This window comes from Chryseobacterium jejuense, from assembly GCF_900100075.1.
Lineage (GTDB): Bacteria > Bacteroidota > Bacteroidia > Flavobacteriales > Weeksellaceae > Chryseobacterium > Chryseobacterium jejuense.
The window spans coordinates 115,343-173,013 of record NZ_FNEG01000007.1; the positions used below are offsets into that span (position 1 = coordinate 115,343).

Below are 57,671 nucleotides of genomic sequence, written 5' to 3' on the forward strand. Positions count from 1 at the left end.
AATAACGGTCCATACGTATATCCGGCAATTTCCATAATCAGATATACAATAGATTTGTCATTCAGCGCTTTGAATACCATGATTAGAATGAAGAACATAACCGTGAAAGTCAAATGCACTTTCATACGAAGGCTTTTCTTCTCTTTTTCAGTTTTGGTTTTATCTTCATTAAGGTTTAATAAATCTACACAGTACGAACTTGTTACCGCTGTTAAAGCCCCATCTGCAGAAGGGAATAATGCTGAAATTAATCCGATGATAAAGATCACGGAAATCGTCATTGGGAAGTATCCATTAAGCGATAATGAAGGGAAAAGATCATCTCCCATCACATTCTTGATATTTCCTGCAGCATCTTTGAAACCGAAGATATTGCTTATAGGATCAGTTCCAGTGGTTCCGTATTCTGCACCATGTTGTAAAGCGAAAAGATAGAGTAGTCCTCCTAAAAATAAGAAAGCAAGATTAACTAGCAGAAGGGTTCCTGCAAAAGTTAACATGTTTTTCTTTGAATTTTTAAGGTTGTCTACAGAGATGTTTTTCTGCATCATTTCCTGATCCAGCCCGGTCATAGCAATTGTAATGAAGATTCCGCCCAGAATGGTTTTGAGGAAAAATGTCTTGGAATTAGGGTCAAAATTGATAAAGTGAGTATAGTTTTTCTGTTCCAAAATAGTATACGCTTCACCAAAAGATAGGTTAAGGTTGGACAAAATGTAGACAATACAAGCGACCAAGCTGATAATCATGAAAGACGTTTGTAAAGTATCTGTAATCACGATTGTTTTTACGCCCCCCTCAAAAGTATAAAGAAGAACCATTAGCAAAAGAACCATGGAAGTTACCCAAAACGGAACACCCAGGCCTTCAAGAAGGAATATCTGTAATACATTCACCACCAGATATAATCTTGCTGTTGCCCCAATTGCTCTTGAAATAATAAAGAATATAGATCCGATTTTATGCGCTTCTACATTGAATCTTTTTCCCAAATACGTATAAATGGAAGTAAGGTTCATCTTATAATACAACGGCAGAAGGATAGCAGCCACAATAAAATATCCGATGAAGAAACCAATCACCATCATATAATATTCAAAACCTCCATAAATATATTCGGAGCCGGTCATTTTTCCGACGGTTCCCGGAACTGAAATAAAGGTAACCCCACTTAAGCTGGTACCTATCATTCCAAATGCAACGAGCCACCATTTACTTTTTTTATTACCGATAAAGAAGGACTGGTTGTCAGAATTTCGGCTGGTGAAATAAGAGATCACCAAAAGGCCAATGAAGTAAATAAAGACAAACAGCAAAAGAACAGTTCCTGGATTCATGCTTAGATTTTAAATTTTAGCAAATATATAAAAAAGAACCATCGTGAATCGCGAATTTATAGTACAGTCAATTTCTCAAGAGGGGTAGTGAAGAATTAACAGCTTAAATAAGTAAAATAAATATGAAAACATTCCAGTCATTGTTGAGTGAAACGCCCTCGCGAACCTTCTGCAGCATATTATTAAAGAAATCTTAGCGACCCCAGCGTTAAAAATAAAAATATCTGCATAAAAAAACCTTCCAGATTTACTCTGAAAGGTTTGTATTGTAAGGGTGGAAACTGTGATTAATTCACTAAAACATCCTGCAATTCCTCACTCTTTTGAAAACTAGCCTTTGCAAAAGGACAAAGCGGAATTATTTTTTTTCCGGTTTTCCGTGCAAAATCTACAGCAGCCAAAAGCATTTCTTTACCTACACCTTTTCCGTTGTAGGCTTCTTCCACCTCCGTGTGGTCTATAATAAATCTTTCTTCTCCTGCCCAGGTGTATGTCATCATTCCTGCGCGTCTTCCATCTATGAAAGCTTCAAAACTTCCGTGTTTCTCGTCGTTGTTTTGTTTTACTTCGATCATGTTTTATGAGAATTTAGTTAGTATTTCTATATCGTTGGTTAATATTTTATGTACAGGACAGGCATCAGCAATAGTGTGAAGTCTTTTCAATTGTTCATCATCCAGAATCCCTTCAAAACTGATCTCTCTTTGAAATACAGCTCTTTTAGTTAATGGGTAGTTTTCAAGTTCCACTTCCACATTAATGTTTTCCACATCCCATTCTTTTCTTTCGATGTACATTCTTAGCGTTGCTGCTGTACAGCTTGCCAGAGAAGTCGCCAGAATTTCCATGGGATTGAAGCCTTTGTTCTGCCCGCCTTTATCTATAGGTTCATCGGTAATGATTGTATTTTCTCCCGCTGTTACCTCCGTATAATATTTTGTTTTTCCTAAACTTGCTTTTACCGTTACTGCCATTATTTTCCAGTGTTGAATTTATAACTTAATGCTCCAGATGGGCATTGATCTATCTGATTTTTTAATTCTTCAGGGGTTGCATTTTCTGCTTTTATCCAAGGTCTGTCTTTTGGATTGTAGACTTTGGGAAGCATTTTTACACATACAGCCGAGTGGATACACTTTTGAGGCTGCCAGATGACAGTAATGTCGCCGTTAGGATATTCGTGTGTTTCCATATTAATTGTCTTTTAATGATTTTTCGATTCTTTGATCCGGAATCAGCCATATAAGAGCCACTATATAATAAAAACCTATGGCAATATAAGGATAAAAAAATGAAGTACCGATTCCTAAAATATAAAAAATAATAGATATATTCTCTTTATATTTTGCGTGTATAGCCTCCTTCAGTTTTGAATTTTCACCTTCACACCGGATAATAACATTCTCCAGAATACTGTAGGCAATGGCGCATAAAACGAGGATAATACCATAGGTTGCTACAGGATTTTCTGCAAAACCGGTGGTACCAATCCATTCTGTGGCAATAGGCATCATTGATAGCCAGAATAACAAATGAAGATTGGCCCAAAGAATACCTCCGTTTACCCTTTTTACTGCCTGAAACAGATGGTGATGGTTGTTCCAGTAAATTCCTACATAAATGAAACTGAAAATATAAGCTAAAAACTTAGGCAGTAGAGGTTTGAGACTAGTCCAGCTGCTTCCCTCAGGTACTTTCAGTTCAAGAACCATGATGGTAATGATGATGGCTAAAACCCCATCACTGAAAGCTTCCAGTCTTCCTTTAGTCATTGGTTTTAATTAGGGTTTTAAAATTATCAATCTTTGTTTTTAGCTCACTGAGCATATCAGGATTAATCACTCCGCTTTCAAGATCAAAATTCTCATAGAATTTTGGTAGTGAAAAAGTATCCTTGATATCTGCGGCAAACTGAGGAAAGAATGTTTTAGCCGTATTCATAACATTTCCGCCGCCATACCCTCCGGGAGAAGTACTCATCAAGAGCATGGGTTTGTTTTGAAATACCTTTACATTAATCCTTGATGCCCAATCAAAAAGGTTTTTAAAAGCTGCACTGTAAGACCTGTTGTGCTCTGCAAGAGAACAGATGATCACATCACATTCTTCAATGACCTTTAAAAAGTGATGAGCTTCATCCGGAAATCCTTTCTTTTCAAGATCTACAGAGAAAACAGGCATCGTGAAGTCATTCAAGTCAATGAGGTTGATTTCTTCCTCCTGAAAATCCTTTAAAACAAACTTTACCAGTTCTCTGTTAATAGAAGTAGAGGAGCTGCTCCCTGCAAATGCTAATATTTTCATGGTTTCTTATCAAATGAAATTATTTTCTCTTTAAAATCGCTTTCGGTAGTGGAACATATTCTTGCTCATCACCTGGAACCAATGGAAATGCCTCATGATTTTGATCGTTCCAGTTTACTTTAGCCTGGTCAATCACTTCCTTGTCAGAATTCACAAAGTTCCAGAAGATAAAACGTTCCTCATCGAAAGGTTCACCACCGAAAAGATATACCGTACCGTTTTCGCTCATATCAAATTCACAAAGCTTGGTGTCTTTGGCGATCATCAGTTGTTTTGAACCATAAGAGTTTCCTTCAGTAGTTACTGTTCCATCCAAAACATACATCGCAGCTTCTCCATACAGATCTTTTCCAATGCTTATTTTCTTAGCCTCTTTGGTTTTGATCTCGATGAAAAATAACTTACTGTGTACGGGCACAGGAGAGGTTTTTCCAAATGCTTCTCCTGCAATTAATTTATATTGAATTCCATCTTCTTCCCAAACCGGGATGTCATTTTCTTCAATATGATGGAAGGTAGGTTCAGACTGTTCAAGATGTTTAGGAAGGCCTACCCAGATCTGAAATCCGTGAAGCCTTTTGTCGGTGTGTCTTAAATATTCCGGAGTTCTTTCAGAATGTACCACTCCTTTTCCGGCAGTCATCCAGTTAACAGCTCCAGGCTTAATCTCAAGAGCACTTCCGATACTGTCTCTGTGGAAAATAGAGCCTTCAAGCAGATAAGTTAGTGTAGATAATCCGATATGCGGATGAGGCGGAACATCAAGGTTTTGATAATCCTTTAATTCTGAAGGTCCCATGTGATCGATAAAAACAAAAGGTCCCACCGCTCTTTTTTCACGGAACGGAAGAAGCCTGCCTACCAGAAAATTTCCGATATCTGCTGCTTTTTCCTCGATGATAAGTCCAATATTTGACATAATGATGTAATGCTTTTAATGTTTGTTTAGATAAATGTTGATGAAGGTTTATAGTTTGTCGTATCCGTCAAACTTTTCATCCACGATACGTTTCCACTCCGGATGCTTTTTGATAAAGGCAAAAACGTATGGACAAAACGGAAGAAGCTTTTTACCACTTTCTTCAATATAGTTCAGTGTTTTTTCCACTACCGCTGCAGCAGCACCTGTTCCACCAAGTTCCGGATCAGCTTCAGTGTGGATCAATGCGATCTGGTGGGTGGTTTCACGATAATCAATGAAGGCATAATGCCCATTAACTTCTATTTGAAATCTTTTATCTGTTTTTACAAGGGGGATGTTTTCAAATTCTGGTTTCATAATTTTTGTTTTAAAAGTTGATTAAAGGTCTTGGTATGAAGAAATTAATACCCTTTTTTTATAAAAGAAATCTTGCTGAGAAAACAAACCTAATAGATTTTCCATTTCTATTAGGTTTATATTCCCAAATAATACTTAGTACTAATCTTCTCCACTTCAACCTCATATAATGATATATAAAGTTAGTAAAAAAGGAATGATTTAAGATTAAGGAAAATTTAATTCTATCCTTTTAATCTTCAAGATACCCGAATTTTCCGGTATTGAAATCTTCAAAAGCCTGCATAATTTCCTCTCTGGTATTCATCACGAAAGGCCCGTGGGGAAAGATTGGCTCACTGATTGGCTCACCGCTGATGATTAAAACAATTGAATCTTCTTTGGCTTCAATGGTGAAAGACTCACCTTCATTTTTAAATAACGTCAGATGATCTGCTTTAACATGTTCCTCTCCATTGACAGTAATACTTCCTTCAATCACCAAAGCTGCAGTATTAAAGTGAGCAGGAAAATTAAATTCTGCCTTACCACCAGCTTTAAGCTTTGCATTCATCATATGAACAGGAGTGAAGGTAAACGCAGGACCTTTATGGCCGTCAAATTCTCCGGCAATTACTTCTACATGCCCATTGTCACCAAGATCTACTTTTTCCATCTTAGAATTTTCAATCGCCTGGTATTTTGGGTTACTCATTTTATCTTTTGCCGGAAGATTTACCCAAAGTTGAACCATTTGAAAGATTCCACCTTCCTTAGCCCATTCTGTTTCATGATATTCTTTGTGAAGAACGCCTTTAGCAGCAGTCATCCACTGTACATCACCTTCTCCGATAACGCCACCACCGCCTGCGCTGTCATGATGCTCCACTTTACCGCTGTATGCTATGGTTACTGTTTCAAAACCTCTGTGTGGATGAACACCCACACCTCTTGGTCTGTCTGAACCATTGAAATGAAATTTTGAGTTATAATCAAGCATAATGAACGGATCCATTCTCTTCATATCCAATCCATGTACACCTGGAATAAAATTATGAACTCTAAAACCGTCACCTACAAAGTGGGCAGGTCTTGGAGATACTACCATTTCTACTTTTTTAGTTGTCATAATATTGTTGATTTTATGTAAACAAAATTACCATACTTATAAGGCAAATGCATTGATCTGTGATAAGTTCGTATTAGGGTAGAAAGGGAGAATGTAAAGAGATTGAAAAGTGGTAACCTTTACTTATTCATCTTTCGATTTCATATTCTTTCCATCTGAAATATGCAGTCTTCTAAACACAAATCCTGATAAGATCGTTAATATTCCAACGGTGAGGAAAGTATATCGGAAAGCGTTGTGAGTTTCACCCTGGATGAGGTCTGAGCCTTCAAATAACTTTAAAACAATCAATCCAAACGCAATCCCAAAGCCGATAGCAAGCTGCTGATTAACCGATATCAAAGAATTACCACTGCTGGTCTGGAAATTCCGGAGATCTGCAATAGAAATGGTGTTCATAGAAGTGAATTGGATAGAGTTAAAAAATCCAAGCACGGCAATAATAGGAACAAACCAATATAATGAGGTGTGAATATCTGGAATAGCCAGCATACAGATCAAGGTTCCGATGATAAAGGTGTTGAGCATTAAAGTTTGTCGATACCCATATTTATCCAGAATTTTGATAACGGATGATTTCCCGAATATAGCAGTCAGAGCCATTGGTGCAATAATCCATCCTGAAGTTACGGCAGACTGCTTATAAGCAATCTGAATCATCAACGGAAGGAGCAAAGGAACAGAACTGATTCCTAATCTTGTTGCCAGGTTTCCCACAATACCTACACGGAAAGTCCTCACCTGAAACAGGTTTAAAGGGAAAATAGGATGGCCTCCTTTTTTGGCGTGTTTATAATAATAGTAAAGAAACAGAAACCCAAGGATGAATACAATGAGAACCGGAGATATATTCTGCATATCTCCAAACAGTTCCAGGGAAATGGAAAGCAGGAGAGAAGCTGCGGCGAAAATTAAGAAACCTTTCAAATCAAAATCTACATCATCAGATTTGTAATCAGGCATATATTTTAATCCTAAAATAATCCCTAAAAAACCAATGGGAATATTGATGAGGAATATCCAGTGCCATGAAAGATAATCTACCATATAACCTCCAACCAATGGTCCAAGAACAGGCCCGATAAGGGCAGGGATGATGGCAAAGTTCATCGCTTTCAACAATTCACTTTTGTCAAAGGTTTTAATGAGTGCCAGCTTTCCGACCGGAGTCATTAAACTTCCTCCGACTCCCTGAATAACTCTTGAAATAACAAGATGGGTAAGGTTTTGAGACAATGAACAGAATAAGGAGCCCAAACTGAATAATATCAGTGAGAAAATAAATATTTTCTTAGTTCCGAAACGGTCTGCCAAAAATCCGCTTGCAGGCATAAAGACCGCCAATGTCAATACATAACTGATGATGGCGTTCTGCATGTTCAGTGGAGACTCATGAAGATCTTTCGCAATGGATGGGAGAGAAGTATTCAGTATGGTTGAATCCAGCATTTGCATAAAAATAGCAGTGGCCAGAATCAAAGGAAGAATTTTCTTTATGGATGTCTGTTGAGGGGTTGCTTCTGTCATTTCGTATAGGCTGGAATATTCAAAAACATCCAGACTTATTTTATTTGAAGAAAAATGCTTGCTTTAAGCAGTTTGATTCTTAGATAAAGAAATCCATATAAAATTAAAAAAGTCCTGCGAAATATCACAGGACTTTTTGATTTATTTTTTAGGCTTTTCAACTCCTTTCCATTCGTCACCGGCTTTTCTATACTGGCTTAAAGTGAAATTTTTGAAATCCTTTGTTTTGTATTCAATATTATCAGTATTCTGCTCGAAAGGCATGATGTAATAATATTCTACATCTGTTTTATCAGACTTGTTCCCTTTTTTTACAGTAGGAACATATTTTGAAAATTTATAGCTTGGAAGATACTGTCTTAATCTTGTGTAGAAAGATTTGTCTTCTTTTTCACTAGGAATAATATCTACAATGTTAAGGTCATCTTTTTTCTTATCCACCCAAAGATAATAGGTTTTTTCCTCTCCTAAATTTCTGTTGAAAGAATTGAAGGCAAACAATTCTTTAGGAACCAGTTCTTTGATCTTTTCAGGATCAACCTTCGTGTAGAATTGTCCTTTTGATGGGTCAACATAGGTTTCAAGGTTGTACATTAACACAGAATTGTTCTCGAAGTTTTTGTTTTTGAAGTATTGATTTAAAGATAATTCTGCAGTAGCTCTAAGTTCTTTATCTCTTTTATCCAGTTTTTTTGTCGGATTCTGAGGGTTTACATATTTTACAAACTCATATAAAACAACAGGTTTTATATCCTTTAAGTGAGGATAGGTTTTAAGCTGCTCAGCTTTTACCAGCCAGTAAAACTGTTGATAATAATCATCCTTATCAGCATCTTTCACGCTTTTATAAGCTAAAGCAAGCTTTTTTGAGTTCAGATATTTGCCATATTTTCCCTGTCCAAAAGCAAAACTGATGAATAATAAGGCAAATAAAACAGTAAGGTTTCTTCTCATTTTTTTATAATTGATATTTTCGTTTTCCAAATATAATTATTTATTAGATATTATTTTTGATTGTCAGTTAAATTGTGCTATATTGTTATAGTTAATTCAAGAAATAATCCCGTATTGCTACAGGATTAATAAATTATTATGATGAAATTTAATAAAAAGAGGGATAGTTTCTAATTTAAATAATAAATCTCAATAGTCAATTTTGCTTCGTAAGTGAATCGTGAATGGATTAAGTATTATGATAACTTAAAACTTTAAACATACCTAGTAAGTTGTTGCTGGATGCCAAAATTGATCATTCACCAATCACTCTCACTCTAAAACCCTCTCACTCTCAAACTCAACTAATACGACGTTTCGTGTACCTTAACCGATCTTCCACTTGGGTCGTTCATTTTTTTGAAAGCCTCATCCCATTCTAATGCGATAGGAGTAGAGCAGGCTACAGAGGGAACGGATGGTACAGTGGCAGCCGCAGTTTCACTTGGGAAGTGCTCTTCAAAAATAGTTCTGTATCGGTATTCCTCCTTGTTTTGTGGAGTGTTTAACGGGAATCTGAATCTTGCGTTAGTCATCATCTCATCCGTTACCTCTTTCTCAGCTACTTCTTTCAGAGTATCAATCCATGAATATCCTACACCATCTGAAAACTGTTCTTTTTGTCTCCATGCAATAGAAGCAGGAAGAAGGTCTTCAAAAGCTTTTCTTAGTACCCATTTTTCAATTTTTCCCTCAGCAACGTTAATCATTTTATCTTTTGGGTTAAGCATCATGGCGATATCCATAAATTCTTTGTCAAGGAAAGGAACCCTTCCTTCTATTCCCCAGCTCATTAAAGCTTTGTTAGCTCTCAGACAGTCATACAGGTGAAGCTTTCCAAGTTTTCTTACCGTTTCATCATGGAACTCTTTAGCGTTAGGAGCTTTATGGAAATATAAGTATCCACCGAATAATTCATCAGAACCTTCTCCTGACAATACCATTTTAATCCCCATTGATTTGATAACCCTGGCTAAAAGATACATCGGGGTGGAAGCTCTGATGGTAGTTACATCATAAGTTTCCAGATGATAAATTACGTCACGTACCGCATCCAATCCTTCCTGAACCGTAAAGTTAACCTCATGGTGTACAGATCCGATATGTTCTGCTGCTTTTTGTGCTGCAGCCAAATCAGGAGACCCTACAAGACCTACAGCAAAACTGTGTAATCTTGGGTACCATGCTTCCTGAGTATCGCCGCTTTCTATTCTTTGTCTTGCAAATTTTGCAGTTATTGCTGAAATAACAGAAGAATCTAAACCACCGGATAGTAAGACTCCGTAAGGTACATCACTCATCAGTTGTCTGTGAACAGCATCTTCAAGACCTTTTCTTAATTTGGAGATATCAGTCTCGTTTTCCTTCACGTGGTCAAAGCTTTCCCATTCTCTGGTGTACCATTGCTGAAGATCACTTCCGTCTTTGCTGTATACCAAATGTCCAGGTAAGAAGGTTTCAATAGTTTTGCATACCCCTTCTAAAGCTTTCAGTTCAGAAGCTACATAATAGTTTCCGTTCTTATCCCATCCCTGATAGAGTGGGCAGATTCCCATATGGTCGCGGGCAATAAGGTATACTTCATTTTCAGTATCATATAATGCGAAGGCGAAAATACCATTCAGTTTTTCCACAAAGTCTTTTCCGTGTTTTCTGTAGAGTGCAAGAATCACTTCACAATCAGATTGGGTTTGAAACTCGTAATCAGGAAATTCTTCTTTTAATTCTCTATGGTTGTAGATTTCACCGTTTACAGCTAATACTACTTTTCCGTCTTTAGTAAACAAAGGTTGCTTTCCGGAGGTTGGATCTACAATGGCAAGTCTTTCATGAGAGAAAACTACTTTTTCATCCTGAAAAACTCCACTCCAATCCGGTCCTCTGTGACGGATCTTTTTTGACATTTCTAAAACCTGAGGTCTTAATAGCTCAGTTTTTTGTTTAGCATCGAATAAACATACAATTCCACACATATTTTTATTATTTATGAGACAAAAGTAAAGGGGATGTTTATAAATAACAATGAAAAATATGTATAAGTTAATATTTTTAATTAAATAATTTATTTAAAAGAAAAATATCAACTATTTATAGAAATTAACATGTTTTTGCTTAATTTTTTTCGTTGGGCTAAAATTAATGTATTCTGTATACAAAATAAAAATGACATATTTCTTAATATATGATAATTTATTATGCAAATTTTAGCCCTTACTTTGTGGCTCGAAATAATTTTTTTTCATCATTTGTGTTTTTACCTTCTTGCAATTCTCATGCAAGAAGGTTTTGTTTTTATAGGGGGTTAACAAGCCCTTTGTTAGTAAATTAAAATCACTAACTATACTATTCAGACTTTGAAATGATTTTCCAGTATTAAATAGGAAGAAGCATTGTCAGCCGGTTATGTCATGAGTAATCGTTTTGTAGGAATTTTTTGAGAATGAGAACGTGTATCTGAGCATCCTTAGAACTGTATAGAAGACAGATAAGGTTAAGAAGATAGCCCAAGAGTTAGGTTCTTGTATTCATAATTATAATTTGCTATAAAGTCATTGAAGTTTATCAGTATACCCTACAGCATCAAAACGGTTAATCTATAGAGTTAGTAGAGAATAGTGGTAAAATGTTACATAATTATCTAAAAAAACAAAAAAACTACTCAAAGGAGTAGTTTTTATATCTAGAGGTATTGTATTATTAATTAAGAAACTCTCTCAATCAATGCCATATAGAATCCATCGTATCCTTCGCTTGGCATTACCTTCTCATCCTTGATCATTTTGAATCCAGGGTTGTTTTTAATGAATTCATCTACCTGAAGGTTGTTTTCAGATGGTAAGATAGAACATGTTGCATACACCATCTTTCCGCCTTTTTTAAGCATTTTGGAATAATCCTGAAGAATCTGCTGTTGTTCTTTTTTGATTCTGTCAATAAAGTCCTGATCGATTTTCCACTTACTGTCCGGATTTCTTTTCAAAACTCCAAGACCTGAACATGGCGCATCAATTAACAGTCTGTCTACTTTATCATGAAGACGCTTGATGACCTTGTTGTCAGAGATCATACGGGTCTCAATATTGTGGGCTCCGGCTCTTTTAGCACGACGCTTCAATTCAGTAAGTTTCCATTCGAAAATATCTAAAGCTATAATCTGACCTTTGTTTTGCATTAATGCAGCCAGGTGAAGTGTTTTTCCTCCTGCACCAGCACATGCATCCACAACTCTTTGTCCTTCTTTTACGTCAAGAAAATATCCGATCTTCTGAGAAGAAGCATCCTGAACTTCAAACAATCCTTCTTTAAAAGCTGTAGTAAGGAAAACATTCTTTTTCTCTTCCAACTGTACCGCATCAGGATAGCTTTTGATAGGGAAGGATACAACACCTTCGTCTGAAAGGTCAGAAATAAGTTCCTTGGTGGTAGTTTTTAATGAGTTTGCTCTTAAAACAGTAGGAGCCTGCTCATTCAAAGCAAGCATTTCTCTTTCCCATTTAGCACCCAATTCTTTTTCCAACGTTTCTGCCAACCAGTCTGGGATAGAATATTCTATGGCTTTGGTAGGAACTGTATTCTTTTTAAGTTTGGTAAGAATGTCCGCAATTTTGATTCCGTCAAACTCTTCAAACTTTTTATAATTGGTCTTGCTCCAAAGAAGGTAAGCAATGATAAGTTTATAAATATTGTTGGGTTTTACTCCTTCGCCCATATAATATTCAAGGCGTTTTTTCCAACGGATAATATTGTAGAAAATCTCAGAAACAACGGCTCTGTCCTGGCTTCCCCATTTTCTGTTTGCCTTTAAAAGTCTTTCAATAACTTTATCGGCATATTTGTTTTTCTCAAAAAATGTTTCCTGTAAGGCATCGTGAATTCCGATTGCCAAGTTTCTGTGAATAAGTTCCATAAGTTTGCTTCGCTGTTTGAATCTGCAAAAATACGAATTAAAGTTGAGAGTTGAAGATTGAGTTGGAGAGTTTGAAGGCTAGAGGGTTTTAGAGCAGGAGAGTGGGGGTGTTGTAGAGCGAATAATTGGGTTGCAATATTTATGAAGTTTATATCATTTACATTTTAACGCAGAGCTCGCTAAGTATTTTTATTATTTTACATGCTAAATCGATCGCAATGGCGTTTTACTCAGCAATGAATGAGTTGCTACCTTAGCTGAATGAAATGCCTTTGCGGGCAAAAATGCAGTGTTAGTCAAAAAACTTTGCGAGCATTAGCGTTTAAAATTGAGACAGTATTACGCTTAAGAATTAATTTGAGGTGTATTTTAATCTTTTAAACGCTATTAATAAATTGTAATCCTGAATCTATAAAGACTTTTCTTAAGATTCATATTTTTTTAGTCGGTTTGATGCCTTTTTATTCAGTGATAGATGAACCACTGTTTTTGCTTAAATGAAAAATCTTTGCAAATAAAGTATACATGGTTTATCAAAATCCTTTATTTTCTTTACATTTAGCTTAATTAATTTTATTTAATTCACTGGTTGGTGTGAAAATAAATCCTGCTTATTATCTACTATCCTGAACTTTATCTCTTGACTTCAACCTTTAAAAAGCCCTACCTTTGCAAAAATTAAAAATATGAGTGATACAGTACTTTGTCCGAAATGTAGCTCCGAGTTTACGTACCCAAACGATAACATGATGGTATGTTCTCAGTGTTTCTACGAGTGGAATCCTGAAGAAGCAGCTTCTGAAGCAGCAAACGAAGGGAAAATATTGGACTCTAACGGAAATGAACTTCAGGATGGTGATTCTGTAGTGGTCGTAAAAGATCTTCCTGTAAAGGGAGCACCAAAACCGGTAAAAGCTGGTACTAAAGTGAAAAATATCCGCCTAAGACCGGGAAGCGATCACAATATCGATTGTAAGATTGATGGTTTTGGGGCAATGGCTTTAAAGTCAGAATTTGTGAAGAAAGCATAATTAGAATTCACTTTTGATATGGGCTAAAGACCATAAAAAAAGGAAAAAATTGGACAGTGTAATCTTTCAAAGACTTAATTGCAAGATTGCTAATGTCCGTCTAAAAGGCAGAAAGAGAAATAACCAATAATTTCCTTATGCTGTGGAAATACAAATGTAAGAAAAAGTTTAATAACAGATTCTTATGTTTGTGTTTTTTTTATTGATAAGTGTAAGGGAATGTATAAGTTATGTGCTTTTGTTTAAACTTGTAAAGCTTACGTAAGCGTAGATAGCCAGGGCTTAAACATCAGAGTTTTGCTATCTCAATTTTCTGAAATTTAAATAAATGAAATACTGACAGAATCTTGTAGTTTATTATCAGTATACATCACCAATTCTTTATTCTTTACTTTAATTTTATTCCAATAATGATTCCCTGCAAATCGGCTTTCTAATACTTCGGCTTCGATACCATTTTCAGCTACTTTTATTCCTTTTGGATAATAGAAAAATTTTGAAAGCTGGAAGTCTGCCGCTTCAGTTTTGTTAAAGATATTCACTTCACCAAATAATTTGGCAACATAGGAATTGTATGGATTTTTGTAGGTTTCTTCCGGACTCTCATTCTGAATGAGTCTTCCATTCTGAAGAATAACAATCTGATCCAGCCATGGCATGATATCCTGAAGTTCGTGAGTAGAAATAACCAGAGAGATCTGATGTTCCTTCACATATCGGAAAAGTCTTTCTCTAAGCTCAATTTTTCTTGGGAAATCAAGGTTACTGAAAGGCTCATCAAGGATAAGAAGCTTAGGCATAACGGAAAGTGCTCTTGCAATGGCTACTCTTTGTTGTTGCCCGCCACTTAAATATTTAGGAAGTACGTTGGCAAACTCCTGAAGACCTACTACTTCAAGAAGTTCCATTACGGTTTCTCTTTTTCTTGTTAGATTGATATTCGAAATAAATTTACCCACATTTTCAGCAACAGTAGCATAAGGCATCAGGTCAAAATTCTGTGCTACAAACTTCATCTCAGCTTCTCCGGGAACAAGATTTCCTTTGGGACCCAATAGTCTGATTCCATCAAAAATAATCTCTCCGCTTTCCCAATCAAGCAGTCCATATACAAGGCTTAAAAGGGTAGATTTTCCGCATCCGCTTTCTCCTGCCAGGGCAATAATTTTATTGGCCTCAAATCTTAAATTAAGGTTTTGAAACAACGGTTTTTCTTTGGTGTGAGAGAAGAATAAATTGTTTATTTCTAAAAGCATATTACAAATGTAAGGTTTTTATGAAAACATAATTTTTTTTATTATATTAGCGGGAGTAATAAAAATAAATCAAAAATGAGAAAAAAACTGTTTTCGTTAGCTATTCCTGCTTTATTCGTGGCTGCTGTAATGGTTTCTTGTAAAAAAGATAAACCGCTTACCAGTGACAGTAATGAGGTGACTACAACCAAGGATGGTAACCAGTACACTTTGGATACGCTAAACAGTAAGGTTGAATGGAAAGGATATAAAGTATTTAAATCTGATAATACAAGCCACTTCGGAACCATTAAGTTTGAAAGTGGGGATGTAACAGTGAAGGAAGGAAAACTGGAAAGCGGTAAATTTGTTGCTGATATGAATTCCCTAACCTCTGTAGACTTGAAAGACAGTCCGGAAGATATGGGTAAATTAAACGGTCACCTTAAGAGTGGTGATTTCTTTGAAGTAGAAAAATTCCCAACAGCTTCTTATGAAATTACAAAAGTTACTCCAGCTACGGAAGGTGATTATAATACTCTTTTGGATGGTAATTTAACCATTAAAGGAATTACAAAACCAGTTCAGTTTAAAGCTAATATTTCTGTGAAAGATGGAGAAGTAAGTGTAGCTACTGAGCCTAAGGATATCAAAAGAGAAGAGTTTGGGGTGAAGTTCCAGGCTCCTGCTGAAAACGGGGTGATTAAAGATGAGGTAACTCTTCAGATCAACGTTAAAGCTTTAGAAAAGAAATAATTTTTTTATTTAAGTGAAATAAGTGATTGAAGTCTGCCTCCCGAAAAAGAGGCAGATTTTTTTATGACGGACTTATTATTCAACTTAAAAGTCGTATTTTTGCAAAACATTTTGAAAGGGTAAAATAATGATAGAAAAGATAGAAGAACTACTGATCGAAGTAAACGGCTTCAATGCTACCTCTAAGGAAGAGATAGAGAACTTCCGTATTAAGTACAACGGTAAAAAAGGAGTTCTGAATGATTTTTTTGAAAAATTTAAAGAAGTTCCTAACGACCAGAAGAAAGAATTCGGACAAAAGATCAATACTTTGAAACAAGCAGTTGCTGTGAAATTGGAAGACTTAAAAAGTACTTCTGCATCTTCTGTTATAGTAGAAAAAGAAGATCTTACAAGACCTGCATTTCCATTGGAACTGGGGTCAAGACATCCGATCAACCTGGTTAAAAACAGAATTATTGAAATCTTTAAATCCATTGGATTTGCTGTAGCAGATGGTCCTGAGATTGAAGATGACTGGCATAACTTTACCGCATTGAATCTTCCGGAATATCACCCGGCAAGAGATATGCAGGATACGTTCTTTATTGAGCAGAATCCGGATATTCTTTTGAGAACGCATACTTCTTCTGTACAGACTCGTTTTATGGAAGAAAATCAGCCGCCAATCAGAATTTTATCTCCGGGAAGAGTATTCAGAAATGAAGCAATTTCTTCACGTTCTCACTGTATCTTCCACCAGATTGAAGGATTATACATTGACGAGAATGTAAGCTTTGCCGATTTAAAGCAAACAATTCAGTTCTTTACTACTGAACTTTTCGGAAAATCTAAGATCAGAATGAGACCTTCTTACTTCCCGTTCACAGAACCAAGTGCTGAGATTGACGTATATTGGGGATTAAACTCTGAAACAGATTACAGAATTACCAAAGGAACTGGTTGGTTAGAAATCATGGGTTGTGGTATGGTAGATCCTGCTGTATTAAAGAATGTAAATATAGACTCTGAGAAATATTCAGGATATGCATTTGGAATGGGTATTGAAAGAATTACAATGCTTCTTTACCAAATGAGCGATATCAGAATGTTCTTTGAAAATGATATAAGAACCTTGGAGCAATTCAAGACATTATAATACAACAAACCTCCGGAGCTCCGGAGGTTTTTGTTTTTAATTACTGACCTAAGAAACAAAACGTAATTAAAAACGGATTTTTATTGAAAAATTTACACGTGTCTGTTTCTTATATCCATACTTTATGCGAAACAAAGTATTGACATAGCAGCCTCATTGCTGCTCCTATTATTAAGACAATTTGTATTGAAGATCTATTACATTCAAAATAAAGAATGCCTGTAAAAAATTACAGACATTAATACATTAAAAAAATTGGCTATATAGGTTTACTTGGTAAACTTTAAAGGATATTTTACATTTTTGTAATCGTCAATACTTGCTTTAAGTGATCCTACTGCTAATTCTGCTTTCAAAAGCATCGGTAAGTGGTTAGCATCATTGGAAACCCACATGGTTACCCCTTCTTTTTCCTTAAATACTCTTCCGCTTTTTACAGATGGGATAATCTTTAAACAATTAATAGTACCGAATTTTGTTTTTAAGTTCTCAGTTCCTGTCACTTTAAGCTGAAAAGGGAACATTTCATCATCAATCCATACATTCATATTGATTACGGTTCCTACTTTTAGTTCATCCGGACTTTTGCTTCTTAAATAATAGAAACATGAAAGCATATCCTGAACACCCTTCACAGACTTTATTACCTTTGAACCATTGGCTGGTGTTTTCTTATCGGTTAAAATTAAAGTATTGTTATCGTGATTGAAAGCTGTTTCAAAATGCTGACGGTAACCTCCTTCACGTACATTTCGTACATAGTAGCTTGGCAATCCGCTTGCGCTGTCAATAAAGCTTTCATAAAGGTCTTCTACTTTGAAGAAAGCTTTTACAGCACCCGTGGTTTGTCCGGTACCTTTTACATAGAGATGTGGAGCCCCTTTGTAGGTAGTCTTTTTAGTGGTAAGGTTGGCAGTTCCGGCATTTAAGAAGCCATAATGGATTCTAAGCGTGATGGATTCGCCATCTGAGATGTTATCAATCTGAGCAGACCCTAAAAAGAATATAAATACTGCAAAAAGGTTTAAAATTTTCTTCATAATATGACATTTACAAAAACGTTGCCAAATTTAATATCTTAAATAAGAGATATTTGATAAATCTCAGCTTTTTATTTAGAATCAATTAAATATGCTTCGCATTAAAATTAGTAAATTTGCAGTTACATGTATAATTAAATTATCTTAAATTATGATAACCACTGATATATTGATCATAGGTGCAGGGCCTACAGGGCTTTTCGCAGTTTTTGAAGCTGGTCTTTTAAAAATGAAGTGCCACATTATTGACGCACTTCCACAACCGGGAGGGCAATTGGCTGAACTTTATCCTAAGAAACCTATTTTTGATATTCCGGGGTATCCTTCAGTGAATGCTGGAGAATTAGTGGATAATTTGATGGAGCAGATCAAGCAGTTCCAACCTGGATTCACTTTAGGTGAAACCGCTGTTTCTTACACAAAGGTTGATGATGAGTGGTTTGAAGTGGTAACCAACAAAGGTACTGTTCATAGATGTAAAGCGATTGCTATTGCAGGTGGATTAGGAACTTTTGAACCTAGAAAACCTACTTTCGAAAATTTAGCTGATTATGAAGAAAAAGGTCTTGAATATTTCGTTAAAGAACCTGAGCACTTCAGAAATAAAAAAGTAGTAATTGCCGGAGGTGGAGATTCTGCCCTTGACTGGAGTATCTTCCTTTCTAATGTAGCAAGCGAAGTAACTTTAATCCACAGAAGAAATGAGTTTAGAGGAGCTTTGGATTCTGTAGAAAAAGTTCAGGATCTGAAAAATGCTGGGAAAATTAAATTAATTACTCCTGCTGAAGTTACGGGTGTTAGCGGTGACGGAAAAGTAGAAGCAATCACTGTACAGAAAGACGGTGAGGATGCTTTTGAAATTGAAACAGATTATTTCATTCCATTATTCGGATTGACTCCAAAATTAGGGGAAATCGGAAACTGGGGATTAAATATTGAGAAGAATGCGATTGTAGTAAACAACGCTCTTGATTATCAGACTAACATCGACGGTATTTACGCAATTGGAGATATCAATACTTATCCAGGTAAATTGAAGTTAATTCTTTGTGGTTTCCACGAGGCTACTTTAATGTGTCAGAGTGTTTATAACAGACTGAATCCTGGTAAAAAATTCGTATTAAAATATACAACCGTAAGTGGAGTAGACGGATTTGACGGAAGTCGTAAGGAAGCAGAGAAGGCTGTTGTGAAAAAAATTGACTAATTTTGCAGAATTATGTCAGATATTAATATTAAAATCACCGACAGAGAAGGTGTAACCCACGATGTTATTGCTCCAACGGATATGTCCATGAACTTAATGGAGATCATTCGTTCTTATGAATTGGCTGAAGAAGGTACTATTGGTGTATGCGGCGGAATGGCGATGTGTGCTTCATGCCAGGTTTATGTAATCAATGATCCTGGTCTGGAACCAATGGGAGATGAAGAAGATGCAATGCTTGCTGAAGCTTTCCACGTGAAAGATAACAGCCGATTAGGATGCCAGCTGCATATTGCAGATGCCATGGAAGGGCTTGAAGTGGAAATTGCTCCTTATCCTTAGAAAATATTTTTTAATCTTAATAAGAAACCCGTTCGAGTTTTTCGAACGGGTTTTTGTTTTTATGAATTATTGACTTTTATTTCTTAGCTGGTTGAAATTTCGGGTGTCCAGCCTGCCATAATGCAAAAGCGAAAATATCAGAATATTCTTTGAAGACTACATCCAGGTCACTTGTGAAATGACCGTTTTCGTAATTGACATACAATAGAACGGGTTTCTCAGATGCTGTACTGTTTTGTAGTGTTGCTGCAAATTTTGCTGGTTCCCATGGGGTAATTCTGGAGTCATTCATTCCGGTACGAACAATCACTGCAGGATATTTTACTCCTTTTTTAACCTTGCTTTGTGCGTCCATTTCAATAAGATATTTAGTATCCTCAGCATTCTTTAAACTTCCTACTTCAGGAATCTGATTAGCTCCATTGGCTGAGTTTTGAGAACGAAGAACATTAGTCATTCCTACTTCCGCGATAGCAACGGCAAATAAATCCGGTCTTTCTGTAATGGCTCTTCCAATAAGAACACCTCCCATACTGACTCCGTTACCAATTAATTTTGAAGGAGAAGTGTATTTTTGGTCAACAAGATATTCTGAACAGGCAATGAAATCTTTCCATGTATTAGGTTTTTTAGCTTTCATTCCGTCTTTATGCCAGTTTTCACCTTTTTCTCCACCTCCTCTCACATGGGCAATAGCAACAACTACACCTTGCTCAAGCAGTACAGACAACCTGTTTGAAAAGCGTGGAGTAGAAGAGATCCCATAGCCGCCATATCCGGTGATGTAAGCAAGTGTACTGCCATCCATTTTCATGTTTTTAGGATAGATAACAGAAAGAGGAACCATAGCACCATCATGGCTTTTTACTTCTACTTCTTTTACTACATAGGATGCATTATAATCAGGGTATTTGCTGTCCCCATTGAAATATTTACTTTTAATAACTTTCCCATCCTGAGGAGTGTATTCATAGAATGTATTCGGGGTAAGCCAGTTGCTGTTATTGCATTGCAGATGATCGTTTTCACGGGAGTTAAGGGAAGCGGAAGTATTGACTCCATTAGGTAACGGTACCTTTTTTATAGCTAATGTTTTAAGGTCAATTTGATATTTATCCTGAGTAATACCATTGTTTAAAGCATAGAATAAATAATTTTTAGAATTGTGTATTGACTTGATTACGGCATTACCCTCCGGAACGATAATTTTAGCATTATCAAAGTCAGGGTTTGACAGGCTCGTAAGTCCTATTTTGTAATTTGGTGCATTTTTGTGACTAAGGAAAAATAATTGATCTCCTTTAATAAAAGTTTGAGTAATATCGTCTGAAGCTTTTATAATCTGTTTCCATGTGATTTTTTTATCCTTTAAAGCAGAATAAGGAGCATAGAATTGAGGACTTTCCAATTTGGTAGAACCTATATTAAGGAAGATGTATTGATAGTCTTCAGAAAACTCAATCATTGGAAATTGCTCTGTTAGCATATTGATTTCGGGATTTGCCTCTCTTGATGCCAGTACAATATCCTGATCAGAATGGGTTCCCAGTTTGTGCAGCATTGCTTTCATCTCTTTCAAGAGCATATTGCTGTTGGGATCTCCGGTACTCATCTTGGTGTAAATAATAGATTGGTCATCTGGGGTAAACTCAAAGTTGAACTCACTCCAAATAGGACTCAGTGTATCGTCAAGTATTTTTTTTGTTTGTAAGTTTAAAATCTTAATCTCACAAATTTCACCACCGGATTGCGAAAATAGTAACGCTATTTTATTGCCTTTGGAATCTATTGAAAAATTAGTGACCTGAGCATTCTTTTTATATGTTTCGGGATCAAATATCAATGTTTCTTTTCCTGTAGAAATATCTCTGGTATATAGCTTGGAAAGCTTCTCGTTCTTTTTTGTTTTAAGATAGAAATAAAAATTTCCTCTTTGTTTCGCATAGCTGTAAGAATCACCTCCCATTTCCTGAACCTGCTTCATGCGATTATAAAGAGTTTCACGATTAGGTATTTTATCAATAATAATATGGCTGTAGTCTGACTCAGCTTTAAACCATGTTTGTACTTCTGGGCTTTTCAGGTCTTCCAGCCATTGATAATTGTCAGTAATCTTTGTTCCAAAATAATCATCGGTTACAGGTTTCTCCGGTGTTTTTGGGTAACTATATTGAGCGAAACCGATCTGGCTTAACAATAGACAGCCGGCTAGAAATACATTTTTCATGGCATTATTTCTTTTAATAGTGATAAAATTTTAATTGCAAAAATACTAAACTATGTCTAAGAAATGATGATAGATATATAAAAAAAGAAGGAATACTCTAAAAATATTCCTTCTTTGTATAATTAAACTTCTTCTTTAGAAATCCATTTTCCAACGGTAGGAGCCTGATAATTTTTCATCTTTTCCAGGAGTTCATCTATAGTGTCACTGATGAGAAGCATATCTCGATTTACAGCTTTTAAAAAGCCCTTATTTACCATATTTTCAACCAAATTAATCAGATCATTGTAGAATCCGTCAATATTCAAAATACCAATAGGCTTTTTGTGAAGACCAAGCTGTGCCCATGTGATCATTTCGAAGAACTCTTCCAAAGTTCCATAACCGCCTGGAAGAACGATAACACCATCACAAAGGTCACTCATTTTCGTTTTTCTCTCGTGCATGGTTTCCACAAGAACGAGTTCTGTAAGGTTTTTATGGGCAATTTCTTTAGCTTGTAAAAACTGAGGAAGAACACCAGTCACTTTTCCGTTTTCACTTAAAGCTCCGTTGGCTATGGTTCCCATTAAACCGGTTTCTGAGCCACCGTAAATAAGTTGTATGTTTTGTTTTGCTAAAGTCTGGCCAAGTAAAAATGCCTGTTCTTCATAAATTTTATCTGTGCCGAAACTTGAGCCGCAGAATACTGTAATACTTTTCATATTTAAATATTTTTTGGAACCATTAAGGTATTTTAAGTGATTAAGGAAAGGTAAGAAAATATCGGGGATATTCTTAAGTGGGGTGCTTTTCCAATCCGCTTGCGGATTCTTAATAATCTTAACTGCTTACAATATCTTAATGGTTTAAATTAAACTAAAAATATCCAAAATCAAAAGACTTTGGATATTTAATATAGTTATTTTACTATTTTATTTTTGAGGAATATTCGCTAAAATATCTTTCAGGAAGCTCCAGAATTTCTGAGCAGAAGGAATGTTCGCTTTCTCATCAGGAGAGTGTGCTCCTCTGATGGTTGGTCCGAAACTTACCATTTCCATTTCAGGATAATTAGCTCCAATGATACCACATTCTAAGCCTGCGTGACAAGCTACTACATGAGGTTTTTCATTGAATTTCTCTGTGTAGATCTTTTCCATAATCTGTACAATTTCAGATCCTGGTCTTGGTTTCCACCCTGGGTATGAACCACTGAATACTACATTCATTCCAGCCAATTCCGCTACAGACTTCAACTGTTCTGCTGTTGAATATTTAGAAGAGTCTACCGAAGATCTTGTAAGGTTAAGGATTTTTAATTCTCCACCTTTCAACTCAACTCTAGCAACGTTGTTAGAAGCTTCCACAAGGTCTGCTACATCAGGACTCATTCTGTATACTCCGTTGTGAAGAGCTTTTAAAGTAAGGATTACTTTTTTAGAATCAGCTTCTGAAATAGCGCTGTCAGAAGAAGTAGAGTTTTCAATATTGATCTGAAGACCTGCTTCTACAGACGCAAATTCTTCTAAAATTTCTGATTTAAGAACAGTAACTTCCTGGATGAACTCTTGTGCATTTCTTACTGAGATGACAGCAACACCTTCTCTTGGAATAGCATTTCTTAATCCACCACCATCAATAGAGATCAGTTCTATATTTTGATTTTCTAATCCTTTATAAAGAAGTCTTCCCAGGATAATGTTTGCGTTTCCGAAACCTTTATGAATATCCATTCCAGAGTGTCCTCCCTGTAAACCTTTTACTTCAATTCTTACAACTTGCCCTTTTGAAGCTTCTACTGCATAGTTTTGAGTAATGGTAACATCTACACCTCCAGCACAGCCTATGTCAATTTCATCATCCTCTTCCGTATCAAGATTCAATAGGATTTCTCCGGTAAGCTGCCCTGGTTTTAAACCAATAGCTCCAGTCATTCCTGTTTCTTCGTCAATGGTGAATAAAGCCTCCAATGCAGGGTGCGGGATGTCTGAACTTTCAAGAATAGACATAATAGTAGCTACTCCTAAACCGTTATCAGCTCCTAAAGTAGTTCCTTTTGCTTTTACCCAGTCCCCGTCAATTTCCATTTTGATTCCTTCTGTCTCAAAATCGAAATTAACGTCATTGTTCTTCTGGCAAACCATATCCAAATGCGATTGAAGGACAATAGCTTTACGGTTTTCCATTCCTGCAGTGGCAGGTTTTTTAATAATTACGTTTCCTACTTCATCTACAGTAGTTTCTAAGCCTAAATCTTCACCAAATCCTTTGATGAAAGCAATTACTTTTTCCTCTTTTTTAGATGGTCTTGGAACTGCATTTAATTTGGAGAAATTTTTCCAGATTATTTGCGGCTCTATGTTAGATAATGCCATTGAAATTTATTTTTCTCAAATTTACAAAATAAAAAATGCTTCTGTAGAATACAAAAGCATTTTTATGAGTTATAAAAGAATGAACAAGCAAATTTTCCAATGAGCTTATTCATTTTTTGTTGTTAACATCCACATTCTCCATAAATGGGTGTGGTAATAACACTGCCATCCGGTTTTTCAATCGTTAGGGTGCCTTCAAAGAGTAGAGCCTCTTCGCCTTTAATCTTTTTACCTTTTACGGAGATTTTGTAATCATTATTTTCTATTTCCTTGGTCAATTCTTCATCTACTTCCATATCACTTGAAGAGATAAGGTTCATAGCGAGTCTTTTACCATCCAGTTTCATATAGGCTGTTTTTCCGGCATCATCCGCATAGATATATTTTTCAGCTTCAAAATCAGACTTGTTTCTTGCAAAATAGCATGAACATTCTTTGATTTCTTCAGGGAATGAAATGGTTTCAATCTGAATTTTTCCAGAAGGAATACTAGCTGTAGCAGAATCTTTAGCAATACTTGATGAATCAGTGGTGGCGTTTGCAGACACTGTTTCTTTGTCTTTTTTACAGGCAACGAAAAGAAATGCAGAAAATAAAACGATTAGGTATTTCATGTGTTTGTGGTTTTGAAATGTTAGCCTCTTGCTCTTTCAAGAAGGGTCATCATTAATAAGGAAAGGATTACTAAACTTTCTTCCTCATCATCAATGTCAATTAATCTATCTAATTGGAATCTTCTTCCAAAGAATGAAGGCATTTTTTTAAGTTTGAAGTACGCTTTGCCGTCAATACCGGTAACGGTATAAGATGGGTTCAGGAAGTATCCTGTAAACATTCCGATGATAGGAAGTTCACCTACAAAGCTATCCCAGAATCTTACCCATGCGTTATCTTCCTGTACCTTGAACTTAGGTTGGTCATTAGCATCTAGAATATCATAGCTTGATTTCCAAAGAGAACGCATCCCTTTTCTTGCTAATCTACCATAGTTTTTGTTGTCTACAATATCATTTAAAGAATAAGAAGCATTGAAATCAATCCATTGATTGGCTCTGATTCTGAAAAGTTCTTTTGATTTGCTTTCATCATTGAAAACGATAACGTCTTCTTTCAGTTTGAACATTTTCTGACGTACGTATGCTACGTAATTCCCATTTTTGTCAGTAATGTTGAAGTCACTGGCCAGTGTCGAAATTTTAAACTTGAAATCCAGTGGATAATTTAGGTTGTTAAGTACCATGTGTTAGTTTATTTTTTTTTCATATTTAATTTGAGCCGCAAATATAATGGTTTTTTTATAGTTACAGCCTATAAGGATGAAGTTGGTGTTTAAAATATCAAAATGAGACATTATGTTGGCGAGAGTTGTTGACAAGAGATTTTGGAATGATAGATAATAGATGAAAGATAGTAGACATTCGCTGCAATAATATAACAATAGACGTTTTCTAAATTTCTAAATATGAATAGTGATTTTTGCTTCGTAGGTAAATCATGAATTGCTAAGACTGTAATAACTTTAAATATCAAAATTAACAAGTGCAGCGGATTGACAATTGACCATTCATTTTTTGGCATTCCGAAACTCAAAAAACTCCCCTTTAGAATAGATTGTTTTCCTTAAATATTGTTTATTTTTGTACCTATGGATTACCCAAGTAAAGTGTTGGCGAAGGCGGTTGATGAAATTTCAGGGTTGCCTGGAATCGGAAGAAAAACAGCTTTGAGATTAGCATTACATTTATTAAAGCAGCCCAATTCCAGAGCGGTGAGCCTTGGAAATTCCCTGATTAATCTTGTCAATGAAATAAAGTACTGTAAAGAGTGTCATAATTTTTCTGATTTTGACATCTGCGAGATTTGCAGCAATGAGAAAAGAAGCGGTGAGCTGATTTGTATTGTTGAAGATGTAAGAGACGTTATTGCCATTGAAAATACCGGGAAATACGGTGGAAAGTATCTCATTTTGGGTGGAAAGATTTCTCCCATGGAAGGAGTTGGTCCAAGCCAGCTGAATATTCCGAGTATTGAAAGAAAGCTGAATGAAGGGAAGGTAAAAGAATTTATCTTCGCCTTGAGTGCTACCATGGAAGGGGATACCACTGCTTATTATATTTATAAAAAGTTTAAAAACTTTAATGTGAATTTTTCAAGCATTGCAAGAGGAATTTCAGTAGGAGATGAACTGGAATATGCAGACGAAATTTCACTCGGAAGATCTATTATCAACAGGTTACCTTACAACGAAAAGGATTAATATGAAGCTGTCTATTATTATTGTTAATTACAATGTTACCCAATTACTCAGAAATTGTCTTTTATCTATTCAGAAATATGTAAAAGAAGTAGTGTATGAGGTGATTGTGATAGACAATGCTTCTACAGACAGTTCGTGGAAGAACCTTATTTCAGAGTTTCCAGCAGTGCATTTTATTCCTTCGGAAATTAACGGAGGTTTTTCAAAAGCCAATAACCAGGCAATACAGGCTGCAAAAGGTGAGTATGTATTACTTTTGAATCCTGATACGGAATTGGAAGGATTTTATATGAAAGACCTTTTAGACTTTTCGGATAATCAGCCGGATTTCGGATGCCTTGGAATACGGATGCATGATGCAGAAGGAAATTTCCTGCCGGAAAGCAAACGTTCAGTTCCGGATATGTTCAATTCCTTTGAAAAATTGTTCACCAATTTTAAAAAAAATAATTCAAAATCTTATTACAGGAATGATATTGAAGAAGATGCTATAGCTGAAGTGGAAGTAATGACAGGTGCATTTTTATTGCTAAAGAGAGAGGTTTATGAAAAGGTAGGCGGATTGGATGAAGCTTATTTTATGTACGGTGAAGATATTGATCTTTGCTATACTTTAATAAGGAACGGGTATAAAAACTATTATTATGGCAAGGCTTCTCTTCTTCATCACAAAGGAGAAAGTACTGTAAAAAATGATGTTTACCTGAACCGTTTTTATGGAGCAATGCAGATCTTTATCAATAAGTATTATAAAGAATCAAAACCGATGCAGTATTCCTTCTTAAAAGCGGGTCTGAAGCTTCGCCATCAGATTGAGAAGATTAAACTGAAGTAAATAGACTGGAAGCTTTAGATGTGGATGGTGGCAATATTTATCATTTGCTTTATAACTTCTTTACACTATAAATTAAACTGTGAAAATATAGTACAATAAAAAAAGCAACTCCCATTGAGTTGCTTTTTATATGTAGAAAAATAATCTTCTTATTTAGCCGGTGCAACTGGTGCAGGTGCCGGAGTAGTAGTTGAAGAAGCTGGTGCAGATTGTTTTGCCGGAGCTTCTTTTTTAACGGGTTGTTGAGCTGGAGCCACTTGTGATGGTTTACCAGTGATAACAACGCTTAAAAGGATAAGAACGATGATAGTTCCGCCTAGAGTCCATGTTGCTTTTTCCATGAAATCATTGGTTCTCTGTACTCCGAACTGTGCAGAAGATGCCCCTCCGAAAGTACTGGAAAGACCTCCACCTTTTGGGTTTTGAGCCATAACAACAATCACCAATAAAACACTGGCAATCATAATAAGAACCATCAATAGTGTAAATATAGTATCCATTAATTCTGATATCTTTTTGAATGGGCAAATTTAATCTTTTTTTACTGAACAACAAAAAAAGATATCGGTAAATATGGCAAAATCGCAAAAAAATAAAAATCAAACAATGATTTTACGCTTAAAACAAAGGAGAAGACAAATAGAAAGTCAAGAATGCTTAGAACAGATGTCTGAATTATTTTAAGTTTTCTCACAGGTTTTGCAGATTCTTTTAGGATAATGATCTCCTGAATCAACGAGGTTCAACAAAAAAGACTATCTCAAATTGAGATAGTCTTCTTCTGTAAAATTGTTTTGGTTATTATTTAAAATCAGAATCTTTAGCCTGATTAAGCTGATAAGACTGTACAGCCAGATTGATTTCCATACCACCCATATTCTGGATAATCGTGAATGGAAGTTTTACTCCGGATACATCTTTATAATCTGAGAAGTTAGTAGGCATAGAACCTCCTTCACCCATTTTTATCTCACCCGTTTTTAAACCGGTTTTTACACTGTAATAATAAGTTTGTTTTGGTCCTTTTACTACATAAGAATCTTCATTGTTGTATTTTTCGATTCCTGCCAGTTTTAATTCTGTAGATTTAGCGAAAGCAAGTTCCGGGAAAAGTTCCGGATCAGACATAGAGGCTTTTTGCTTATCATTTAAAGGTATTTTTTGTCCCTGTGCTTCAGCATATCCGTCTTTACCATCAAAAACGATTTTTTGAAGAGTATTGCCCATCATTTTCATTTCCATCATCATTTTTCCGCCTTTCCCCTGAATCAGTTTCATGTTCATATCCATTCCCTGAACTTTAGTAGAGGCATCAGCTGTAATGGAAGTCACTTTTTGAAGTGCCGCTAAACCACCAATAGCATTGATGTATTTATCCGCCACAGAACCAATGGTTACATTCGCGTCAACTTTCTGTGCTGTAGGTTTTGCTACCGGATTGGCTTCTTTATCAAAATATTTTACTGGATAGCCTAGTTTTTCTAATCCCTCAGAAATATCAGATGCTTTTCCTGCAATGAAGATTCGGCTCTGGTTAGGAAGGATTGTTGCTTTTACTGCGTTAGAAACATCTGCAGCAGTAACTTTATCAATAGATTTTAAATAATTGGTATAGAAATCTGCAGGAAGATCCTGAACTTTTTGATTCAAAGCGAACTTGGCTATCGTTTCAGGTTTTTCCAAAGACATAATGAAAGAACCTTTCAATTTAGCCTTAGCATTTTCAAGTTCTTCCGGTTTAACCGTAGAAATAGCGTTCAGCTCATTCATCATTTCTTTAACAGCTTTATCCGTAACTTCATTTCTTACGCTGGTTTCCGCTGAAAAATCAGGGGAATACTTGCTTGCATTCATGCTTGAATAAGCGCCATAAGTAAATCCGTTCTTTTCTCTAAGATTCATGAAAAGTCTGGCTTCACCACCACCACCAAGAATATAGTTGGCCATTGTAGCAGGGAAGTAATGCGGATCTTTCATCTTAAGATTGTTAAGATTGCTCACAGACAGTACAGATTGTACAGCAGACGGTACATCAACCACATTGATCTCTGTTTTGGAAACATTAGAAGCAGGCTCTAAAGCCGCAAACTTGGTGTTTGATTTTTTCCAGCTTCCAAAAGCTTTTTCAACAAGAGGTTTGATCTGATCTAATTTTACATCTCCTACAATCACTAGATAAGCATTATCCGGAGCGTAGTATTTATTGTAAATATTCTGAATATCTGCCAGCTGAATTTTATTGATGGATTCAATAGTTTCAAATTCACCTCTTGATGTATTTTTTCCGTACATCAAAGCGTTGGATACTCTTTCAGCAATGGAGGATGCATTTTTTTCATCAGCTTTTAATCCTTCAATGATTCTTTCCTTTCCATTCTTAATTTCTTCTGCTGAGAATTTTGGATTCACAATGGCGTCTGCCATTAGTCCTAATACTTCAGGGAAATATTTTGAAAGAGAATTTGAAGCTGCTCCGTTAGAAGAGAAGTTGATAGTAGCTCCCAGAAAGTCTACCTTTTTATTAAAGTCATCCTTGCTTAGGTTGGTGGTTCCGTTATCAAGCTGTTCTGCCATCAATTGGCTTACCCCAGCTATATTTCCTTCAAAGTAAGGAGGCCTGTCCATGGAAAGAGTGGTATTTACCCTTGGAAGTTTGTTATTTTCAACCACCATTACGGTTAACCCGTTACTGAGCTGAAACGTTTTTGGTTTGGCAATATTAATCGCAGGAGTAGGTCCCGGTTTAGGCATTGCATTAAGGTCAATTTTTTGGGCAGAAAGCATTCCTGCAAATAAAAATGCCGCTGCTATATAAGTGAATTGCTTTTTCATGGGTAAATTATTTTTTCTCAGGAACGTAGTTGATGATGATTCTTTGGTTGGAATTCAGATACTTTTTAGCTGCATTTTGAATATCCTGTTTAGTGATAGATCTGTAGATATCAATTTCCTTATTGATAAGGTTTGTATTTCCCATCAATACATGGTTGGTAGCTAAAGAAGCTGCAATTCCCTGAATGCTTGAGTTCTGATTTACAAACTGGTTTTCAAACTGGTTTTGAATCTTTTGATAATCCTCATCGGAAATTAAAGTGGTCTGAAGTTTTTTAATCTCCGCATCAATATCAGCCTGTAAAGTCTGCTTAGATGTCTGTCCCATCGGAATAGCAAAGAATGCAAAAATACTGTAATCTTCAAGTCCCTGATTGAAAGCCGCTACCTGAAGCGCTTTTTTGTCCTGGTCAACCAACTTCTTGTATAAAACAGAAGATTTTCCATTGCTTAAATAAGAAGAAAGCATATCTAAAACATAAGCATCTTTTTCCTTATTAGCCGGGGTTCTGTAAGCGAAAACATAAGCCGGAAGCTGAATGTTCGGATCTGTTGCTGTTACTTCTTTCTCCTGAGTAATCGGAGCATCTTTAGGGAAGTCTTTTGAAGATATTGTTCCTTTTGGAATACCACCATAATATTCTTCAATCCATTTTTTAGTCTGCTCAGGTTTAATGTCTCCTGCAACCACTAAGGTAGCATTGTTTGGAATATAGAATTTCTTATAGAAAGCCTGGAACTCTTCAAGCTTTGCAGCATTCAAGTCTTCCATAGAACCAATCGTTGGCCAATTGTAAGGGTGATTGGTAAACAAGTTTTTTTGAATGGTTGAGAAAAGGTTTCCATAAGGTTGGTTATCCATTCTTAATCTTTTTTCCTCTTTTACAACTTCTCTCTGGGTATCTACTCCAATCTGATTGATAACTGCATGACGCATTCTTTCAGCTTCCATCCAAAGTCCAAGTTGTTCATTATTAGAAGGGAACGTTTCGTAGTAATACGTTCTGTCGTTGGTTGTATTGGCATTGTTTTGCCCTCCGTTTGAAGAAACAATCTTAAACCAATCTCCTCTCTTAATATTTGGAGTTCCTTCGAATAAAAGATGTTCAAAGAAATGAGCAAAGCCGGTTCTTCCTTTTACTTCATCTTTTGCTCCTACATGATACATGACACCCGTAGTGACTACCGGAGCCGAATTATCCTGATGAAGAATTACGTGAAGACCATTGGGAAGATCATACTCTTCGAATTTAATTTGCTGTGCATTCAGCATGAGCCCGAAGAAAGCTACGGCAGCAGCCGAAAGAAGTCGCTTTTTCATAAAGTTAGAAATTGTTTATCTATTAGTAGGAAAAGTGAATTAAATGTTACAGAATAAGGATGAGAAGTTAATGAGATGATAAGTGAATAGTCAATCCGCTTCGCTCGTCAATCCCTATCTGTAATCTCTTTATCTTTAATCTTCTTTCGTCTTTAAAAATACATATGCTTCCAAAATTTGAATTCTCCTCTGAATATCTTAATTTTGTGTTCCCAAAATTTTTTTGCAGTATGGATTATCTGAAAGGACTCAATGAATCACAATATGAAGCTGTTACCTCTTTACAAGGCCCTCTGATGGTACTTGCAGGAGCTGGTTCCGGAAAAACACGTGTGCTTACCATGCGTATTGCCCACCTTATCCATAACGGGATAGACCCTTTCAATATTCTGGCACTTACCTTTACCAATAAAGCGGCCCGTGAAATGAAGGAACGTATCGCAAAGGTAGTAGGAGACAGCAATGCAAGAAGTTTATGGATGGGAACATTCCACTCGGTTTTTGCGAGAATTTTAAGAATTGAAGCCCATTATCTGGGGTATCCTTCTAATTTTACTATTTATGACCAGCAAGATGCTCTGAATGTGATTAAAAAAGTATTGAAGGATATGAATATTGATGCTGATCTTTATAAACCTAAAAAAGTTCAGGCAAGAATTTCAACCTATAAAAACAACTTGATTACCGTTAAAGCTTATTTCAACAATCCTGAACTGATGGAAGCTGATGAAAAAGCAAACATGAAGTTTATCGGACAGATTTACCAGAGATATGTTGAGCAGTGTTTCAAAAATGGATCAATGGATTTTGATGACTTATTGTTGAAAACCAATGAACTGTTGACACGTTTCCCTGAAGTATTGGCGAAATATCAGGACAGATTCAGATATATCATGGTAGATGAGTACCAGGATACCAACCACTCACAGTATCTTATTGTGAAAGCATTAGCTTCCAAGTTTGAAAATATCTGTGTGGTAGGAGATGATGCCCAGTCTATTTACTCTTTCCGTGGAGCTAATATCTATAACATCCTGAATTTTAAAAAGGATTATCCGGATGCCATTACAGTATCATTGGAGCAAAACTATCGTTCTACTCAAAATATTGTAAATGCAGCGAATGTAGTTATTGCGAAAAACTTACAGCAGTTTAAGAAAAATGTCTTCAGTGATAACGAGGAAGGAGATAAAATTAAAATTTACCGTTCCCTTTCTGATGCTGATGAAGCCAACTTCGTAGCCGGAAATATCTGGGAACTTCGTAACCGTGATCAGAGAAAGTATAGCGATTTTGCTATTTTATATAGAACCAACTCTCAGACCAGAGCATTTGAGGATGCCCTGAGACGTAAAAATATTCCATACAAAGTATATGGAGGTCTTTCATTCTACCAAAGAAAAGAAGTTAAAGATTTAATCGGCTACCTGCGTCTTTTAATTAATGAAAATGACTCGGAAGCATTGATGAGAATCATTAACTATCCAACCAGAGGAATTGGAGAAACAACGCAAAATAAATTGATTGTTTTTGCAGATGCTCAGAATCTTCCTGTAGCAAAAGTTCTCGATAATCTTCCCATATATGCTCCTCAATTAGGGCTGAACAACGGTGTTTTAAATAAATTGAATGACTTCTGGTCAATGATTAAGGCATTTCAGGTATTATTGAAGACTGAAACGGCTTACAGCGTTGCTATGGAAGTAGCTAAGCGTAGCGGTTTGATCAAGTTCTTAAAAGATGACCAGACTCCGGAAGGAATTTCCAGAGTAGAAAACGTTCAGGAATTAATGAACTCCATGCAAGGGTTTATTGAAGAACAGATGCAGCTTGAAGATGGAGATCCGAGTCTTTCCAATTTCCTTGAGAATATTGCCTTATCGGCAGATACTCAGGATAAAAACCTGGAAGATGATATGGTTTCATTGATGACGATTCACCTTTCCAAAGGTCTTGAATTCCCTGTAGTTCATTTGGTGGGTCTTGAGGAAAATCTTTTCCCAAGTTTCATGAGTTCTGCCACCAGAGAAGATCTTGAGGAAGAAAGAAGATTGTTCTATGTTGCATTAACCAGAGCTGAGAAGCAAGTGTTTTTCTCTTATGCTGTTTCCCGTTTCCAATGGGGGAAAATTACTGATGCAGAACCATCAAGATTCCTGAGTGAGATTGATGATGAATATATTGAATTCCTTAACCCGGCGTTGGAGAAAAGATTTATCAATAATTCAGGGGTAAGATCCAATATCTTTGATGAACATCCATCAGAAGGAAAATCATTCAAAAAGGTAGAGAAAAAGACGCTTAACAGAGAAGATAATTCAAAACCTGCTCCGGAAGCTAGAAAACTGAAACCGGTGAGCACTGCCAAAATTATCAATCCAAGTGGTGCATCGTCTCAGGATATTGAAGTGGGAGATAAAGTGAGACACGACCGTTTCGGAATAGGAGAGGTTGCTTTCCTGGATGGAACAGATCCTCAGAATATCAAAGCAAAAGTAGTATTCATACACGAAGGGGAGAAGAACCTGATTCTGAAATATGCTAAACTTACCAAGATTTAAGTTTGAAAAATAGCTTTTAAATAAGATAAACGGATTCATTTTTTTGAATCCGTTTTTTTATGAAATTTCTTTAAGTTATTAGAAAAAATAGTAATTTTAATAAGGGATAGAAAGAAACGATTATCATTTTTTACAAAAACAAAGTCTATTATTTTTGTAGACTAATAAATATATTTTACATTTGCACCTGCAAAAAACATAAATGTTTAATCAAATTGATGAAATGATATGAGTAATAAAAAGACTATTTTTTCAGCTTCTGTTTTATTTTTCCTGGGAGTTTTTACCTATGGACAGGAAAAAGACAGTATCAAAACCAAAAAAGACAGTGTTAATACCAATAACGTAGAAGAAGTTGTTATCCTGGGATCCAGAGCCGGAGCGAGATCGAAGGCAGACAGTCCGGTTCCTGTGGATGTATTCAATCTGAAGGAAGCTTCAGTGGTTCTTCCGCAGTCTAATATCGGACAAATCTTAAATGCCATTGCACCCTCTTTTACTTCTACCATTCAAACCAATTCTGATGGAACAGACCATTTGGATCCAGCGCAGTTAAGAGGTTTGGGACCGGATCAGGTGCTAGTATTGGTGAATGGAAAAAGAAGACATACCTCTGCATTGGTTAACGTAAACGGAACACCGGGAAGAGGAACTGTAGGAACGGATTTGAATGCCATTCCTTCTTTCGCTTTAAACAGGATAGAAGTTTTAAGAGATGGAGCCGCCGCACAATATGGTTCTGATGCTATTGCGGGTGTAATGAATCTTGAACTGAAAAGAGATACCGGAAAACTGGCAGGTCAGATCAGCTACGGTGGAAATTTAACCCCTACAGCTAATGACCATACCGGAAATTTTGATGGACAGAATATTCAGTTAGACCTAAACTATGGTAATAAGATTGGAACTAAAGGTGGTTTCTTCAATATTACCTGGTCTTCACAATTCAGAAATCCTACCTACAGAGCTGGAACTGAAAATGCACCTATTTATAATGCTTATAATGCTATTGAACAGCGTGCTTTGAAAAATGGAGTAAATCTTTCTTCACTTTTTACTGATATTGGAAATACTCCGAATTCTCAGCAAATTGTAAACTATATTCACCAATATGCACCAGATGTAAGTTATTTTTCTCAGGACTTGCAAAATGCTATACAGGGTGCTAATTCTATTTCTGCTTTACAGAAAGTATTGTCAGATCCAACAAGATTTACAACTAATTATTTGAATTATATCACAGATCAGGAGCTTGCTTACAGAGGACAAACAAGAAATGACTTCAATATGCAGGTAGGGCAGTCCAAGCTTAATAACCACCAGCTTTTCATTAATGCTGAGGTTCCTGTAAGTGATAACTGGAAAGTGTATACTTTTGGCGGATACAGTTTAAGACATGGGGTTTCCGGAGGATTCTACAGAAGACCGAGAGAAAGCAGAACTTTTACAGGTTTGTACCCTAGTGGTTACCTGCCACAGATTGGAACTGATATCCAGGATATTTCATTAGCCGCAGGAATCAAAGGTAAATGGGAGGGCTGGAATATTGATTTCAGTAATACTTTCGGGCAAAACTCCTTTACATACAATATCAGAAATACAGGAAATACGTCTTTACGTTTTGCCTCACCTAATGAATTTGATGCAGGTGGATTAAGGTTTACCCAAAATACCATCAATTTAGATTTCTCTAAAAAATATGATGTATTGGAAGGAATGAACGTAGCATTTGGAGGTGAACACCGTTTTGAAAACTTTAAAATGACTGCAGGGGAAGAAGCTTCTTATACTACTTATGATGTTTTTGGAAATCCATGGAACAATACAACAAAAAGACCTACAGATTTCTTTGGACAGGCTCTTCCGGGAGGTTCACAGGTATTCAGTGGATTTAAACCTGAAAATGCTGTGAATAAGAACAGACAGTCGTTAGCGGCTTATGCAGATGTAGAGTTCAACTTTACCAACTGGCTTTTGGTGGATGCCGCTGCGAGATATGAAAATTATTCAGATTTCGGATCTACATTCAATTATAAACTGGCTTCAAGAATTAAAGTTGCTCCTAATTTTAATGTGAGATTTGCTGGATCTACGGGATTTAGAGCACCGTCTATTCACCAGATATATTATAACGTAACTTCTACTTTATTTACTGGCGGACAACTTCTTGAAGTGGGAACTTACAGCAATGACTCTCGATTGGCAGGACAGTTGAATATTCCCAAACTGAAACAGGAAACCTCAAAATCTGCAAGTTTAGGCTTTACTTATAAAATTCCATCTGTGAATCTGACATTTACAGCGGATGGGTATTTTACAAAAATTGATAACCGAATCATTCTTACCGATCAGTTCTTAAAAAAAGATGTGCCTCTGGAAGCTCAGGCAGAGTTTGAAAAATTAAATGTGAATGCAGCTCAGTTTTTCACCAATGCTATTGATACGGAAACAAAAGGGTTGGATATTGTTATTGCGCATAACGCAAGATTTTCAGGTGTAAAACTGGATAATAATTTTGCCATCAATTTGAATCAGACTAAGCAGGTTGGGGAAATTCATTCAGCAGGATTATTAAAATCTCCGGCACTTGAAAAAGTTTATTTCTCCGAAAAATCAAGAGTATACCTGGAAGAAGCTGTACCTAGAGTAAAAGCGAGTCTTTCTCACACATTGACATGGAAAGGAGCAAGTTTCTACCTTAGAAATACTTATTTCGGAAAAGTAACAGGAGCAGATGTTCTTGATGTAAATGGTGACGGTATTCTTGATCCTAGAGAACACCAGACCATAAGCGATAAGATCATTACAGATCTTTCAGCAGCCTATCAGTTTACAAAAAATGTAGGATTAACGATAGGAGTGAATAACCTGTTTGATATTTATCCTACCAAAAATCTACCGGCTTCAAGTAATAACGATCAATTTATTTATTCACGTTCTACTTCACAGTTTGGACAGAACGGACGATATGTTTTCACAAGACTTAACTTTAATTTTTAATGAAGTTTGATAAATATAAAAACGGAACCCAAAAAGTGGTTCCGTTTTTTTTACTGGTTGATGATATCAAAAATGATTGGCGTAGCCTCTCTATTCTTTACTCCCATGTTCTCAAATCATAAGCTGCTTCCCAAAAGTAATATTCCATTCTGGATGCAGCGATGAAGGCTTCTGTCATTTTCTTTCTGGTTTCTTCGGTGCTGTTTTCAGCTAATTGATCACAAATGGCAATAGCCTGGTCTACTGCAGTTGAAAATTCTTCTCCTGCATAAGTAGCGATCCATTTTTCATAAGGATTATTCACCGTATTTTGAATCTCATAAATATAATTTCCAACTTCACGATAAATCCAGAAGCATGGAAGGACTGCCGCAACCGCAATTTCCACAGATTCCAATGCTGCGGTACTTCTCAGAAAGTGAATATAGTGATGACAAGCCGGTTGTAAAACTCCTTTATCCAATAACCCAAAGTCTTTAAAGTAGGATTCATGTAGCGCATTTTCCACAACGATAGCATTTTCTGCAAAACGCATAAAGGCCAGTACATCTTCAAGATCAGGTATCTTTGCTGCAATAAGGGAAAGAGTTCTTCCAAAATGCTCTAGATATAAAGAATCCTGAGCCATGTAAAAACGGAACTTTTCCTGTGGCAAACTACCATTAGATAATTCTTTGATGAAAGGCATATCAAGGATAGATTGATAATGTTTTTCTATAGCATTCCAGGTGTGTTCAGACCATTTCATTTTTGATAAGTTTTTGTGGGTTAAAAAAGTGGTTTAGCGGCCCGTTTCCATGACCTGTTTGTACATCTGTCCCGCTTTCTATAGCTTTGTAGATATATTGTTGCCCAAAAGAAACTGCTTCGTACAAGGTTGTACCCTGAGCAATATAGGCAGCAATGGCAGATGAAAGGGTGCAACCTGAACCGTGGGTATTATTGGTATTCAATTTCAGTGTTTCGAAAGAATGAAAATTTTCCTGTTCATCATAAAAGAGAGAGGTAATTGTTGAGGTCTCCTGATGCCCGCCTTTAAGAAGAATCGTTCTACAGCCTAATTTTTTAATCCTCATTCCTGCGGTGTATAAATCTTCAAGTGTTTCTACTTTCATATTTGCTAAAATTGCGGCTTCATCCATATTGGGCGTGATGACATCTGCAATAGGAAACAACATTTCAGTGAGTGCTGTGATGGTTTCTTCTTCAATCAAACGATGCCCGCTGGTGGCAACCATGACAGGATCAAAGACAATAGGTATTTTAGGATATTGGGCTAATGTGGAAACAATAGTTTCTACTAGCTGTGGAGTATGAACCATTCCGATTTTTATGGCATCAGGAACAATATCGTCGAGAATTGCTTTTATCTGATCAGCAACAGCTTCTACAGGAATAGGATATATTTTTTGTACTCCTTGAGTGTTTTGCACGGGCAAAGCCGTTAGTACTGAAGTGGAATAGCAGCCTAAAGCAGAAGTTGTTTTAATATCCGCCTGAATACCGGCACCCCCGCTTCCGTCGAAGCCCGCAATCGTTAAAACTGATGGGTATTTGTATTTTTTCATTTTACAATTTCATTTTTTAATTCATAAGCTGCTTTTTGAGGATCATCTGCACTACATATAGCAGAAACTACGGCAAGGCAGTCTGCTCCGGCATTGATAACAGCTTTTGCATTTTCCAGGTGAATATTACCTATGGCTACCAAAGGTTTTTCTGTAAGCTGTCTGATTTGGGAAATACCTTCCAGTCCCCATTCTGTAATAGTATCTGTTTTAGTTTTAGTCTTAAAAACAGGGCTTATTCCCAGATAGTCTGCCACTGCAGTTTGTTCATTGTCGAGCTGAGCCAGATGTTCTATTGAGTAACCAATCATTTTATTCCTGATCAAAGGACGCTGTCTCAGATTCTGAGGAGCTGCATCGCTGTTGCCAACATGTATTCCTGCTGAATTTACTTTTTCAGTAACGGTGATATTATCATTAATAATAAGTGGAATGCCATATTTATTCGTAATTTCAATAAGCTGCAAAGCTTTTTGAAGGAATACTTCAGGACTATCTTTTTTTTCGCGAAGCTGTATGATATCTACACCACCTAATATAGCCTGTTCTGCGACTTCCAGAAAGTTTTTTCCCATACAGTCTTCTTCAGAAATTACCAGATATAATGAGTAAGGGAAAGGATTTACATTCATGATTTTTCTATTTTTAAATGGCTTGTAAATTCCTCTTCGGTCATATTATATAATTTATCAATCAAATTGACCTGAAGACTGCCGGGGCCTTTACTTTCACGAACAGCCAGTTCTCCTGCTATTCCCAATAATGACATGGCCGCAGCAATACCTGCTGCTTTATCTTCAGCAACAGCGATAAATGCTCCTGCTAATGCACTTGCAGAACATCCCAGTCCCGTTACTTTGGTCATAAGGGAATGTCCGTTTTTAATTTGTATAGTTTGAGTTGGACTAAGAATAATATCGGTTTCACCGGAGATACACACAATGGTATTATATTGTTGAACCAGGATTTGTGCAGCTTCCACAGCATCATTACTTTCTGCTGTGCTGTCTACTCCTTTAGTGACTGTTGTATTGATCTTAGCAAGAGCAATAATTTCAGAAGCATTGCCTCTGATTACGGTAGGATGAAATTGTAACAGTTGATGTAAAATCTGATCACGGAATGAAGTTGCTCCTGCACCAACGGGATCCAGTACCCATGGTTTATGAATGGCATTGGCTGTTTCTGCGGCCATCAGCATAGATTCAGACCAATATTCATCCAGGGTACCGATATTAATAACCACAGAATGAGCTATATTAATCATTTCCCGGATTTCTGATTTGGCATGAGCCATAATAGGAGAGGCTCCTGCTGCCAAAAGAGCATTGGCTGTATTGTTCATCACTACATAATTGGTAATATTGTGAACAAGAGGAGATTGTTGTCGTACAAGCTGAACTTGTTGCCAGAGATTTTTTTCCATTGTTATTATTAAAATAAAAATAGCTTTAGGAAAAAATCCGGAACAAAAGACATAAGAAATCATGTCATTTTGCTTTTCCCTACGTCGGTGTAAGCCGTATCAGGTTCAAAGGGACTCTCTCAATTCTTTTCAGAATACCCCTAAAGCAAAACAAATGTATAAAAATTATCACAGCAGGCAAAAACCGTTAGTGGAAATTGAAGCAGAAATTATTATCTTTCTACCAGTTCCTTTACGGGTTCTCCATAGTGATCTATCTCTGTTTTGTTGATTTGCAGTAATTGATACCACTTTCTGAACGCTCCTATAAATACAATAAGCATAAGGATCATTGCGGTTGCTGCTAATGCAGCAAGTAAATACTGCCCTTTGGGAATATAAATCGAAGTCACCTGAATATAACCGGCCCAGAATGTAATTCCGGCCATAAAAACTCCGGGAATAGCAGAACATAATGCATATTTTCCTCTGTTCATCCTTATCAGCATTGTGGTACAGACAATAAGTCCACAGGCTGCCAATAGCTGATTACTGATTCCGAATAACGGCCAGATACTGTTCACATTTCCTGTATATACCAGATATCCCCAGGCAAAAGTGAAAAGAAGACTGCTGATGATAATTCCCGGGATCCAGTTTTTATCATTAAATTTTGGAACTACAGAACCCAGCATTTCCTGTAGAAAGAAGCGGCCAACTCTTGTTCCCGCATCAATGGCGGTAAGGATAAACACAGCCTCAAACATAATTGCAAAATTGTACCAATAAGCAGTAAGCTGATCCATATAAGGGATTTTATTAAAGATATGAGCCATCCCAACGGCCAAGGAAACTGCACCACCGGTTCTGCCATAAAGGTCAATTCCTATTTTCTGTGAATAATAATCTATATCTACTCCATGTAGAGAAGGATGTGTAGCCAGAAATGAATCATAGGCTTCTTTAGGAGTATTGATGGCAAAATAATCACCTGGCATCAAAGTACAAGCTGCAATAAGAGCCATCAATGCTACAAAACCTTCTACAAGCATGGCACCATATCCTACAAAAAGGATTTCTCTTTCTTTATTAAGCATTTTCGGAGTGGTACCCGTAGCAATCACAGCATGAAATCCTGAAATAGCTCCACAAGCAATAACAATAAAAATAAAAGGAAGTACCGGCCCGCCAATAATAGGTCCGCCCCCGTTTACAAAAGCTGTGATAGCAGGCATCTGTACAGTAGGATGAATAACAATTACCCCGATAGCCAACATAATAATCGTTCCTATTTTTAAATAGGTAGAAAGATAATCTCTCGGAACTAAAAGAAGCCATACCGGTAATACAGAAGCTATAAAACCATATAATGGAATGGCAATGGAAATTGTTTTAATATTCCATGAAAATAAATTATTCATGGTTGGATTCTGCATGAGCCCATGACCACCAATAATCCCGGCAATTAACAGAATTCCGCCTAAGATACTGGCAAACAGAACACTGTTTTTTTTATAACGCATGATAAGCCCCATAATGATTGCAATAGGCATTGTAATGACTACTGTGAAAAGAGACCAGGATGCTTCATGCATAGCATTGATACATGCCAGAGATAAACCTGCAAGTGTAAGTACCAGAATAAAGAGTATGGCAAAACCTGCTACAGTTCCGGTTGCTTTTCCAATTTCTTTTGAGGCAATGGTAGCAAGACTCTGACCTTTATGCCTCACAGAAGCAAAGAGTACAACCATATCATGAACTCCACCTCCCAATACACAACCTATCAATATCCATAGTGCTCCGGGAAGATATCCGAACTGTGCTGCAAGAACAGGTCCTACTAATGGTCCGGCGGCAGCAATAGCTGCAAAATGATGTCCAAAGAGTACATTTTTATTCGTAGCAACATAATCTTTCCCATCTGCAAATTCTACTGCAGGGGTCACATTCTGATCGTTAAGTCTGAGAACTTTATTAGCTATAAAAATGCCATAGAAGCGGTAAGCTATCGCAAAAATAAGAACAGATACAAATATGAGGGTAAGAGCATTGATATTATTTAGAGAGTCCATATTGCTTATTTTTTTAATGAATAATTAATTGAAATGCTATTTTTGTTGTGAATAACTTAAGCAATGGCCAAGGTAATTATTTTTAAGGTAAAAAATATTAATATGTATATCAATCTAGCAGATTTGTTGTTTTGTTTTTGTTTAAATATCTTATTTACAGTATTTTATATTTAATTGTATTGAGTGATATATATTATTTTTTCTGTGAAATAATGAATTCTACCATTTGGTCTGTCATTTTATCCAGCGTATCCTTATCTGTGGTTGAAAAACCATGAACCCCTTTATCAATGACAAGTAAAGACGTTTCAACGTTTGCTCGTTTTAATTTTCTGTGTAATTTTTTTGATTGGCTTAAAGGAACTATTTTATCCTGATTTCCCTGAACAATCAATGTAGGAACACCCGTTGAAGTATAAGTAACGGGAGATACGGTTTTTAAATAGGCAATTGCTCTTTCCTGATCTTTGTTTAGGTCATAGCCGGAAATTCCTTTTACAAGTCCTTGCTGAAGATCTACAATTTTTTTTGATATCATTTTAACCAGAGAAACCGGGATAGTTCCCAATTTGGTATGAAAAAGCTTATTCAAATCAGCTGGTCCATAGTGGTCTATTACATAATTTACCTTTGCAGAATAAGGCGAAAGCTCAGGGCTTCCCGTAAAAGCATTGTCTGGAGAATAAGCGGCCATTAATGATAAATGTGCTCCGGCGGAAGCTCCAAAAAGCCCAATATTATTGGTGTCAAAGTTATATTTCTCGGCATTCTTTCTAACCCATCTTATGGCATCCTTAGTATCTTCCAAGGGTAATGGAAAATGAGTTTTTTCATTAAGAAGAGTATAATTGATACTGATGACAGCATATTGCTTGACAGTCAGTTTTTTGATCGTATTTTCAACGTAATCATCAGCGTGGATTTCTTTATTACCTTCTATCCAGCCACCACCATGAACATAGATCAGTACAGGGATTTTTTCAGCAGAAGCATTTCTTGGCATATAAAGATCCAGCTTAATGGAGTCTCCTTTTTTACTGGTTTTATATACAATGTTTTCAGTAAGTGCTGTGATCTCAGGAAGCAAGGTGCTTTTTACATGTTTCTTCTGAGTGGGAGATTGTGAAAATGATTGTGAAAAAAATAAACCTGAAAAACTTAAAAATAAAACAAAAAACAGGTTTGTGATAAACCTGTTGATTGATATGTTGTTTTTAGATGATTGCATAAAATTTTTTAAAGGAATTGATTACTTTACTAACTCTTCAAAAAGTTTACCAAAAGTAATATTCAGATCCTTAGATTTTCCTGGATGAGGTCTGGAGGTTTGTACCACAGCACTTCTTACAGCTGTTAGCCATCGGAAACGCTCCGGAATTTCAAGAAAGGCAATAGGCCCGCCATCTTTATCTCCGTTAGCTATTTTCTGAAAGCTTGCAAGGTTTTGAATAATATCATCATAATCCAGCTTGCTCTGCATCAGCTTAAATTTATCAGGACATAGATAGAATTCAACCCGGATGAATTTTTCCTTTTTAGAAAACATCACCAATCCGATATTGAAAAATTCTTCTCTTTCAACTTTTGGTACCAAGCGTATTACCGCATATTCATATATTTTATCCTCTTGCATTTTTAGCTTCGTTTACAAAGATTTGAGAATTTTCTAATCTGGTTTTCAAGAATTGAAAATAAATTTCACGGATCTCATCAGGTGTTTCATCCGCATCATTCCAATGCAACCAATCTTCAGGAATAGCATTGACAATATCTCTGAAAAGCGTTTCATTCAGTATTTCATGAGCAAACTTATCTGCTTCATCAAGCTTATTGGCTTTAGGAAGAAGAACATGGTCTTTCACGTATTTGAACGGAGTTTTGGCTGCAGCATCAAAATTTTGCCATGAGTGGTGGAAATAGAATGAAGCTCCATTATCAATGATCCAAAGTTCTTTATGCCACATCAGCATATTCGTATTCTTAAAGGTACGGTCAATATTGGTGATGAAAGCATCCAACCATACAATTTTTGAAGCCAGAAGCGGATCAACACTCACTCCGGGATCATAGGTGATGGAACCGGACAGATAGTGCAAGCCGAGATTCAAACCCTCAGAATACTTTAATAAATCCTGTATTTCCTCATCTGCTTCCGTTCTTCCAAAGTCTGCATCAAGATTAATAAAAACCAGCTCAGGAATCTTTAATCCTAAAGCTTCTGTAATCTTTCCTCCTAAAAACTCAGAGATCAGCATCTTAACTCCATGACCTGCGCCACGGAATTTTAAGACATATTTAAAATCATCATCAGCTTCTGCCAGAGCAGGAAGTGAACCTCCCTCTCTCAATGGCAGAATGTAACGCATCACAGTTACCGTTCTTAAATTCTGCATGAAGCAAAAATAAGGTTATTTTTTTATAATTTTTTTAATGAATTCTTTTTCTCCTATTTTATACTTTAAAAAATAAACTCCCACAGATAAATGATGGAGCTGTATCGTATAACCGGAATTGGTCTTATTCATTTGATAAGATATTACCCTTCCACTGGCATCGGTAAGTGAGAGAATCTCTGTTTTCTTTTTGGTGATAATGTTAATGTCGTTCTGTGTAGGGTTAGGGTAGATCTGAGCCGGATCTTCAATATCTAAGTCCTTAGTTCCCAAATTGCCAACCGTTACATGTTTTGTTTTTGTAGTATTTGAGTTGCATGAATTACTGGTTAGTTTTACCAGATAATTTCCAGGAGCATTGTAAGTATGTTCAGGATTTTCCAGTGTGGAAGTTGTACCATCTCCGAAATCCCATCCATAAGTGGTAGCGTTTTTGGTTTTATTAGTGAACTTAATGGTATGGGTACTGGTAGCCTGATAGGTAAACCTGCTGTGTACATCATTGGAAGGGATATTCCAGGTATCCATTGAATCATAGACAATCGTTTTTACCATATTTTTAATGAACTGTGCCTGTCCTGGGATCAGAGTTCCGTTGTAGGGAGCAAGCGTAGGATCTTTCTTAAATATTACCGTGTAGAAGGTATAAGCTGCGACCATTGAACCAATATAACTAGGGTGTGATTCATCTAAATTATAAAGCTCCAAAGCTGGATCTAGTTCTCTTATCGCTCTCCAGACTTTACCAACAGGAGAAAGTATCGCTTCATTGTCCATTGCCATTTCTATATAATGTTTAGAAATCAGATCATCCATTCCTTCATAGGTGCAAACAGAAGGCTGTACAGAGCAACGTGAAGCATCTCCGTTTTTACGGCCCCAGGTCATGTAGAAAATAACATTGCCACAGCCATTGGTATTCTTCACAAAGTCAGAAAGCTGAGCAGCATAAGGATATACCTGAGTTTGAACCTGCTGATCTGTAAGAGAAGGAAGTTGGCTCTGTTCCTGTAATACTACATAATCCCAGTTTCCTTGCATAAGGGTAGCAATAGTAGTACTGTTTATATGTTGTTGAAGAGTAGACCCTCCCGGAGTCTGGCTTTGGTGTTCCAGAATATCCCCTGTAGATTGGGCTATATCTTGAACCAAAATTGGTAAGTCATTAAAATAGGTATAACTGTTCCCAATAAAGAATACTTTTTTGGTGATCTGGCTAAAGGCAGCAGAAAAGACAATTAAAAATAAAAAGAGTAGAGTTTTTTTCATAAATTTCAATTAAAATTAGGATACTAAATATAAAGAATATTGAATAAAAGCCAATTATTTTATGAATTTGATTAGTGAAAAGAATATTTATTTAGAAAATAAAGAAACAAAAGGTTTTCTTGCTGATGCTTTTTACAATGACACTCAAAAAAAACTGCCTTTGGTTATCTTTGTTCATGGCTATAAAGGTTATAAAGATTGGGGTGCATGGGATTTAATGGCCCAAAAGTTTGCTGAAGCCGGTTTTTTTTTCGTGAAGTTTAATTTTTCTCACAACGGAACAACGGAAGATGATCCTCATCATTTTGCTGATCTTGAGGCTTTCGGAAATAACAATTATTCCAAAGAATTATCTGATCTTGGTGTGGTGATTGATCATTTTATTCAGAATCCGCACGTCGATCAGGATAAGATAGTTCTAATTGGTCATAGCAGAGGAGGAGGAATTTCCATTGTGAAAACTTTTGAGGATGAAAGAATCAACGGATTGATTACGCTGGCCAGTGTAGATACGCTGGATCGCTTTCCAACAGGTGACTTTTTTGAAAATTGGAAAAAGGAAGGTATTTACTATGCTTTAAATGGACGTACCAAACAGGAAATGCCCCATTACTACCAGTTTTATGAAGATTATGAAAAGAATATACATCGTTTTGATGTAGAACGAGCTGCAGAAATGGCTAAAGCTTATATGCTGATTATTCATGGGACGGAGGATGAAGCTGTAGAGGTAAAACATGCAGAACATCTTCATATCCTGAATCCGAATTCAGAGCTTTTCCTTATTGAAGGCGGAAATCACACCTTTGGAGCAAAAGAACCTTGGGGTGATTCCAATTTGCCAAATGATCTGAACAGAGTAATAGAAAAAAGCATTGATTTTTTAGTTAAAAATCTAAAATAGAAGCCTCCGGAGGCTTTGAAACAAAGTAGAAAATTTAAAATAAAATGGTTATAATCACGTTATAGCAGATTAACCACTATACTAAATATTATTATGAAAAAAGTTATTACGAGCGCAGTAGTGCTGATGATGTTAGGAACTGTTGTTTCCTGTAAAAAAGATGCTAACACTCAATCTTCTGTAAGTACAGATACGCTGGCTACCGTTCTGCCAAAAGACTCTACTGTAGCTCCAAAGACGGATTCAGTGAAAGCTGTAGCTTCAACAGTGGCTACTCTTGAAATCATCACCAAAAATGATGAAAAGTATCCTCATGATATCAAATTATTTGAAGATAAAAGCTTTGCAGAAAGAGTGAAAAAACTCGTTGGAAAAGAATATGATGTGATGCTCAAAAACTTTAATGTGGAGGGGCCTATTGTATCTGATAATGGGATTTATAAACTTCATGGATGTAAACAACATGATTGCCCGGGATATGCAACGTACATTTATTATGACTCTAAAAATGATAATCTGAATGTTTCCATTGATAAAGACGGTAAAATAACGGATTTTGCAGAAAAAGGAAAAATCACAGTGTCAGAGGCTCTGAAAACAAAATAAAACATTTTAGATTATTATAAAATACAAAAGGAGTGAAATTTTCACTCCTTTTTTATTGAATAGATTGAGATTATTTAATTAAAATCTTCCAGGCTTCCTCAATTTTACTTTCTAGCAAGAGTTTTTGAGCATTCTGATGAACATTTTCATCTGAATGGTATTCTCCGGAAGGTAGTACTTCAACATTCGCCAGCATTCCCAAGTCGTTTCCTGTAAATACCTGGCTGTATTTGATAGCATCCGGTAAAAGATCAAAACCAATTCCTTTTGTTACCAAAGGTTTAGGAACCTCAAAAAGACTGCTTTCATTACTTCTGGAATACCAGTTGCTGCCTAAACGAGCTACCATATCCAGTTTTTGCTGGTCTAAATTTCCAGTTTCATTCAAATATTCTTCACGGATATGGATTTTCTGAACTTCACAAATCACAAGATTTCCCGCTCCACCTTGGTCTCCTAAAGATTTTACCTCTAAAACTTTACATTCAAAGTTTACGGGGCATTCTTCAATCAGTTTAGGCTTCACAAGATCGGCATCTTTCATGGTAAGACCAGACTTTACAAACTCATTGACACCTGTTTCATATTCTGTAGAAGCTAAAGAAATCTGCTGTACAATTGGAAAATTTACAGTTCCAATAACAACCTCAGGAACTTCCAATACATTTTCAAGGGTATGTTTCGTGGTATTATCACGCACTCTCCTTGATGGTGAGAAGATCAGAATGGGAGGAACCGTACTGAACATATTGAAAAAACTGAATGGAGATAAGTTATGATTACCGTCTTTATCCACCGTAGAAGCCAATGCAATAGGACGTGGTGAAACGGCAGTCTGCATAATGGTTTGAAGTTGTACGGAGGTTAGCTCGGAAGGTATTACTGTTTTCATATTTTATAGTTACAAAATTATATAACCACAAAAGTCACAAAAGTTTTTTAAGTAAATATTATTAATCTTTAAAGCTCAAAAAAGCATGTCGTAATATTTGTTGACAAAAGTTTCCTGTCCGTCATGATAAAGATTTTTTACATTAAAATTCACCAGGATGCCTTTAGGTTTCTTCATTAAGTTGATATAGTTTAAAAGTTGAGCCCGGTGAATATCATTTAATTGAACGACTGATTTCAGTTCAATGACAATTAAATCTTCCACTAAAAAATCGCAAAAGAAATCACATTCAATTTCTTTTCCTTTATAATTTACAGGAACTTTCAACTCAGATTTAAAATTAATATTTCTTAATTTGAATTCTTCTTCCAAGCATTTATGGTATACACTTTCTAATAAACCGGCGCCCAGAATTTTGTGAACTTCTATGCAGGCGCCGTTTATCTTATAGGTCAAATCAGTTAAATATGACTGTGTAACCATAAATTCTTTTGTGACTTTTGTGGTTAAATCTTATTTTTAAAGTGTTGGGATAATTTTACCGGAAACTTCACCGAAACCTACTCTCACCCCATCTTTTTCAGCCCAAGCTTTCATGGTAACCGTATCATTATCTTCAATGAATTTTCTTTCTTCACCGTTACTTAATGATAAAGGATTTTGACCTCTCCATGTTAATTCCATCATAGAACCGAAAGACTTAGGATCACTTCCTGAGATCGTTCCGCTTGCATACATATCACCCACTTCCATGTTGCATCCGTTGATGGTATGATGTGCTAATTGCTGTGCCATGTTCCAGTACATGTATTTGTAGTTGCTTTCACAGACTAGGTTTTGCTCTCCGTTTTCAGGTTGGATATATACTTCAAGGTTAATATCGTAGTTTTTGTCACCTTCAAATTTTAAATACTCCAAAACCTCAGGATCCTGTGTAGGGGAAGAAGTTCTGAATGGTTCTAAAGCTTCAAGAGTAACTACCCATGGAGAAATAGACGAACCGAAGTTTTTCGCAAGGAAAGGCCCAAGCGGAGCATATTCCCAAGCTTGAATATCTCTTGCAGACCAGTCGTTGAAGACAACCATTCCGAAGATCGCATCTTCAGCATCTTTAGTAGAAATACTTTCTCCCATCTCTGTATTTTTGTTGATGATGAAAGCCATTTCCAATTCAAAATCTAATTGCTTGCAAGGCCCGAAAACTGGTTTGTCTGCATCAGCAGGTTTCATCTGACCTTTTGGACGGTTGATTTCCGTTTCTGAAACAACGATAGAAGAAGCTCTTCCGTGGTAACCTACCGGTAAATGCTTCCAGTTAGGTAATAAAGCATTAGCTGGGTCACGCAACATCTTTCCTACATTGGTAGCGTGTTCAATGCTGCTATAGAAGTCTGTATAATTCGGAATGTGAACCGGCATCATCATTTTTACCTTATCAAGGTCATAAAATGCGTCTTCAATAGTTTTTTGGTCTTTTGACAATGCAGAACCTTCCTGTAATAAGGTTTGGATTTTGGTACGAACCGCGTTGGTAACTGGTTTACCTAGTTCGATAAATTCATTGATTGTATAGGCTTCAAACACATTGTCGTCCAATCCTTCAATGTCTTCGAAATAACCAAGGTCATAAAGGGTTGCAAGATCAATAACCTGATCTCCGATTCTTGTGCAGCATCCGATATATTCTTTGTTGAATACTGCCACTCCGAAAGGAATATTGTGTATAGAAAAATCCGAGTTTGAGGAATAGTCTACAAATGATTTCATAAGTTTAGATTTTAGTTAGATTAAAATATCATCCTGAGAAACTTTCCCCTAAGATGTTTATTTTGCCTTTTTTGAGTAAGAAGCTTCATCAATCCATCGGGCTCTGGTATTAATATCGATGAGGTAGAGAATATTGTCCTGTTGGGTAAGCAATAGTGTTTTTGTGACAGGCATAGGGATTTTTTTACCTTCAAGTACATCTGCCCGTAAGGAAATGATGTTCTTTTTTCTGATAATATCACCTGTAAAAACATTGGAACTGCTTTCTCCGGTAGCTTTATCATCAAAAACCTCCACATAGGTTGCATTGTTCCCTTTGATAACAATAAAATCTCTTTCCGTATGGTCTGCTTCATCTTTAATGAAAACAAACTTTTTGTTGTCAATATCTACCTTTTCAAGATTCTGATTGATCCCTTTTCTTGCTTCAAGTCGGTCTAGAATTGCATTCAGCGATCCGTATTGTGCTTTCACACCTAAGGTTCCAAAGAATAAAATTCCAATTAAAAGTTTTCTCATTATGCTGTGTTTTATAAAAAAGTTTTGTCAGAACCTTGCATCCTGACAAAACTTAGTATTTTTGGTTGTAAAATTAAAGATTTCCTCTTCTTTCCTGCTCTCTTTCCAATGCTTCGAACAATGCTTTGAAGTTTCCGGCACCAAAACTCTGTGCACCATGTCTTTCAATAATTTCGAAGAATAGAGTAGGACGGTCTTCTACAGGCTTCGTAAAGATCTGTAACAGATATCCTTCTTCATCATGATCAATAAGTATACCTAAGTCCTGAAGTTTTTTAAGATCTTCATCAATATGACCTACTCTTTCAGGAACCATGTCGTAATAAGCCTCTGGTGGAGCAGAAAGGAACTCTACACCACGTTTTTTAAGTTCGGTTACGGTATGGATGATATCTTTTGTTGCTACAGCAATGTGCTGTACACCTTCTCCCTCGTAGAAATCAAGATATTCTTCTACCTGAGATTTCTTTTTACCTTCTGCAGGCTCGTTGATAGGGAATTTTGCATATCCGTTTCCGTTAGACATTACTTTAGACATCAAAGCAGAATATTCTGTGTTGATCTGCTTATCATCAAACGAAAGGATGTTTACAAATCCCATTACTTTTTCATACCATTCTACAGTAGGGATCATTCTGTTCCAGTCTACGTTTCCTACGCAGTGGTCTACATACAATAAACCAGCTTCTTCAGGCTTGTAGTCACTTTCCCATTTCTCATACCCAGGCATGAAAGCTCCGTTGTAATTTGTTCTTTCAATAAACATGTGAACTGTTTCTCCGTACGTATAAATTCCGGACATTCTTACTTCACCATGCTCGTCAGTTAAAGTTACTGGCTCTAAATAAGGTTTTCCACCTCTTTTAGTTGTTTCTTCGAAAGCTGCATACGCGTCATCTACCCAAAGTGCCAAAATTTTTACTCCGTCACCATGTTTTTTTACGTGTTCGCTGATAAGAGAGTCAGATTTAAGACCTGTTGTAAGGACCAATCTGATTTTCCCCTGTTGAAGCACATAAGATGCGCGGTCTCTAACTCCTGTTTCAGGACCCGCATATGCTACAGACTGAAAACCGAATGCGGTTTTGTAATAATGGGCAGCCTGTTTTGCATTTCCTACATAAAACTCAATATAATCTGTACCGTTAATCGGTAAGAAATTTTCTGCTTGAGCAATTTTCTCGGCAAATGTAAGTGTTGACATATTTTCTCTTTTACTTTTATTTTATTGGTATGCAAATTACAAAATTCTTGGATATAGCGAAAATATTACGGCCTATTCATTGAATATATTTAACATAAAGTTCAAGAAGTGTTCACTTAAGTATATTTAAGTTTCTTAAGTTTGAAATAAGGTGCTTACATTTGTATTACAAAAAACAAGTGAGAAAAAAATATTTCGAACATGAAAGCCGCAGAGATTATCTGCGGCTTTCTTATTTTAGTTTTTATACTGTGGTTTCTATCTTTCTGTTGAGCATTCCTGCATCCGGGTTGTAATTGTCCCAGATCTTCCAGGTGTTATCTATTTTCTTAAAGAAATAAATCTGTGTACTAAGTTGGTTAACAAAGTGTTCTTCTCCGGTTTCTCCTACCTTGAACAATAGATTCCAGAATTCCTGAGATTCCAATATTTTTTTATCCGGTCCGTCTGTAACGGTTTGGATATCAAAAACTTCATAGTTGGACCGGTTATTCTTAGTTACCAGTTGAAAGTCTTTTTCACAAAGTTCTCTACTGAACTGTGAAATTCTTTCTAAAAACGGAGAGTCATCAAATACCAAATCTTTGAAAAGATCGGTATTATGATTGGGAAACTGTTTGCAGAACTCAAAAGCCTTTTCACAATAATCATAAACCAACCTGGTCATTGATGAGACATCATCAGCTTCATCCTGATTTTTCTTTTTATGCCTTATAGAAAGGATATAGTCATTAAGGTCTTTATAACCCAGGAAAATACATATTTTATCCAAGGTTTTTAAGAACCTTAGATCGCTATGCGTTTTGTCCTGATAGTCGTTTTCAAAAAAACGCTGTAGAGTAACATGGGAAATCGTAGTCCCGATTTCAAACTTTTTACCCCCTTTAAGTTCTTCAGCTTCAGAAAGTTCATCTTTAATGATTTCGGAAAGAATAATATAATGGCTTCTCTTCCATTCATTCACATTCCCCAAAACAGAATTCCTTACCTTCGAATGCTTTACTACTTCTTCTCGTATCGAATTATATATAGTCTTCAATTTCCTTGTTTTAAAAAGGTTTTTATCAAAAATACTGCCAAAATATTAAGGCTTTTTTATGATTTCTTGGTATAAGTTAAAGATATATTTTTAAATTCTAAATAAAAATTAAAGTTAAAATATATTAATTCTTGATTATCAGTGCTTAAACCTTTCGAAAGCAGCTCTTTCAAGCATCTCTCTATCATCAGGATGAGCAATGCTAATGAGCTCCTGTGCTCTCTGGCGAAGGTTTTTCCCATACAGGTAAGCGGTTCCGTATTCTGTAACTACATAATGAATATGACCTCTTGTGGTCACCACACCTGCACCTTGTTTCAGGAAAGGAACAATCCTTGAAACTCCTTTTTTTGTTCTTGCTGTGATGGCGATGATAGGTTTTCCATCCTCACTTAGGGCTGCACCACGCATAAAGTCCATCTGGCCACCGATACCACTGTATTGTAAGGTTCCGATAGAGTCGGCGCATACTTGTCCGGTAAGGTCTATTTCAATCGCAGAGTTAATGGCTACCAGTTTTTTATTCTTCATGATATTGATTGGGAAGTTGACTTCACTTACATCTCTGAAAGCAAATACTGTGTTATCATCCACATAATCATACAGTTTTCTGGTTCCGAAACAAAAGCTGGTAATGGTTTTATTATCGTTGTAGCCTTTATATTTGTTATTAATTACATCATTCTGAATAAGATCTATCACTCCATCACTCAGCATTTCTGTGTGGATTCCAAGGTCTTTATGGTTATGCAAACATTGCAAAACGGCATCAGGAATAGTTCCGATACCCATTTGGAGGGTAGAACGGTCTTCGATAAGTTCAGCTACATTTTTTCCTACCAGCATTTCTTCAGGACCAACTTTTGAACTGTAATCTACTGTATGAAGTTCTTCTTCATGCCAAACCAATTTATGAATTCTGCTGATGTGAATCATACCATCTCCATGGGTTCGCGGCATTCTTGGGTTAACGATTGCAACAATGGTTTTCGCTGTATCTACAGCAGCTCTTGCAATGTCCACGGAGGTTCCCAATGTACAGAAACCATGTCTGTCCGGTGGAGAAACGGTTATCAGTGCAACGTCTAGTGGAAGTATATTTTTTCTGAATAAAATAGGAATTTCACTTAAAAATACAGGAACAAAGTCGCCTCTGTCTGAATTTACAGCATCACGAACCGGCGTAGATACGAATAAAGAATTGATAAAGAATTTGTCTTTGTACTCTGGTTTTGCAATTTCTATATTTCCCTGTTGGGTAATAGAAACCATTTCTACATTGTCTAATCGGTGAGCTTGTCTTGCCATTTCATCGATCAGATAATTGGGAGTACATGCGCTACCGTGGAAAAATACACGGTTACCACTTTTTATTGTATATATCGCTTCTTCTGCGCTGATGTAATTATTCATATTTTATTGTTTTATTATAAAATTCCTGACTAATTTTGCCTAACCTTTCTCAAAGATACCTTTAAAATCTCTATTTATTTCAAATATTGTAAAGGAGATTAAAAGACTTTTGTCATATCAATGAATCATCTAAATTTAATAAAAAATAAAGGATCAAATGCATAACATCTGATCCTTTTATAGATTCTCTAAGCTGGTAAAATTTCCTAATTGGAAACTTCAGTCTCAACTTTCTGTTTCATACTTCCGGTTTCGGAGAAGCGTAAGTGCCAACTGAAAGCTTCTTCCAGCAAGTGTGGCGTATGTCCTCCACGTTCACAGGCTCTATCGAAATAAGACTGTAATTCTTCTCTGTAATCAGGATGAACACAGTTATCAATGATTTTTTGTGCTCTTTCTCTTGGAGCTAGCCCTCTTAAATCAGCCAATCCTACATCTGTAACCAAAATATCAACATCGTGCTCTGTATGGTCTGTATGAGAAACCATTGGCAGAACGTGTGAAATATTGTTTCCTTTGGATGCTGCCTGTGTTACAAAAATACTTAAGTAAGCGTTTCTTGCAAAATCTCCTGAACCTCCGATTCCGTTCATTATTTTTGTTCCCCCAATATGAGTTGAGTTTACATTTCCGTAAATATCAAATTCGATTGCTGTATTGATGGCTATTACTCCTAATCTTCTAATTAGTCCAGGAGTATTGGAAATATTCTGAGGTCTTAATACAAACTTGTCTTTATATTTTGAAAGGTTTCCTAACACTCTTTCATAGCATTCCTGAGAAACGGTAATAGAAGATGCAGATGCAAAACTTAGTTTACCGGAATCAATCAGATCAAATGTGCTATCCTGAAGAACTTCAGAAAACATGGTTAAGTCATAAAAATTACTGTCTTTAAATCCTGTAAGCACAGCATTGGCTACTTTCCCGATTCCTGCCTGAAGAGGAAGCAATCTGTCTGTAAGACGACCTAGCTGAACTTCATTTTCAAAGAAGGCAAGAAGGTGTTTGGCGATGGCTGTTGTTTTCTCGTCAGGTTCTGCAATATCGGCAGGGCTGTCTTTAAGATTGGTAAAAACAATGGCTTCAATTTTACTGGGATCAACCGGAATACTTTTTCTTCCGATTTTATTCCATGGAGCAACAATGGGAATGACATTTCTGTAAGGATAATCTTCAGCCTGATAAATATCGTGGATGCCATAGACTTCTTCAGGAACTTCCGTATTGATTTCAATGATGACTTTCTTAGCCAGAGCCGCAAAGGTTACTGAATTTCCCACTGATGTGGTTGGAACAATACTTCCGTCTCTTTCGATATAAGCAGCCTCAATAATAGCAACGTCAATGCTCTGAAGGTTTTTGGTGTGAAGAAGTTCGGCACTTTCACTTAAATGCTGATCGATGAAGAGAATTTCACCTTTATTGATTTTGTTCCTTAAAGTAGGGTCTACCTGAAACGGCATTCTTTTCTTTAAGACATTAGCTTCCGCCAGTTTTCCGTCTGTGCCGTGTCCCAGCGAAGCTCCGGTCATTAAAGTGACTTTAAGATCTTCTGTTTTTCCTCTTTCAGCGAGTGCAGGCAAAATGGCTTTGCTGTCACCTGCTTTTGTAAAGCCGCTAGATCCTATGATCATACCGTCTTTAATCAATTTTACAGCATTTTCGGCTGTAGTTACCTTTTCGTGTAAACTTTCTAATCTGATTCTTTCTAACATGTAATATTGATTTTTTTTAAACCACCATTACTTAGGATGCGTTATGAAAAATAATGATGGTAATATATGTGAACCATACCTTACAAATTTACGAAAAAAGACGCTTTAAATAAAGGATTTAAAGCGTCTTTTGTATGTATTTAGTAATAGTTTTTCTCTATGATAAGAAAGATCTTCTACTGTTTTATTCTAACCATGAAGTTTTGTAGGACGGATCTTCCACTTTTAAAGCTTCTTCCGTAATTTTTAACGGACGGAAAGGGTCTACCATTACCGCATATTCTTCCGTGAATTTTTTACCAATACTTCTTTCCATAGCTCCCGGATGTGGCCCGTGAACAATTCCGCCAGGGTGAAGTGTGAAGTCCATTAAGTCAATATGATTACGGCTCATGAAATCACCTTCTGTATAGAATAATACCTCATCAGAATCAATATTGGAATGATTGTAAGGAGCAGGAATAGCCATTGGGTGATAGTCGTACATTCTTGCACAGAATGAACATACTACAAAATTATGGGCTTCAAAATTCTGGTGTACTGGTGGCGGTTGGTGGATTCTTCCCGTAATCGGCTCAAAGTTTTTGATATTAAATTTATATGGATAAAAATATCCGTCCCAGCCTACAACATCAAATGGATGTGTTGCATAGATAAAGTCTGTGATCTGGTTTTCTTTTTTTACTTTAATCAGGAATTCTCCTTTTTCGTCAACAGGTTCTTTAAAAGTAGGAGCAATCATATCTCTTTCGCAGAACGGAGAATGTTCCAAAAGCTGCCCGAATTCATTTCTGTATCTTTTCGGAGTGTAAATAGGAGAGTGGCTCTCCAGTACAAAGAATACTGTATTTTCAGATTGTAATTCTACCTGATAAATCGTTCCTCTTGGAATAATAAGATAATCGCCGGTTGCAAATTCAAGGTCTCCTACAAAAGTTTTTAAAATTCCGGTGCCTTCATGTACGAATAAAAGTTCGTCACATTCAGCATTTTTGTAGAAATAATCCATCGATTTTCTTGGCTTTGCCAATCCCATTTTCAGGTCATTATTCATCAAGAGGATCTTACGGCTGTCCATGAAATCGTCCTCAGGAGTTACATTCATTCCTTTGAACATTCTTGGCGCAATATTTTTCTCCACCGCAATTTTAGGAGTTACATCTTTCGGTTCCCCGATTGATTTGATCTGTGTAGGGCGGTGAATATGGTACAATAGAGAAGAGATCCCATGAAAACCTTCGGTTCCGAAAAGTTGTTCATAGTAAAATTTATCTTCCGGAGATTTAAAGACTGTATGCCTTTTTTGTGGGATGTTTCCCAATAGATGATATCTCATTTTACTTTCATATGTAGTTTCTCAAATTTAATCATTTTTCATGAATTGGCTGAATCAAATATTTATATAGAAGTTTTGCGTTTCAAAAATAATTGTTAGATTTGCCTAACAATTTTAATTTCATGAAGCGAATATTATTTTCTATTACTTTTTTATCCTCCTATTGTTTTGCACAGGAGACAGATAGTTTAAGTTTAAATCAACATAAAAACACAGATTCTGTAAAGGTTTCAAAGAAGGAGTTTAAGACAAGTACTATTGATGATGTAGTGGTTACCGGAACCATAAAACCGATGAGCAGGTCTAAAAGTCCTGTGGCTGTTGAGATCTACAGTCAGAAATTTTTCCAGAAAAATCCTACTCCAAGTATTTTTGAAGCCATCAGTATGGTCAATGGAGTAAAGCCACAATTGAACTGTTCGGTATGTAACACAGGAGATATTCACATTAACGGTTTGGAAGGGCCATATACAATGATTTTGATTGACGGAATGCCCATCGTAAGTTCTCTTTCTACAGTATATGGACTAAGTGGGATTCCTAATAGTCTTGTGGACAGAATAGAAGTGGTAAAAGGTCCTGCGTCTTCCATTTATGGCTCTGAAGCAATGGGTGGTGTTATTAATATTATTACAAAAAATGCTTTAACGGCTCCTAAGTTGAGCGTAGATATGATGACCAGTTCATGGGCTGAGAATAATCTGGATCTTTCCACCAAGTTTACTATTGGAAAGAATGCAGCTTCATTATTAAGCTTAAATTATTTCAGTTTTCAGGAAAAGATAGATCAGAACAAGGATAACTTTACGGATACTACTTTACAAAGCAGAATCTCCGTTTTTAATAAATGGAACTTTAAGAGGAAAGAAAACAGACAGGCGAGTTTTGCTTTGAGATATTTGTATGAAGATCGTTTCGGAGGTGAAATGCAATGGAATAAATCTTTTCGTGGAAGCAATGAGGTATATG

General features: G+C 36.3%; 53 protein-coding genes and 1 riboswitch (2 of these 54 running past the window's edge). Of the genes, 12 read left to right on the forward strand and 41 right to left on the reverse strand.

The features are described from left to right. The 13 genes from BLS98_RS19775 to BLS98_RS19835 form a co-directional block, all read right to left on the reverse strand. Nucleotides 1-1,337, reverse strand: partial view of a sodium:solute symporter gene (locus BLS98_RS19775; protein WP_089738703.1) — the 5' portion only. The gene continues 223 nt to the left of window position 1, outside the view; only the first 1,337 of its 1,560 coding nucleotides appear in the window; it begins with the start codon at nt 1,335-1,337; the stop codon falls past the left edge of the window. Between the two features lie 287 nt (nt 1,338-1,624). Next, nucleotides 1,625-1,912, reverse strand: a complete 288-nt coding sequence (locus tag BLS98_RS19780) for a GNAT family N-acetyltransferase (RefSeq protein WP_181575099.1) — start codon at nt 1,910-1,912, stop codon at nt 1,625-1,627. A 3-nt stretch (nt 1,913-1,915) separates the two neighbouring features. Next, nucleotides 1,916-2,311 carry an OsmC family protein gene (locus BLS98_RS19785; RefSeq protein ID WP_089738705.1) on the reverse strand — a complete coding sequence of 132 codons (396 nt, stop codon included), beginning with the start codon at nt 2,309-2,311 and terminating at the stop codon, nt 1,916-1,918. Continuing rightward, nucleotides 2,311-2,529: a (4Fe-4S)-binding protein gene (locus BLS98_RS19790; RefSeq protein WP_089738707.1), complete on the reverse strand. Its 219-nt coding sequence runs from the start codon at nt 2,527-2,529 to the stop codon at nt 2,311-2,313. Before BLS98_RS19790 ends, BLS98_RS19785 begins: the two co-directional genes overlap by 1 nt. Before the next feature lies 1 nt (nt 2,530). After that, nucleotides 2,531-3,109, reverse strand: coding sequence for a TMEM175 family protein (locus BLS98_RS19795; RefSeq protein ID WP_089738708.1), 579 nt, complete (start codon nt 3,107-3,109; stop codon nt 2,531-2,533). After that, nucleotides 3,102-3,641 (reverse strand): NADPH-dependent FMN reductase, encoded by a 540-nt coding sequence (locus BLS98_RS19800; RefSeq protein WP_089738710.1) that lies wholly within the window; start codon nt 3,639-3,641, stop codon nt 3,102-3,104. The genes BLS98_RS19795 and BLS98_RS19800 overlap by 8 nt, the downstream gene beginning before the upstream one ends. Nucleotides 3,642-3,660: 19 nt before the next feature. Continuing rightward, nucleotides 3,661-4,560 carry a pirin family protein gene (locus BLS98_RS19805; protein ID WP_089738711.1) on the reverse strand — a complete coding sequence of 300 codons (900 nt, stop codon included), beginning with the start codon at nt 4,558-4,560 and terminating at the stop codon, nt 3,661-3,663. A gap of 48 nt (nt 4,561-4,608) precedes the next feature. Further along, complete coding sequence (locus BLS98_RS19810; RefSeq protein ID WP_089738713.1) at nt 4,609-4,920, reverse strand: GNAT family N-acetyltransferase; 312 nt, start codon at nt 4,918-4,920, stop codon at nt 4,609-4,611. Between the two features lie 232 nt (nt 4,921-5,152). Next, nucleotides 5,153-6,028: a pirin family protein gene (locus tag BLS98_RS19815; RefSeq protein WP_089738715.1), complete on the reverse strand. Its 876-nt coding sequence runs from the start codon at nt 6,026-6,028 to the stop codon at nt 5,153-5,155. 123 nt (nt 6,029-6,151) lie between these two features. Beyond that, nucleotides 6,152-7,555, reverse strand: a complete 1,404-nt coding sequence (locus BLS98_RS19820; protein ID WP_089738717.1) for an MFS transporter — start codon at nt 7,553-7,555, stop codon at nt 6,152-6,154. Nucleotides 7,556-7,696: 141 nt separating this feature from the next. After that, nucleotides 7,697-8,539 (reverse strand): hypothetical protein, encoded by an 843-nt coding sequence (locus BLS98_RS19825; protein WP_045493655.1) that lies wholly within the window; start codon nt 8,537-8,539, stop codon nt 7,697-7,699. Between the two features lie 314 nt (nt 8,540-8,853). Next, nucleotides 8,854-10,521 (reverse strand): asparagine synthase B, encoded by a 1,668-nt coding sequence (gene asnB, locus BLS98_RS19830; protein WP_089738720.1) that lies wholly within the window; start codon nt 10,519-10,521, stop codon nt 8,854-8,856. A 728-nt stretch (nt 10,522-11,249) separates the two neighbouring features. Then, entirely contained in the window at nt 11,250-12,455 is a 1,206-nt protein-coding gene (locus BLS98_RS19835) for an RsmB/NOP family class I SAM-dependent RNA methyltransferase (RefSeq protein WP_089738721.1), read from the reverse strand. A 686-nt stretch (nt 12,456-13,141) separates the two neighbouring features. On the opposite strand from BLS98_RS19835, the gene BLS98_RS19840 reads away from it, so the two are divergent. After that, a complete protein-coding gene (locus BLS98_RS19840) occupies nt 13,142-13,486 on the forward strand; it encodes a zinc ribbon domain-containing protein YjdM (protein WP_045493665.1) in 345 nt (114 codons plus the stop codon). Between the two features lie 320 nt (nt 13,487-13,806). Here BLS98_RS19840 and BLS98_RS19845 read toward each other — a convergent pair whose 3' ends face one another. Further along, nucleotides 13,807-14,742 (reverse strand): sulfate/molybdate ABC transporter ATP-binding protein, encoded by a 936-nt coding sequence (locus tag BLS98_RS19845; RefSeq protein ID WP_089738723.1) that lies wholly within the window; start codon nt 14,740-14,742, stop codon nt 13,807-13,809. A 75-nt stretch (nt 14,743-14,817) separates the two neighbouring features. Here BLS98_RS19845 and BLS98_RS19850 point away from each other — a divergent pair, with 75 nt between their 5' ends. Together BLS98_RS19850 and pheS are read left to right on the forward strand one after the other, a co-directional pair. Then, nucleotides 14,818-15,477, forward strand: a complete 660-nt coding sequence (locus tag BLS98_RS19850; protein ID WP_089738724.1) for a YceI family protein — start codon at nt 14,818-14,820, stop codon at nt 15,475-15,477. 127 nt (nt 15,478-15,604) lie between these two features. Further along, on the forward strand, nt 15,605-16,615 hold the full coding sequence (pheS, locus tag BLS98_RS19855) for a phenylalanine--tRNA ligase subunit alpha (RefSeq protein WP_089738727.1): 1,011 nt from the start codon (nt 15,605-15,607) through the stop codon (nt 16,613-16,615). Between the two features lie 269 nt (nt 16,616-16,884). On the opposite strand, the gene BLS98_RS19860 is transcribed toward pheS, so the two are convergent. Beyond that, on the reverse strand, nt 16,885-17,655 hold the full coding sequence (locus tag BLS98_RS19860) for a DUF3108 domain-containing protein (RefSeq protein WP_089738729.1): 771 nt from the start codon (nt 17,653-17,655) through the stop codon (nt 16,885-16,887). A gap of 151 nt (nt 17,656-17,806) precedes the next feature. On the opposite strand from BLS98_RS19860, the gene BLS98_RS19865 reads away from it, so the two are divergent. Both BLS98_RS19865 and BLS98_RS19870 read left to right on the forward strand, forming a co-directional pair. Next, nucleotides 17,807-18,862 (forward strand): NAD(P)/FAD-dependent oxidoreductase, encoded by a 1,056-nt coding sequence (locus tag BLS98_RS19865; RefSeq protein ID WP_089738731.1) that lies wholly within the window; start codon nt 17,807-17,809, stop codon nt 18,860-18,862. A 12-nt stretch (nt 18,863-18,874) separates the two neighbouring features. Next, the gene (locus BLS98_RS19870) at nt 18,875-19,204 is read left to right on the forward strand and encodes a 2Fe-2S iron-sulfur cluster-binding family protein (RefSeq protein ID WP_045493683.1); all 330 of its coding nucleotides are present in this window, start codon (nt 18,875-18,877) and stop codon (nt 19,202-19,204) included. A gap of 76 nt (nt 19,205-19,280) precedes the next feature. On the opposite strand, the gene BLS98_RS19875 is transcribed toward BLS98_RS19870, so the two are convergent. The 5 genes from BLS98_RS19875 to BLS98_RS19895 form a co-directional block, all read right to left on the reverse strand. After that, on the reverse strand, nt 19,281-21,431 hold the full coding sequence (locus BLS98_RS19875; RefSeq protein ID WP_089738733.1) for a prolyl oligopeptidase family serine peptidase: 2,151 nt from the start codon (nt 21,429-21,431) through the stop codon (nt 19,281-19,283). Nucleotides 21,432-21,553: 122 nt separating this feature from the next. After that, entirely contained in the window at nt 21,554-22,135 is a 582-nt protein-coding gene (locus tag BLS98_RS19880; protein ID WP_089738735.1) for an LOG family protein, read from the reverse strand. Between the two features lie 210 nt (nt 22,136-22,345). After that, nucleotides 22,346-23,788 carry an aminoacyl-histidine dipeptidase gene (locus BLS98_RS19885; RefSeq protein WP_089738737.1) on the reverse strand — a complete coding sequence of 481 codons (1,443 nt, stop codon included), beginning with the start codon at nt 23,786-23,788 and terminating at the stop codon, nt 22,346-22,348. 122 nt (nt 23,789-23,910) lie between these two features. After that, complete coding sequence (locus BLS98_RS19890) at nt 23,911-24,402, reverse strand: hypothetical protein (protein ID WP_089738738.1); 492 nt, start codon at nt 24,400-24,402, stop codon at nt 23,911-23,913. 20 nt (nt 24,403-24,422) lie between these two features. Continuing rightward, entirely contained in the window at nt 24,423-25,028 is a 606-nt protein-coding gene (locus BLS98_RS19895; protein ID WP_089738741.1) for an LURP-one-related/scramblase family protein, read from the reverse strand. Between the two features lie 405 nt (nt 25,029-25,433). Between BLS98_RS19895 and recR the strand changes: the two genes are divergently transcribed. Then, the gene (recR, locus tag BLS98_RS19900) at nt 25,434-26,045 is read left to right on the forward strand and encodes a recombination mediator RecR (RefSeq protein WP_068939607.1); all 612 of its coding nucleotides are present in this window, start codon (nt 25,434-25,436) and stop codon (nt 26,043-26,045) included. Then, nucleotides 26,041-26,880 carry a glycosyltransferase family 2 protein gene (locus BLS98_RS19905; RefSeq protein ID WP_089738880.1) on the forward strand — a complete coding sequence of 280 codons (840 nt, stop codon included), beginning with the start codon at nt 26,041-26,043 and terminating at the stop codon, nt 26,878-26,880. Before recR ends, BLS98_RS19905 begins: the two co-directional genes overlap by 5 nt. Nucleotides 26,881-27,029: 149 nt before the next feature. Here the strand turns inward: BLS98_RS19905 and secG are convergent, their stop codons facing one another. The 3 genes from secG to BLS98_RS19920 all read right to left on the reverse strand — a co-directional run bounded on the left by secG (nt 27,030) and on the right by BLS98_RS19920 (nt 31,033). Continuing rightward, on the reverse strand, nt 27,030-27,380 hold the full coding sequence (gene secG / locus BLS98_RS19910) for a preprotein translocase subunit SecG (protein WP_089738742.1): 351 nt from the start codon (nt 27,378-27,380) through the stop codon (nt 27,030-27,032). A 301-nt stretch (nt 27,381-27,681) separates the two neighbouring features. Beyond that, nucleotides 27,682-29,712, reverse strand: a complete 2,031-nt coding sequence (locus BLS98_RS19915) for a M16 family metallopeptidase (protein WP_089738744.1) — start codon at nt 29,710-29,712, stop codon at nt 27,682-27,684. Nucleotides 29,713-29,719: 7 nt separating this feature from the next. Continuing rightward, complete coding sequence (locus tag BLS98_RS19920) at nt 29,720-31,033, reverse strand: M16 family metallopeptidase (protein ID WP_089738746.1); 1,314 nt, start codon at nt 31,031-31,033, stop codon at nt 29,720-29,722. Nucleotides 31,034-31,263: 230 nt separating this feature from the next. Here BLS98_RS19920 and BLS98_RS19925 point away from each other — a divergent pair, with 230 nt between their 5' ends. Together BLS98_RS19925 and BLS98_RS19930 are read left to right on the forward strand one after the other, a co-directional pair. Continuing rightward, nucleotides 31,264-33,594 (forward strand): ATP-dependent helicase, encoded by a 2,331-nt coding sequence (locus tag BLS98_RS19925; RefSeq protein WP_089738748.1) that lies wholly within the window; start codon nt 31,264-31,266, stop codon nt 33,592-33,594. 228 nt (nt 33,595-33,822) lie between these two features. Further along, nucleotides 33,823-36,594, forward strand: a complete 2,772-nt coding sequence (locus BLS98_RS19930; protein WP_089738750.1) for a TonB-dependent receptor plug domain-containing protein — start codon at nt 33,823-33,825, stop codon at nt 36,592-36,594. A 97-nt stretch (nt 36,595-36,691) separates the two neighbouring features. On the opposite strand, the gene tenA is transcribed toward BLS98_RS19930, so the two are convergent. From tenA to BLS98_RS19975, 9 genes are all read right to left on the reverse strand, one after another. Next, nucleotides 36,692-37,342: a thiaminase II gene (tenA, locus tag BLS98_RS19935; RefSeq protein ID WP_089738752.1), complete on the reverse strand. Its 651-nt coding sequence runs from the start codon at nt 37,340-37,342 to the stop codon at nt 36,692-36,694. Next, on the reverse strand, nt 37,329-38,162 hold the full coding sequence (gene thiD / locus BLS98_RS19940; protein ID WP_089738754.1) for a bifunctional hydroxymethylpyrimidine kinase/phosphomethylpyrimidine kinase: 834 nt from the start codon (nt 38,160-38,162) through the stop codon (nt 37,329-37,331). Before thiD ends, tenA begins: the two co-directional genes overlap by 14 nt. Next, complete coding sequence (thiE, locus tag BLS98_RS19945) at nt 38,159-38,794, reverse strand: thiamine phosphate synthase (RefSeq protein ID WP_089738756.1); 636 nt, start codon at nt 38,792-38,794, stop codon at nt 38,159-38,161. Before thiE ends, thiD begins: the two co-directional genes overlap by 4 nt. Continuing rightward, nucleotides 38,791-39,588 carry a hydroxyethylthiazole kinase gene (gene thiM / locus BLS98_RS19950; protein ID WP_181575098.1) on the reverse strand — a complete coding sequence of 266 codons (798 nt, stop codon included), beginning with the start codon at nt 39,586-39,588 and terminating at the stop codon, nt 38,791-38,793. The genes thiE and thiM overlap by 4 nt, the downstream gene beginning before the upstream one ends. 59 nt (nt 39,589-39,647) lie before the next feature. Then, a riboswitch (TPP riboswitch) is annotated at nt 39,648-39,740 on the reverse strand. A 60-nt stretch (nt 39,741-39,800) separates the two neighbouring features. Further along, nucleotides 39,801-41,642 (reverse strand): carbon starvation CstA family protein, encoded by a 1,842-nt coding sequence (locus BLS98_RS19955; protein ID WP_181575097.1) that lies wholly within the window; start codon nt 41,640-41,642, stop codon nt 39,801-39,803. 193 nt (nt 41,643-41,835) lie between these two features. Beyond that, nucleotides 41,836-42,870 carry an alpha/beta hydrolase gene (locus tag BLS98_RS19960; protein ID WP_089738759.1) on the reverse strand — a complete coding sequence of 345 codons (1,035 nt, stop codon included), beginning with the start codon at nt 42,868-42,870 and terminating at the stop codon, nt 41,836-41,838. Between the two features lie 21 nt (nt 42,871-42,891). Continuing rightward, a complete protein-coding gene (locus BLS98_RS19965; protein WP_089738761.1) occupies nt 42,892-43,275 on the reverse strand; it encodes a DUF3037 domain-containing protein in 384 nt (127 codons plus the stop codon). Beyond that, the gene (locus BLS98_RS19970; RefSeq protein ID WP_089738764.1) at nt 43,262-44,035 is read right to left on the reverse strand and encodes a HipA family kinase; all 774 of its coding nucleotides are present in this window, start codon (nt 44,033-44,035) and stop codon (nt 43,262-43,264) included. Before BLS98_RS19970 ends, BLS98_RS19965 begins: the two co-directional genes overlap by 14 nt. Nucleotides 44,036-44,050: 15 nt before the next feature. Further along, a complete protein-coding gene (locus BLS98_RS19975; RefSeq protein ID WP_089738765.1) occupies nt 44,051-45,304 on the reverse strand; it encodes a PKD domain-containing protein in 1,254 nt (417 codons plus the stop codon). 61 nt (nt 45,305-45,365) lie between these two features. On the opposite strand from BLS98_RS19975, the gene BLS98_RS19980 reads away from it, so the two are divergent. After that, a complete protein-coding gene (locus BLS98_RS19980; protein WP_089738767.1) occupies nt 45,366-46,208 on the forward strand; it encodes an alpha/beta hydrolase family protein in 843 nt (280 codons plus the stop codon). A 93-nt stretch (nt 46,209-46,301) separates the two neighbouring features. Further along, nucleotides 46,302-46,814 (forward strand): hypothetical protein, encoded by a 513-nt coding sequence (locus tag BLS98_RS19985; protein ID WP_089738769.1) that lies wholly within the window; start codon nt 46,302-46,304, stop codon nt 46,812-46,814. Nucleotides 46,815-46,884: 70 nt separating this feature from the next. On the opposite strand, the gene BLS98_RS19990 is transcribed toward BLS98_RS19985, so the two are convergent. The 9 genes from BLS98_RS19990 to BLS98_RS20030 form a co-directional block, all read right to left on the reverse strand. After that, the gene (locus tag BLS98_RS19990; RefSeq protein ID WP_089738771.1) at nt 46,885-47,706 is read right to left on the reverse strand and encodes a flavin reductase family protein; all 822 of its coding nucleotides are present in this window, start codon (nt 47,704-47,706) and stop codon (nt 46,885-46,887) included. A 75-nt stretch (nt 47,707-47,781) separates the two neighbouring features. Next, complete coding sequence (locus BLS98_RS19995; protein ID WP_089738773.1) at nt 47,782-48,189, reverse strand: GxxExxY protein; 408 nt, start codon at nt 48,187-48,189, stop codon at nt 47,782-47,784. A gap of 36 nt (nt 48,190-48,225) precedes the next feature. Then, on the reverse strand, nt 48,226-49,473 hold the full coding sequence (fahA, locus tag BLS98_RS20000) for a fumarylacetoacetase (protein ID WP_089738774.1): 1,248 nt from the start codon (nt 49,471-49,473) through the stop codon (nt 48,226-48,228). 57 nt (nt 49,474-49,530) lie between these two features. Beyond that, nucleotides 49,531-49,992: a hypothetical protein gene (locus BLS98_RS20005; RefSeq protein WP_089738777.1), complete on the reverse strand. Its 462-nt coding sequence runs from the start codon at nt 49,990-49,992 to the stop codon at nt 49,531-49,533. A gap of 73 nt (nt 49,993-50,065) precedes the next feature. Next, nucleotides 50,066-51,196 carry a 4-hydroxyphenylpyruvate dioxygenase gene (hppD, locus tag BLS98_RS20010; RefSeq protein WP_089738779.1) on the reverse strand — a complete coding sequence of 377 codons (1,131 nt, stop codon included), beginning with the start codon at nt 51,194-51,196 and terminating at the stop codon, nt 50,066-50,068. A gap of 244 nt (nt 51,197-51,440) precedes the next feature. Further along, complete coding sequence (locus BLS98_RS20015; RefSeq protein ID WP_089738781.1) at nt 51,441-52,235, reverse strand: hypothetical protein; 795 nt, start codon at nt 52,233-52,235, stop codon at nt 51,441-51,443. A 138-nt stretch (nt 52,236-52,373) separates the two neighbouring features. Next, nucleotides 52,374-53,648, reverse strand: coding sequence for an acetyl-CoA hydrolase/transferase family protein (locus BLS98_RS20020; RefSeq protein ID WP_089738784.1), 1,275 nt, complete (start codon nt 53,646-53,648; stop codon nt 52,374-52,376). Nucleotides 53,649-53,854: 206 nt separating this feature from the next. Continuing rightward, nucleotides 53,855-55,366 carry a succinate CoA transferase gene (locus BLS98_RS20025; protein ID WP_089738785.1) on the reverse strand — a complete coding sequence of 504 codons (1,512 nt, stop codon included), beginning with the start codon at nt 55,364-55,366 and terminating at the stop codon, nt 53,855-53,857. Between the two features lie 184 nt (nt 55,367-55,550). Continuing rightward, complete coding sequence (locus BLS98_RS20030; protein ID WP_089738787.1) at nt 55,551-56,702, reverse strand: homogentisate 1,2-dioxygenase; 1,152 nt, start codon at nt 56,700-56,702, stop codon at nt 55,551-55,553. 122 nt (nt 56,703-56,824) lie between these two features. On the opposite strand from BLS98_RS20030, the gene BLS98_RS20035 reads away from it, so the two are divergent. After that, nucleotides 56,825-57,671, forward strand: the beginning of a protein-coding gene (locus tag BLS98_RS20035) for a TonB-dependent receptor plug domain-containing protein (protein ID WP_089738789.1). It continues 1,223 nt past the right edge of the window; 847 of the gene's 2,070 nt are visible here — the first part of the coding sequence; the start codon lies at nt 56,825-56,827; its stop codon lies off the right edge, out of view.

Bases quoted from the DNA above. Each gene is read 5' to 3' on its own strand.
- BLS98_RS20005 (WP_089738777.1), bottom strand. From the start codon at position 49,992: ATGAGAAAACTTTTAATTGGAATTTTATTCTTTGGAACCTTAGGTGTG.
- BLS98_RS19845 (WP_089738723.1), bottom strand. From the start codon at position 14,742: ATGCTTTTAGAAATAAACAATTTATTCTTCTCTCACACCAAAGAAAAA.
- BLS98_RS19840 (WP_045493665.1), top strand. From the start codon at position 13,142: ATGAGTGATACAGTACTTTGTCCGAAATGTAGCTCCGAGTTTACGTAC.
- BLS98_RS19835 (WP_089738721.1), bottom strand. From the start codon at position 12,455: ATGGAACTTATTCACAGAAACTTGGCAATCGGAATTCACGATGCCTTA.
- thiD (WP_089738754.1), bottom strand. From the start codon at position 38,162: ATGAAAAAATACAAATACCCATCAGTTTTAACGATTGCGGGCTTCGAC.
- asnB (WP_089738720.1), bottom strand. From the start codon at position 10,521: ATGTGTGGAATTGTATGTTTATTCGATGCTAAACAAAAAACTGAGCTA.
- BLS98_RS19915 (WP_089738744.1), bottom strand. From the start codon at position 29,712: ATGAAAAAGCAATTCACTTATATAGCAGCGGCATTTTTATTTGCAGGA.
- BLS98_RS19955 (WP_181575097.1), bottom strand. From the start codon at position 41,642: ATGGACTCTCTAAATAATATCAATGCTCTTACCCTCATATTTGTATCT.
- BLS98_RS19795 (WP_089738708.1), bottom strand. From the start codon at position 3,109: ATGACTAAAGGAAGACTGGAAGCTTTCAGTGATGGGGTTTTAGCCATC.
- BLS98_RS19810 (WP_089738713.1), bottom strand. From the start codon at position 4,920: ATGAAACCAGAATTTGAAAACATCCCCCTTGTAAAAACAGATAAAAGA.
- secG (WP_089738742.1), bottom strand. From the start codon at position 27,380: ATGGATACTATATTTACACTATTGATGGTTCTTATTATGATTGCCAGT.
- hppD (WP_089738779.1), bottom strand. From the start codon at position 51,196: ATGTCAACACTTACATTTGCCGAGAAAATTGCTCAAGCAGAAAATTTC.
- BLS98_RS19970 (WP_089738764.1), bottom strand. From the start codon at position 44,035: ATGCAGAATTTAAGAACGGTAACTGTGATGCGTTACATTCTGCCATTG.
- BLS98_RS20020 (WP_089738784.1), bottom strand. From the start codon at position 53,648: ATGAATAATTACATCAGCGCAGAAGAAGCGATATATACAATAAAAAGT.
- BLS98_RS19885 (WP_089738737.1), bottom strand. From the start codon at position 23,788: ATGGCATTATCTAACATAGAGCCGCAAATAATCTGGAAAAATTTCTCC.
- BLS98_RS19800 (WP_089738710.1), bottom strand. From the start codon at position 3,641: ATGAAAATATTAGCATTTGCAGGGAGCAGCTCCTCTACTTCTATTAAC.
- BLS98_RS20030 (WP_089738787.1), bottom strand. From the start codon at position 56,702: ATGAGATATCATCTATTGGGAAACATCCCACAAAAAAGGCATACAGTC.
- BLS98_RS19895 (WP_089738741.1), bottom strand. From the start codon at position 25,028: ATGGTACTTAACAACCTAAATTATCCACTGGATTTCAAGTTTAAAATT.
- thiE (WP_089738756.1), bottom strand. From the start codon at position 38,794: ATGAATGTAAATCCTTTCCCTTACTCATTATATCTGGTAATTTCTGAA.
- BLS98_RS19785 (WP_089738705.1), bottom strand. From the start codon at position 2,311: ATGGCAGTAACGGTAAAAGCAAGTTTAGGAAAAACAAAATATTATACG.
- BLS98_RS19960 (WP_089738759.1), bottom strand. From the start codon at position 42,870: ATGCAATCATCTAAAAACAACATATCAATCAACAGGTTTATCACAAAC.
- tenA (WP_089738752.1), bottom strand. From the start codon at position 37,342: ATGAAATGGTCTGAACACACCTGGAATGCTATAGAAAAACATTATCAA.
- BLS98_RS19850 (WP_089738724.1), top strand. From the start codon at position 14,818: ATGAGAAAAAAACTGTTTTCGTTAGCTATTCCTGCTTTATTCGTGGCT.
- BLS98_RS19790 (WP_089738707.1), bottom strand. From the start codon at position 2,529: ATGGAAACACACGAATATCCTAACGGCGACATTACTGTCATCTGGCAG.
- BLS98_RS19965 (WP_089738761.1), bottom strand. From the start codon at position 43,275: ATGCAAGAGGATAAAATATATGAATATGCGGTAATACGCTTGGTACCA.
- BLS98_RS19920 (WP_089738746.1), bottom strand. From the start codon at position 31,033: ATGAAAAAGCGACTTCTTTCGGCTGCTGCCGTAGCTTTCTTCGGGCTC.
- BLS98_RS19875 (WP_089738733.1), bottom strand. From the start codon at position 21,431: ATGAAAAATGTATTTCTAGCCGGCTGTCTATTGTTAAGCCAGATCGGT.
- pheS (WP_089738727.1), top strand. From the start codon at position 15,605: ATGATAGAAAAGATAGAAGAACTACTGATCGAAGTAAACGGCTTCAAT.
- fahA (WP_089738774.1), bottom strand. From the start codon at position 49,473: ATGAAATCATTTGTAGACTATTCCTCAAACTCGGATTTTTCTATACAC.
- BLS98_RS20025 (WP_089738785.1), bottom strand. From the start codon at position 55,366: ATGTTAGAAAGAATCAGATTAGAAAGTTTACACGAAAAGGTAACTACA.
- BLS98_RS19925 (WP_089738748.1), top strand. From the start codon at position 31,264: ATGGATTATCTGAAAGGACTCAATGAATCACAATATGAAGCTGTTACC.
- BLS98_RS19985 (WP_089738769.1), top strand. From the start codon at position 46,302: ATGAAAAAAGTTATTACGAGCGCAGTAGTGCTGATGATGTTAGGAACT.
- recR (WP_068939607.1), top strand. From the start codon at position 25,434: ATGGATTACCCAAGTAAAGTGTTGGCGAAGGCGGTTGATGAAATTTCA.
- BLS98_RS19930 (WP_089738750.1), top strand. From the start codon at position 33,823: ATGAGTAATAAAAAGACTATTTTTTCAGCTTCTGTTTTATTTTTCCTG.
- BLS98_RS19870 (WP_045493683.1), top strand. From the start codon at position 18,875: ATGTCAGATATTAATATTAAAATCACCGACAGAGAAGGTGTAACCCAC.
- BLS98_RS19975 (WP_089738765.1), bottom strand. From the start codon at position 45,304: ATGAAAAAAACTCTACTCTTTTTATTTTTAATTGTCTTTTCTGCTGCC.
- BLS98_RS19865 (WP_089738731.1), top strand. From the start codon at position 17,807: ATGATAACCACTGATATATTGATCATAGGTGCAGGGCCTACAGGGCTT.
- BLS98_RS19980 (WP_089738767.1), top strand. From the start codon at position 45,366: ATGAATTTGATTAGTGAAAAGAATATTTATTTAGAAAATAAAGAAACA.
- BLS98_RS19815 (WP_089738715.1), bottom strand. From the start codon at position 6,028: ATGACAACTAAAAAAGTAGAAATGGTAGTATCTCCAAGACCTGCCCAC.
- BLS98_RS19995 (WP_089738773.1), bottom strand. From the start codon at position 48,189: ATGGTTACACAGTCATATTTAACTGATTTGACCTATAAGATAAACGGC.
- thiM (WP_181575098.1), bottom strand. From the start codon at position 39,588: ATGGAAAAAAATCTCTGGCAACAAGTTCAGCTTGTACGACAACAATCT.
- BLS98_RS19860 (WP_089738729.1), bottom strand. From the start codon at position 17,655: ATGAAGAAAATTTTAAACCTTTTTGCAGTATTTATATTCTTTTTAGGG.
- BLS98_RS19780 (WP_181575099.1), bottom strand. From the start codon at position 1,912: ATGATCGAAGTAAAACAAAACAACGACGAGAAACACGGAAGTTTTGAA.
- BLS98_RS19805 (WP_089738711.1), bottom strand. From the start codon at position 4,560: ATGTCAAATATTGGACTTATCATCGAGGAAAAAGCAGCAGATATCGGA.
- BLS98_RS19890 (WP_089738738.1), bottom strand. From the start codon at position 24,402: ATGAAATACCTAATCGTTTTATTTTCTGCATTTCTTTTCGTTGCCTGT.
- BLS98_RS19990 (WP_089738771.1), bottom strand. From the start codon at position 47,706: ATGAAAACAGTAATACCTTCCGAGCTAACCTCCGTACAACTTCAAACC.
- BLS98_RS19880 (WP_089738735.1), bottom strand. From the start codon at position 22,135: ATGAAAAGTATTACAGTATTCTGCGGCTCAAGTTTCGGCACAGATAAA.
- BLS98_RS19820 (WP_089738717.1), bottom strand. From the start codon at position 7,555: ATGACAGAAGCAACCCCTCAACAGACATCCATAAAGAAAATTCTTCCT.